The organism is Micromonospora sp. C97, assembly GCF_018070385.1.
Lineage (GTDB): Bacteria > Actinomycetota > Actinomycetes > Mycobacteriales > Micromonosporaceae > Micromonospora > Micromonospora parva.
Genome location: NZ_JAGPXU010000032.1, coordinates 1 through 57,042, shown reverse-complemented (window position 1 = coordinate 57,042; position 57,042 = coordinate 1). Strand labels below are relative to the sequence as shown.

Below are 57,042 nucleotides of genomic sequence, written 5' to 3'. Positions count from 1 at the left end.
CGGCCTCGACGCCGGTCAACCCGCTGCCGACGACGACGACCCTGCCGGTGCCGAGCCGGGTCAGCCGGTCCGCCAGGGTGGTCGCGCCGCTCGGGCTGTCCAGGGTGTACGCGTGCTCCTCGACGCCCGGCACCGCCGCCGTGTCGGTCACGCTGCCCAACGCGTACCTGCACGTCGGCCCGCCTGGTCCGTGCCGCGAGCTGGGTCGCCGCGGCCATGCCCGCGTAGCCCGCGCCCAGGATCAGAACGCGGTGCGTGCCCGCCGGGACCTGCCGTTGCGATGTGCTCATTGTTTCGCCTCTCTGATCGGATTGACGACCACGAGATGCGTGCCGCTGGTTGATCCGTGACATCGCCGCGATGTGACGCCCGCCACGGGCAGTGTCGGACGGCCGCCTTCACTACCCTTGGCGTGATGAGCCGATCTGCCACCGCTGGTCGGGCTCCGCTCTGGCGGGACCGGACCTTCGGCACGTACTGGATCGCGCAGTCGCTCTCGGCGGCCGGCGACTCGTTCGCCTACCTGGCGGTGCCGCTGCTGGTGCTCCAGGCGACCGGGTCGGTGGCGCAGATGGGCCTGCTCACCGCCGTCGCGGGCGCGGCGTCCGTCGTCGCCGGGATCTTCGGCGGGGTGCTGGTCGACCGGTACGACCGTCGCACCCTGATGATCGCGGCGGACCTGACCCGGTTGGTGCTCTACGCACTGGTCCCCCTGGCGTGGCTCGCCGGCCCGCAGGTGTGGCTGCTCTTCGTGGTGCTGCCGATCTGCGAGGCGGCCGGCATGGTGTTCCAGGTCGCCGCGGTGACAGCGGTCCGCAACCTGGTCGACCGCGACCGGATCACCGAGGCCAACGGCCGGTTGCAGGCGACGTACGCGGCGGCGGCGGTCCTCGGCCCGCTGCTCGCCGGGGTGGTGGCGGCCCGCTTCGGTCCGCCGACCGCCATCGCCGTCAACGCGGCGAGCTTCGCGCTCTCGGCGGCCGGAATGTGGCTGATCCGACTGCGCCCGGTCCAGGTGGACGAGGCGGTGGCCCGGCAGCGCCCGCTGGCCGAGTTCCTGGCCGGGGCGCGGTTCCTGTGGCGACAGCCCGTGCTGCGGGCGTTGACCGTCCTGTTGTCGGTCTTCATCTTCCTCACCTACGGCTTCGTCGACGTGCTGATCTACCACGTCACGCACGACCTTGGCGGCTCCGAGGGCACCGTCGGCACGGTGCTCGGCCTGGCGGCGCTGGGCACGGTCGCCGGTGCGCTGCTGGTGGCCCCGTTGCGTCGCCGTCGGGGCTTCGGTGCCACCTGGATCGGCGCGCACACGATCTGCGGGTTCGCGGTGGCGGGTGTCGGCATCGCCACGACCGTGCCGGCGGTCACCGCGCTCACAGCGGTGTACCTGTGCTGCCTCAGCATCGGCGGGATCTGTTCGATGTCGCTGCGCCAGGAGATCACCCCCGACCATCTGCTCGGTCGGGTCACCTCCGCGTTCTGGAGCACCCACTACGCCCTCGGCCCGGCCGGTGCCGTCGTGCTGACCTGGGCCGCTGGCCGCTACGGTGCTCCGGCGGTCACGCTCGCGGCGGGCGCGGGATGTCTGCTGGTAGCGGTCGGCGGCCTCTTCACCCCGATCCGTCGCGCCGGTGGGGAGGCAGTCGCTGGACAACCCGGACTGCACCCGGCACCGGCCGGAGGCACCGTTGGTGGTTGAGACGCTATGGAGCTGATGCCGTAAACGATTCACACGGTAGCGCCAGCGCGGCCGGTGGCGATGGCGCCGGTGCGGCCGGTGGTGGTCCGGCCGGTGGCGACGGTGCGGCCGTTGGGGACGGTCCGGGCGGTGGTGGTGGTCCGGTGGAGACGGTCCGGCCGGTGGCGATGGCGCCGGTGCGGCCGGTGGTGGTCCGACCGGTGGCGATGGCGCCGGTGCGGCCGGTGGTGGTCCGACCGGTGGCGATGGTCCGGGCGGTGGCAATGGTCCGGGCGGTGGCGGCGGCCCGGCTAGGGGAGCGGACCCGGCGGTGGGAGACGACTCGGGCAGCCGGCCAGCAGCCGATTCGTTTGCGACATCAGCTCCAAAGGCGCCGACCACCAGTACCGCTCCGACGGCGCCGCGTGGTCAGAACTCCTGGTACATCACGTGCAGGCCGACCCGGCCAAGGGTGGGGTGTCGGAACGCGCCCGGCACGGTGCCGACCACCGCGAAGCCCTCGCGCTGGTACAACTCCACCGCCGACCGGTTCGTCTGCACCACGGCGTTGAACTGCATGCCGGCGTACCCCTGTTGGCGGGCCCAGGTCAGAGCCTCGCGGCACAGCGCGGTGCCCACGCCCCGGCCCCGGTTCTCGGCGGCGACCATGAAACTTGCGGTGGCGACGTGCGCACCCGGCCCGGGTCGGTTGGTGCCCATCTTCGCGGTGCCGAGCACCCGTTGGCCGGCGACCGCCACGACGGTCCGGCCCGGTGCCGCCTCGACCCACATGCCGTACGACTGGTCGGCGGTCATCGTCGGGTCGTAGGGGAAGGTCTCCTGTGCCCGGATCACCTCCTCGATGATGGGCCACACCTGCGACCAGTCCTGGTCGACGAACTCCCGAATCAGCACCGGGGGAGGTTAAGCCGCGGGCGAGCCCCGGACAAACAGTTATCCGCTGGTGCATCCGGGCGGCACACCCGGTGCGAAGCATTCATCGTGACGAGACGTCACGGATCCGGCCGCTTCGACGAAAGGCCCGCTGATGAAGATCGCACGACTCGCCGCCCGGATGGCGGTGGGCGCCATGGCCACCGCGCTGGCCACCACCGCCGTCGCTGTGCCGGCGGCTCAGGCCACCGGCAAGCCCAAGCCGCTCGGCACCACGTCCCTCGCCCAGGTGCTCACCAAGGACAAGGGCGGGTTCGACCGCAACTCGCGGGACTTCGACGTGCTCACCGCGGCCGTGCTGGCCGTGCTGGAAGCCAAGCCGAACTCGCCGGTCAAGGTGCTCACCGACGGCACCGTGGCGCTGACCGCGTTCATCCCCACCGACGCGGCCTTCCAGCAGTTGGTCCGCGAGATCACGCAGGCCAAGAAGCTGCCGAGTGAGAGCGCGGCCTTCACCGCGGTCGCCGGGCTCGGCATCGACACCGTTGAGTCGGTGCTGCTCTACCACGTGGTGCCCGGCGCCACCATCGATCGCAAGACCGCGGTCCGGGCCGACGGCACGGACCTGACCACCGCGCTCGGCTCCACGGTGGAGGTCGACGTCCGTACCTACCTGTACTTCTTCCGCCAGGTGCGGCTGGTCGACGCCGACACCAACGACCGTGACGCGCGCGTCGTCACCTTCGACGTCAACAAGGGCAACCGGCAGATCGCGCACTCCGTGGACCGGGTGCTCCGCCCGATCGACCTGCCCTGACCGGCGGCGGGTGGCGTCCGACCACGCGTCGGACGCCGCCCGCGACGGCCGTCAGCCCGAGGCGAGGGCGGCGATCTCCTCGTCGAGCAGGGCGGCCAGCTGCGCGTACCGCCCGGGATGGCTCTGCGCGGTCATCCCACGGCTGGGCATCTCCACGGTCATCAGCAGGTACAGGTGCAACCGGTAGAAGGCGAGCCGGCGGCGGGCCGACGCGTCCAGCACCAGCGGCCGCGGTGCGGCGGCCTGGTAACCGCGCAGCAGCGGGTGCTCCGGGTCGTCCTCGACGCGTTGGAAGAGCCGCGGCGAGACCAGGTCCAGCAGGGGGTCGCCGTAGAGGAACCGCTCGCCGTCGACCAGGCCACAGAGCCGCAACCGGCCATCACCGTCGGGTGCCGCCAACACGTTGCCGTCCCAGCAGTCGAAGTGCAGCAGCGCCGGGCGGCGCACCTCGTCCAGCACGTCGGCGTGCCGCCCCAGTAGTTCGTGCAGGCGCTGCGGTGTCACCGGCAGTCGGACGTCCCAGTCGGCCGCGTCGGCCAGCAGTTCGTCGAGCATCGCCGTGAACGCCGCCCGCCAGGTCCCGCCGGCGGCCCGGCCGCCGTCGTAACCGAACCGGTCACCGGTCACCTGGTGCAACGCGGCGAGAGCCACCCCCAGGTCGTAGCGCGCCGGGCCGTCGTCGACCGCGCCACCGGCCTCGGCCAGGTCGAACAGCGACCGGCCGGGCAGCAACTCGGTGACCAACCACTCGCCGTACGCCGGGTCGGTGCCGTGCCACAGCACGGCGGGCACGGGCACCTGCGGCGCCCGCTCGGCGACGAGCCGGAAGTATCGATCCTCGGCGGCGCAGAGCCCGCGCTCGTAGCGCAGCTGCGGCGTCTCGGCCGACGGAGCCAGCTTCAGCACCACCCGACGGCCGTCGTCGAGCAGCGCCCACCAGACCGTCGCGTACCCACCCCCGGTCAGCGGACCAGCGTCGCGGACCCCGGCGCCCGGCCCGAACGACGCGCCGACCAGGTATGCCACATCGGCGCTGGTGAGGGACTGCTGGGTCGGGCTGACGGCGGTCACGACGTGGTGTCCCCCCGCCGGGCCCGTGGCGCGGAGCCCGCGGTGGCGCGGGTGGAACGGGGGACGGGGCCGGCGGTGTCGCGGCGGATCAGCTCGGCGGGGAGCACCTCGACCCGGGGCGCCGCGGCCCCGGGGCCGAGCACCAGGGACATCGCCCGCACTCCCATATGGACCAAGGGTAGTCGCACGGTGGTCAACGCGGGGGTCACGTCCCGGGCGATGGGCATGTCGTCGAAACCCAGCACCGACACCTGCTGCGGCACCGCCAACCCGGTGGTGCGCAGGGTGGCGAGCGCGCCGATGGCCATCGAGTCGTTGAGCGCCACGATCGCGGTCAACTCCGGGTCGGCGTCGAGCAGTCGGGCGGTGGCCTCGGCACCACCGTCGCGGTCGAACTCCGCGTAACGGATGCGTCGTTCGGGCAGCTCACGGCCCTGCTCGGTGAGCGCCTGCCGCAGACCGGCCAGCCGGTCGGTCGTGGTGGTCAGGATGCGCGGGCCGGCGATCACGCCGATCGCCCGGTGCCCCAGGCCGCACAGCTCCCGCCCGGCCAGGTAGCCGCCGGCCCGGTTGTCCGGCATCACCGCGTCGCCGGAGTGCTCGTGCCGGCCGATCACCGCCACCCGCCCGCCGGTGGCCTCGTACGCGGCGAGCTTCTCGTTGAGCTGCCGGGTGAACGCCTCGTCGTGGTAGCCCGAGCCGGCCAGGATCAGCGCCGCCACCTGGTGGCCGCGCAGCAGCTCCACGTACTCCAACTCGCGGTCCGGGTCCCGGTAGCTGTTGCAGATCATCAGCAGCCGGCCCTGGTCGGTGGCGACCCGTTGCAGCCCTCGGGTGATCTCCGCGAAGTACGGGTCGGAGACGTCGTGCACGATCACCCCGACCGCGCTGCGGTGCGAGCGGGCCAGCAGTTGGGCGTGCGCGTTGGGCACGTACTGCAACTCGGCGACGGCGGCGAGCACCCGCTCGCGAAGCTCGTCGGTGACCGGTTTGCTGCTGCCGTTGATGACGCGGGAAGCGGTGGCGGGTGAGACGCCCGCCCGGCGGGCCACATCGGACAGGGTCGCCATGGCCCGCCCCCTCGATCTGTTGACGGCGTTTCGTCGTGCCGGCTAGCGTCACCGTACCGCAGAGAAAGCCCTTTCCCGCAGGGAGGCACTGCCGTGTCCGATCGCTTCGCGGTACGTCAACCCGACGACCCTCCCGCCCGTAGCTCCACCCGCCCTGATCGGGCGGCACCGCTGCCCGGCGGAATCGGGGTGTCCCGGCTGCGCGTCTACGACACGGTGGCCCCCGACGGCCTGGTCGGCGGCACTCCGCACGTGCACCTGTGCTGCACCGAGGGGTACGTGGTGACCGACGGCGAGGGCGCGGTGCAGACCCTGACCACCGCCGGTTTCCGGGAGACGTCGCTGCGGCCGGGGGTGGTGGTCTGGTTCGAGCCGGGCACCGTGCACCGCCTGGTCAACAGGGGCGGGCTGAGCATCGTGGTGCTCATGCAGAACAGCGGCCTGCCCGAGGCCGGCGACGCGGTGCTGACCTTTCCGCCGGAGGTGCTGGCCGACCCGGCCGCGTACGTCGCGGCGGCGGCGTTGCCCGACGGGGGAGCGCCGGGTGCGGATGTGCACGCCGCGTACCGCAGGCGGGATCTGGCGGTCGCCGGTTTCCAGGCGCTGCGCTCCGGCGGTCCGGCGGCGCTGGCCGCGTTCCATGCCGCCGCTGTCGCGTTGCGCCAGCCGTTGCTGGGGCGGTGGCGGCAGCGGTGGGAGGATGGCGCGGGCCGTGCCGCCGCCGGCACCGCCGGGCAGCTCGACGCCCTGGAGCGGGGGGATGCCGGGCACCTGGGCGACGCCGGGGTGTACGCGGTGGCCGCGCCGGTCGAGCACGGCCGGTTGGGCATGTGCGGCCTCCTCGACACCTACCCGGCGGCCGGCTGACGGTCCGCAGGGCACCACCGCATCGACTGTGGACCGGTGGGGTTCCACTCGGTTTCACTGAGGTCGGGGTGTCCGAAGGCCGTCGACAGCCCGGTTTTCAGCAAGCCGAGTCGATCTCGCAGCGATCGGCGCCGGCTGGGTCGGCAATCGAACCGAATAGATCGAGGAAAGGCCTTGCCCGGCGTGAGGGTGCCGCCTACGCTCCAGGAAAGCGTTTGCCTGATCCGCCGACCGGCCCGCTTCACGAGCGCCGTGCCGGGCCCCGAGGAGGTTCCGCGTGACCGAGAACTCTTTGGACACGGCGGGCCGGCGGGCCGCCGACCAGACGGGCGGTGCGCGGGCGGCCGCCTCCGGGCCGGAGAGCCTCGCCGCGCCGGAGGCCGCTGACAGCGCGACGTCGTCCACAGCGGTGGCACCGCCACCCGGTGGTGGCCGTCCGCCACGCCTGACGCTCGGCCGGCGGGCGGTGGTCTTCGCCGACTCGCTCTGGCGTCCGGCGCTGGTGCTCGCGGTCTTCTTCGTCGCCTGGTGGTTCGTGGCGGCCCGGGAGTACGTCCCGAACTACCTGGTGCCCACACCCGGCCAGGTCTGGGAGACGATGACCACTCAGTGGTCCGAGCTGGCGCGGCACACAGTGGTCACTCTCTACGAGACGGTGCTCGGCTTCGTGCTGGCCGCCGCGTTGGGCCTGGTCACGGCGGTCGCCATCGCCTACTCCCGCACCCTGGACAAGGCGCTCTACCCGATCGTCCTGTTCGCTCAGGTCATCCCGAAGATCGCCATCGCGCCGCTGCTGGTGGTCTGGTTCGGCCTCGGCCTCACCCCGAAGATCATCCTGGCGGTGCTGATCGCGTTCTTCCCGGTGGTCATCTCCGGGGTGGCCGGGCTGCGCTCCACCGACCCGGAACTGCTCGACCTCGCCGCCACCATGGGCGCCGGCCCGTGGCGTACCTTCCGCAAGATCCGTTTTCCGAACGCGTTGCCGCACCTGATGGCCGGCCTGAAGGTGGCCGTCACCCTCGCCGTGGTCGGTGCCGTGGTCGGCGAGTTCGTCGGCGCCAGCGAAGGGCTCGGCTACGTCCTGTTGCTGGCCAACGGCAACCTCGACGCCCCGCTGCTGTTCGCCGACCTGATCCTGATGTCCGCCATCGGCATCGTCCTGTTCGTCCTGGTCGAGATCGCCGAAGCACTGCTCATTCCCTGGCACGCCAGCCGTCGCGCCGGCGTGTCCCTCACCACCTCCTGACCGACCCCATCACGGAGGCACCGATGAAACGCACCGCCACCACCATCCTGGTCACCGCCGCCCTGCTTCTCACCGCGACCGGCTGCGGTGGGGACGACCCCGCCGGCAGCACCAACGCCGACGGCAACAAGCAGGTCACCCTCACCCTCAACTGGGTGCCCTACGGCGAGCACGCGCCCTTCTACTACGGCCTGCAGAAGGGCTACTACTCCGCCGAGGGCATCGACCTGAAGATCCTGCCCGGCAACGGCTCGGGCAACACGGTCAAGCAGGTCGCCCAGAAGCAGACCGACTTCGGTTGGGCGGACAGCCCGGTGCTGCTCAAGTCGGTGGCCAGCGGGATGCCGGTGCGCAGCCTCGGCGCGTACCTGGAGAAGGGACCCTCCTCGGTGGAGTTCTTCACCGAGGAGAACATCAAGACCCCGGCCGACCTCAAGGGCAAGACCGTCGGTGGCACCCCCGGCGACGCCCTCTACGCGACCTTCCCGGCCTGGCTGGAGAAGAACGGCGTCAAGAAGGACGACGTCAAGGTGGTCAACGTCGACGCCGCCGGCAAGATCGCCGCCTTGGCCGAGGGCAAGGTCGACGCCATCATGGGCTTCTTCCACGACCAGGCGCCCACCATCGAGAGCAAGACCGGCAAGAAGGTCGACGTACTGCTCTTCGCCGACTACGGGATGAACCTGCTCGGCACCGGTCTGGTCGCCAACACGCAGACCCTGCAGAAGGACCCGGAGCTGGCCCGCAAGTTCGTCCGGGCCACGCAGAAGTCCTGGGCCGACGCCGCCCGGGACCCGGCCGGCGCGGTGAGCGCGATGGCGGCCTTGGCCGAGAACGAACCGGCGCCCGAGGTGCTCACCAAGCAGCTCACCCTCAACCTGCCACTGATCGGCGCGGACGGCCCGCCCGGGGTGAACACCGAGGCCCAGTGGACCGAGACCATCGAACTGATGTCCCGCTACGCCGAGCTGAAGGACCCGGGAGCGCCCAGCGCCTACTGGGACTCCTCGTACGCGGCGCAGGGGTGACCCGGTGACCCCCGCGCCGGCAGCCACCGGCACCGCCATCGGGATGTCCGGGCTGACCGTCCGGTTCACCACCCGGCGGTCGCAGACCACCGCCCTGGACAACGTCTCACTGGACATCGAGCCGGGCGAGTTCGTCACGATCGTCGGCCCGTCCGGCTGTGGCAAGTCCACCCTCCTGAAGATCGTCGCGGGACTGGTCACGCCGACCAGCGGCGAGGTGTCGTTGCTGCGGCGTCCGGTGCGCGGGCCGCAGAAGGAGATCGGCTTCGTCTTCCAGAAGGCCGCGTTGCTGGAGTGGCGCGGCGCCCGGGCCAACATCCTGCTCCAGGCCGAGATGCGCGGCATGGACCGGACGACGGCGGCCCGCCGCGCCGACGAGCTGATCGAGATGACCGGTCTGACCGGCTTCGAGAAGGCGTTGCCGCACGAGCTGTCCGGCGGCATGCAGCAGCGGGTGGCGCTCTGCCGCGCGTTGCTGCACTCGCCGCCGGTGCTGCTCATGGACGAACCGTTCGGCGCCCTGGACGCGTTGACCCGCGAGCAGATGAACGCCGAGCTGCACCGGATCTGGCGGGAGACCGGGACCACAGTGGTGCTGGTCACCCACTCCATCGCCGAGGCGGTCTTCCTCGGCACCCGGGTCGTGGTGATGAGTCCCCGGCCCGGCCGGATCATCCGCACCTTCCCGGTCGAGCTGCCGGCGCACCGCGACTACGCGCAGGTGATGTCGGATCCCCGCTTCGACCGGCTCGCCACCGACCTGCGTGGGTTGCTCGGCAGCGCGGCCGCCAACCACTGAACGCGGATCGGCACGACCAGCATGACGGAAGGAACACCATGACCCGCAGGTCGATCGGCATCATCGTCAACGGCGTGACCGGACGGATGGGCTACCGGCAGCACCTCGTCCGGTCGCTGCTGGCCATCCGCGAATCCGGTGGTGTGGCGCTGGCCGACGGCACCACCATCTGGCCGGAACCGGTACTGGTCGGGCGCAACGAGACGAAGCTCCGGGAGCTCGCCGAGCGGCACGGACTGACCGACTGGAGCACCGACCTGACCTCGGCGCTGGCCCGCGACGACATCGAGATCTACTTCGACGCGCAGGTCACCCAGCAGCGGGAGAAGGCGATCCGGCAGGCCATCGAGGCCGGCAAGCACATCTACACGGAGAAGCCCCTGGCCGAGGACACCGCGGCCGCGCTCGACCTGGCCCGGGCGGCGGACGCGGCCGGCGTACGGACCGGTGTGGTGCAGGACAAGCTCTTCCTGCCCGGTCTGCGCAAGCTCAAGCGTCTCGTCGACGGCGGCTTCTTCGGTCAGATCCTGTCGGTACGCGGCGAGTTCGGGTACTGGGTCTTCGAGGGCGACTGGCAGCCCGCGCAGCGGCCGTCGTGGAACTACCGGGCCGAGGACGGCGGCGGCATCGTGGTGGACATGTTCCCGCACTGGCACTACGTGCTGGAGGAGCTGTTCGGCACTGTCAACGCGGTGTCCTGCGTGATCGCCACGCACGTGCCCGAGCGGGTGGACGAGGCCGGCCACGCGTATCCGGCCACCGCCGACGACGCCGCGTACGCCATCTTCGAGCTCGACGGCGGGGTGATCGCGCAGATCAACTCATCGTGGACCGTGCGGGTGTACCGCGACGAGCTGGTGGAGTTCCAGGTCGACGGCGTCGAGGGCAGCGCGATCGCCGGCCTGCGGTCCTGCCGGGTGCAGCACCGGGCGGTCACCCCGAAGCCGGTCTGGAACCCGGACCTGCCGGCAACCGAGAACTTCCGCGCCCAGTGGGCCGAGGTGCCGGACAACGAGGAGTTCGACAACGGCTTCAAGGTGCAGTGGGAGGCGTACCTGCGGCACGTCGTGGCCGGCGAGCCGTTCCGGTGGGACTTCCTGGCCGGCGCGCGTGGGGTGCAGCTCGCCGAGCTGGGGCTGCGCGCGGCCCGCGAGGGCATCCGCGTCGAGGTGCCGGAGCTGCGCTCATGACCGCGGCCGTGGTGTTGCCGGGTGGGCGACGGCACCGGTTCGCCGGGGGAAGCGGCTTCGCCCGACCGGACGCGTCGGCGACCAGCCGGATCGCGTACGCCGCCGCGCACGTGGTCGCCGATCCGGGCGCGGAGAACGTGCCGGGCGCCCCGGCGGCGGTGGACTGGGACACCACCCTCGCCTTCCGGCGGCACCTGTGGTCGTACGGGCTGGGGGTCGCCGAGGCGATGGACACCGCCCAGCGGGGGATGGGGTTGGACTATCCGGCGACCCGGGAGCTGATCCGGCGCAGCGCCGCCGAGGCCCGCGCGGTGGGTGGGCGGATCGTCGCCGGGGTCGGCACCGACCAGTTGCCGGCCGGTCCGGCCACCCTGGCGGCGGTCACCGCCGCGTACGCCGAGCAGCTCGACGACGTGCGGGCGGCCGGCGCCCGGCCGGTGCTGATGTGCAGCCGGCACCTGGCCGCCGCCGCGCGCGGCCCGGAGGACTACCTACTGGTGTACGACGAGCTGCTGAGCGCCGCCGACGAGCCGGTGGTGCTGCACTGGCTGGGCCCGATGTTCGACCCGGCGTTGACCGGTTACTGGGGTGCTGTCGACCTGGACCTGGCGGCCGACACGGTCGTCGAGCTGATCAAGACCCACCAGTCCACAGTGGACGGAATCAAGGTGTCGCTGCTGGACGCCGACCGGGAGATCGCGTTGCGCCGTCGCCTGCCGGCCGGGGTACGCCTCTACACCGGTGACGACTTCCACTACCCGGAGCTGATCCGGGGCGACGAGGTGGGTCACTCCGACGCGCTGCTCGGGGTGTTCGCGGCCATCGCACCGTCCGCCGCCGCCGCGCTGGCCGCCCTGGACCGGGGGGACCTGACGGCGTACGACGAGATCTTCGCGCCCACCGTGCCGCTGGCCCGGCACCTGTTCGCGGCGCCGACCTGGCACTACAAGACGGGGATCGTGTTCCTGGCGTGGTTGGCCGGGCACCAGGACCACTTCACCATGGTCGGTGGCGCGCAGTCCGGGCGGTCGCCGGCGCACCTGGCCATACTGCTCACCCTGGCCGACGCCGCCGGGCTGCTGCCCGACGCCGAGCTGGCCGCCGCCCGCGCCCGGGCCCTGTTCACCGTGGCGGGGGTGGCCCAATGAGCCTGACCCGCTTCTCGTTCAACCAGGCCACCGCGCAGCGTTGGCCGTTGCCGGAGGTGGTGGCCGGGTGCGTGGCGGCCGGCGTGCCGGGTATCGGCCTGTGGCGAGAGCCGGTGGCCGAGTACGGGTTGGCCCGTTCGGCGAAACTGGTCCGCGACGCGGGTCTCGCCGTCACGTCGTTGTGCCGGGGTGGGTTCTTCACGGCTGACGACTGGCGCGCGGAGAACCTGCGGGCCATCGAGGAGGCGGCCGTCCTCGGGGCCCCGGAGCTGGTGCTGGTGTCCGGTGGGTTGCCCGCCGGCAACCGGGACATCGACGGCGCCCGGCGTCGGGTCGCCGACGCGATCGGCGAGTTGGCCCCGCACGCCGAGGCCGCCGGGGTGCGGCTGGCCATCGAGCCGCTGCACCCGATGTTCGCCGCCGACCGGTGCGTCATCAGCACCCTGGGTCAGGCGTTGGACATCGCCGAGCGATTCGACCCGGCGGTGGTCGGCGTGGTCGTGGACGCGTACCACGTCTGGTGGGATGACACGGTGTACGCGCAGGTCGCGCGGGCCGCCGACCGGATCGCCGCGTTCCAGGTCTGTGACTGGGTGACCCCGCTGCCGGAGGGGGTGCTGCTCGGCCGGGCGTTGCCCGGCGACGGGTGCATCGAGCTGCGCCGGCTGCGCGAGGCGGTCGACGCGGCCGGTTACGTCGGCCCGATCGAGGTGGAGGTCTTCTCCGCCGAGGTGTGGGCGCGTCCGGGCGCCCAGGTGCTCGACGCGGCGATCGCCGGGTACCTGCGCCACGTTGTCTGACCTGCCCGAACGGCGGTGGCCGGCGGCGGTCGGCGCCTGGCTGGGCATTGGCACCGCACCCGCCACGCTGGTGCTCGGCGCGGCGATGGCCGCCCGGCACGGCGGCGCGGTGCCGGTGGCCGGGCTGCTGATCGGCGGGGCGCTGATGGCGGCCCTGCTCTGGGGGCAGGGCCGGATCGGTCTGCGACGGCCGCTCGGCGACGGTGCGCCGTTGACGGCGGTGCTGCCCGCGTACCTGGGGGACACCTCGCGGCTGCTGCTGGCGGCGGTGCTGACGGCGTCGATGATCGGGTGGAACGGGTTCAACGTCGGCCTCGGCGGGGCGTCGCTGGCGGCGCTGACCCACCTGCCGGCCTGGGCCGGGCCGGCGTTGCTGGAGGTGGCGGTCCTCGCCGTCTCGTGGGCGCCGGCCCGGCTCGGCAACCGGGTCGCGGTGCTCACCACGCTCAGCGCTGTAGTGCTGGTCGGCTGGTGCCTGACGGTGCTGCCACCACCGGGTGCGCCGGTCCGGCTGGCCGCCGGTGGGCTCGTCGACGCCGCGGCGCTGATCGGGTACGCGGCGGTGTTCGCGCTGCGCGCGCCGGACTTCAGCGTGGGTCTTGCCCGGCGGCGGGACCTGGCCTGGTGCGTGGGGTTGTTGGTCGGGCCGGCGTTGCTCGGCGTGCTCGCCGGTGCCGGCCTGTGGCTGCGCACCGGCTCGGCCGACGTGGTGGCGTTGCTCGCCGCCGGCTCGGGTCTGGCCGGGTACGCGAACCTGTTCGTCGCGGTGGCGGTCTTCGCGGCGGCTCTGACCACCACGTACTCCGGTTCGTTGGCGTTGCGTGGCCTGGCTCCCCGGCTGCCGGTGCGGGCGGCGATGCTGCTCGTCGCGGTGCTCGGCGGTGTGCTGGCGGTGGCGCGGTTCGACCGTCTGGTGCTGCAGTGGTTGACGGTGCTGGCCGCCGCGCTGCCGGTGCTGGTGGTGCCGATGGCCGTGGAGGCGGCGGCCCGTCGGCGCGGTCGGGTCCCGCGTACCGTGCCCGCCTGGTGCTGGGTGCCGCCGGCGCTGCTCGCGGTGGCCTGCACGCTCGCCGGCGTGGGTGCCGCCCCGTTGCTCGGGCTGGTCCTCGCCGCGGCCTGCACGGTGCTCTGGCGCCGCCGAGGTGGCGGAGGCCACTCGGTTGGTGGCGCTTAGCGGGTGGCGTGCGAGCCGTGGTCGCTGACCTGGGCATCGAACCAGTGGTGCAGGGCATCGCGAAGCGCCGCGTCGTCTGTGGCGTAGGTGACGCGCGCGCCGCCGGGAACCGCCTCGTACGTGATGGTGATCCGCCCGCCGTGTGCCCGAAGCGTTGCCAGGCCCGGCATCTCGGCGCCGTGGATGCGGGCGGGGTCGCTGAAGTCACCGCGCCGGAACCGCTCGACCTCGGAGCTCAGGTGGTGTTGGACCAGGGTGACCTGGGTGGTGTCCTGGGGATCGTCGGCGACCACGGTCTGCACGCCGCCGGTGTCGCTCTTCGTGAAGCGGTGCGTGGTGCGTTCCAGGTCGAACGGCATGACGGAATCCCCTCGATCGGCGACGTCAGACTGCCGATCGGAGGTGGTCGTTGTCGGTATCGACGGCGCGGAGTCGTCGGCGCAACCGCCGGTCAGCGTGGCGGCGGCGATGGCCGCCAGGAGGAGAGCCCGATGGGGGCGAGGGCGGTCAGAACGGTTCACCGGTGGCCTCCGCGAGGGTCTGGAGCGCACGCACCACTGCCGCGCGCTGGTCGTCGGGCACGTGATCGAGCAGGGCGGTGAGCCGGGTCCGACGGGCATCGGCCTGTCGGGTGGCGGCCGTGGCGCCTGCGGGAGTCAGCAGAAGCAGAACGCCACGACCGTCACCCTCGGCCGTCTCTCGGTGCACCCAGCCCCGGTTGACCAGGTTGCTGACCAGGCGGCTGACGGTGCTCTTCTCCAGACGCAGCCGGCGAGCCAACTCCACCTGCCGGATCTGCCCCTCCCGAGCAATCTCCACCATGGCGTGCGCCTCCGACACCGGCAAGGGCTGCCCGCAGGGTGTCCGGTCCGGCTGATGGAGGCCGAAATTGCGGACGAAACGCATCAGTGCTTCCTGCGCCGCGTCGAGCTCACCAGCCTGCATGGTTCGACAATACAACCAGATGGTTCGGCCGTTCAACCATTGTGGAGAGCCGCGTCGGAGCCTCTTGGGAGACCTGCTGGACGGTCACCCCTCCGTCGGGCCGACTCTGACCGGGGCGTACGCCCTGTGCCCGCGGGGTCCGGAAAAAGTGATCTAGGCGCGGCCGGCAGAACGTGATCTTATACGCACCGGCGATCCGTAACACCGCGCAAACCATCGATTAACCATCGGCGGCTTAGGTGGGGGAGCGCTCCCATGAGCGGGTCGCGTTCGATGAACAGCTCCACAAGGGAGCAACCGAAAGGAGCCTCGTGGCTACAGGCACGAGCAGAGACAGGGTGCGAAGACTAGCGATACCGACGCTGGTCTTCGCCCTGATCGCCGGCACCGCCGGCATCGCGGGACCGGCGTCGGCGGCCCCGGCAGGAACCAAGGGCGGCGGCGCGGGCGGGTACTTCACCCCCGGGTCCGACAAGAAGGTCATCCTGACCGACGGCGCCGACCGCCGACCGGGCGGCAGGAACGCGGCCGAGCAGCAGGCCACGGCGGACGAGAGCCGCCCGGGCAGGTACATCGTCGAACTGGCCGAGGAGCCCCTGACCTCGTACGCCGGTGGTTCGTCCGGGCTGGCGCGAACCCGCCCGGAGGCGGGTGACCGGCTGGACGTGACGTCCGCGCCGGCGCGGGCCTACCGCAGCCACCTCGACGCGCAGCGCAGCGCCGTCGCCGCCGCCGCGAAGGTCCAGGTCACCGCCGCGTACACCACCGCCTTCAACGGGTTCTCCGCGAAGCTGACCACCGAGCAGGTGACCGCGCTGCGGGCGGACAAGCGCGTCCGCGCCGTCACCGCCTCACGGGCGCTGGGCACCCCGACGCCCCCGCCCACCGCTCCGATCGCGACCACCACGGCCACCGCCACCCCTGAACAGCGGGACCAGTCGGCGGGAGCGGACACCGCCGGCAGGCCGGACACCCCCGGCAAGCCCGGCCCCGGTACCGGCGCGGGCATGGTGATCGGTGTCCTGGACACCGGCATCTGGCCGGAGAGCGCGTCGTTCGCCAAGAAGATGCCCGCCCCCGCGAACTGGCGCGGCACCTGCCAGACCGGTGTCGCCTTCGTGGCCGAGCACTGCAACGGCAAGATCGTCGGCGCGCGGTACTTCGCCGACTCGTGGCTCGCCTATGGCGGCACGGTGCCCGAGGGTGAGATCCTGTCGCCCCGCGACGTGGCCGGGCACGGCACGCACACGGCCTCCACCGCGGCCGGCCTGTCGCTGCCGAACGTCACCATCGACGGTCGCCGCTTCGGCCCCGTCTCCGGCGTGGCCCCGGACGCCCAGATCGCCGTCTACAAGGTGCTCTGGGGTGGCATGGGCTACGACGCCGACATCATCGCCGGCATCGACGCGGCCGTCGCGGACGGCGTGCAGGTCATCAACTTCTCGATCGGCTCCCAACTCGGCGACTGGGAGGCGAACACCCCGATCGGCATCGCGTTCCTCAACGCCACGCTCGCCGGGGTCTTCGTGGCCGCGTCCGCCGGCAACACCGGCATCGTGAGCGGGGCGATCAGCAACGCGGCACCGTGGGTGACCACTGTCGGCGCGGCGGTGACCAAGCTCGACGAGGCGACGGTCAAGCTGGGCGACGGCACGAAGCTCGTCGGCGGCTCGCTGGACGCCCTGCCCGGTGGCGACTCGCTGCCGATGGTCTTCGGTGACCAGGCCGGCTCGCCCGACCTGGGCGCGGTCTACTGCGAGCCCGGCAGCCTCGACAGCGCCAAGATCAAGGGCAAGGTCGTCGCCTGCGCGCTGTCCGACATGTTCGGCTCCGCCGCCGAGATCAAGGCCAAGGGCGGGGCGGCGATGGTGGTGTTCGACCCGGTCGGCAACTACCGGATCAACTCCATCTTCAACTTCCCGGTGGTCTACCTGCCCACCGAGAAGCAGGCCGGCACCCTCTTCAACTACCTGATGCGCCACCCCACCGACGCGAAGGCCTCAGTGCGCAGCGGCGGTGACGGCTCCAGCGTCCCCGGCCTGCCCAGCGTGGCGGACTTCTCCTCCACCGGCCCGGACAAGGTGACCCTCGGCGTCTTCAAGCCGGACCTGGTCGCACCGGGGTCTGACATCATCGCGGCGGTCTCTCCGGCGGGCAACTTCGGCCGGAACTACGACGCGTACTCCGGCACCTCGATGGCCTCGCCGTACGTGGCCGGCGCGGCGGCGATCCTGCGCGCCACCCACCCGGACTGGTCGCCGGGCGCGGTCGCCTCCGCGCTGCGGACCACCGCCACCGACACCGTCGGCACCACCGACCCGCTGGAGCAGGGCAGCGGGTTCATCAACCTGGCCAAGGCCACCGACCCGGGCCTGGTCATCCAGCCGACGGCGAAGGAACTGGTCACGTTCAGCGAGACGGCCCAGCCGGACGGCAAGGAACTCAACCTGCCGGCCATCTCGTTGCGTGAGTACGACGGCACCCGCCCGGTGACCGTCACCCGCACCCTGACCAACGTGGGCAAGACGAAGGAGACCTACCGTTCGTCGGTGTCCGGCCTGCCCGGCATGAAGGTCACCGTGTCGCCGGCGTCGGTGACGCTGGCGCCTGGTCAGTCCGCCACGGTGACCATCACCGTTCGTCGGGGCGGCGCACCCTGGGACCGGTACGTGACCGGCTCGATCACCTGGCAGGGCAAGGCACACAGCGCCCGGATCCCGGTCGCCGCCCGCCCGTGGGGCATCACCCCCCGGCCGTACGCCGACGACGGCGAGGAGTTCGGCCGGATGACCAACGGTGCGTTCGGCTCGGTCCAGCCCGGCTTCACCGGACCGTTCGTCGGCCGTAGCACCGGTTACACGCCGATGCGGCGGACGTCGTACTCGATGCCGGCCGGCGTCTACGGCGGCGTGTTCGACCCGAAGGCGACCGGTGTGAAGAAGGTCGACTTCACAGTGCCGGCGAACACCGCCGGCATCGTGGTCGAGACCACCACCGATGACCCGAACACCAACCTCGACCTGTACCTGTACAAGGGCGACAAGCTGATCTACAGCAGTGACAGGTACTGGACCAGCACCGAGCAGGCCTACAAGTTCCTGCCCGAGCCGGGGCGCTACACGGCGTACGTGTTCGCGCAGTACCCCGGCGGTCCCGTCGTTGACTTCCAGCTCGGGCACGCCATCATCGGGCGCAACACCACGTACGCGGGTGCCACGTTGGAGGCTCCCGCCAGTGTGGAGCGCGGCCTGACGTACTCGTTCAAGCTGAAGCCGACAAAGCCGCTGGCCGACGGCGACTTCTGGGCGTACACCGAGTGGAGCACCAACGGCACCGTCGTCCCCGGCAACCTCGTCTACACCCAGCAGAGTTCCTGGGAGTAGACCGTTGTGAGCTGTGGGGCGGTGCCGTCGCGCACCGCCCCACAGTCCGCGTCCGGATCAGTCTGGGCGCGCACCGTTCGGTGAGCAACACCGTCGTGCGACCGCCCGGTCGGTGCGCCCGCGCTGCTCGGCGAGTGCGGGCAACTCGGTGTTGCCGGCGAGCTGCCACCGGTGGTGGGCGGAGATCGACCCCGCCCACCACCGCGTGACGGTCAGCTGACCGTGATGGTCAGGTTGATCGAGCGCGTTTCCCCACTGCTGTAGGTGGTGGTCACCCGAGCGGTGAAGGTGCCCCTGCGGGGGTAGGTGTGGGCGATCGAGCGCAGCGTCGCCCCGTGCGTGACGGCGCTGTTGTCACCGAAGTCCCACGCGTAGTCGGTGATGCTCTGCCCGGACGGTGCCGTCGCGGTGGCCGTCAGCGTGGTGTTCAGCGTTCCGGTGCCGCTGGCCGGGTTCGCCGCCAGTGACAGCGTCCCGCCCGGCTCCTGCTTGACCCCGGCGCCGTTGAACCGTAGCCAGTCCAGGGCGAGCAGGTCCGGGGTGCCACCGGTCTGGGCGGCGTTGACGAACCTGGCGTACAGGGTGGTGGTGCCGGTGGGCTTGTTGGTCAGCGTGACGGTGGGGGAGACCAGGTTGTCCCATCCACCGGTCGAGCCGATGGTGGCACTGCCGATCAGCGTGCCGGTGGGTGAGCCGGTGCGCAGTTCGATGGTGCCGCCGAGCCCGCCGTTGGTCACCCCGAGCGTCACCGACCCGATGTTGCGCAGGTCCGCCGGCCCGAACGCCACCCAGTCGTTGTGGTCGACCTCGCCGAGCCGCTTCCCGGCGCGGGCGGTGGCCCGGTCGTTGACGGTGACGCCGGACTGGGCGCTGAAGTGCTCCGCCTCCTTGCTCTTCGGCTGCAACTGGACCCGGGTCGAGCCGGTCAGCGCCGGTACGCCACCGGCCGCGCCGCCGTCGGTGTACTGCGCGGTGATCAGGGTGTAGAGGTTCTGCCCCGGCCCGTGGCCGTCACCGGCGTCGGCCTCGGTGGCGAGCAGCCCCGAGCAGCCGGTGTAGACGTCCAGCGGGTGGGCGTGCTGGTCGTGGCCGAGCTGCGTCTGCACCGTCACCTTGGCGCAGTCGATGGTGGCGTCCTCCGGGTCGGTGACCGTCACCGTGTACGGGATCTTGTCGCCGAAGTCGAAGAAGCCGCCGTCGGGGACGGTGATGGTGACCGTCGGTCGGGTGTTGCCGACGACCACCTCGGTGACGGCGGTGGCGGTCAACCCGTTGCCGCTGTTGCGGACGGTCAACCGGGCCGTGTACGTGCCGGCGTTGCTGTAGGTGAAGCTCGGGTTGGCGGCCGTCGAGTCGGTGCTGCCGTCGTTGGTGAAGTCCCAGGCGTAGCTGAGCGCCGTTCCGTCACCCGCCGTCGTGCCGGCCGAGGAGAAGCTGACCGACAGTGGCGCGCGCCCGCTGTCCGGGGTGGCGGCGATCTTCGCGGTCGGTGGCCGCCCGTTGGCGACGTAGTCGATCCGGTAGATGCCGGCTCCGGCGTTGCTGCCGCCGCGTCCGCTGCCGGTGCCCTCGCCGAAGTCGATGACGTAGAGCGAACCGTCCGGGCCGAACTCCGCCTCGAAGGGCTGGATCCAGCTCATGGTGTCAAAGATCCCGTTGATCGACTGGAGGTCACCCACGGCGGTCGGCGCGAAGCGGGCGTTGCTGAACGTCTGCGCCGTCTTGTGGATCGACAGCGTCTTGAACCACCTGCGGGTCAGCTCATAGGTGATCCACTTGCCCTCGAAGTACTCCGGGAACTTCGTGGTGCGGGGGTTGGCCGGGTCGTAGTCGTAGACCGGGCCGCTCATCGGCCCGCCACCGCCGGTGCCCAGCTCGGGGAACTGGGTCGAGGCGGAGTACGCGTACCAGACCAGCGCGGACCGGGCCGCCGGCAGGGTGGTCAGACCGGTGTTGTTGGGCGAGTTGTTCACCGGCGCGGCGCAGTTGAACTTCGCCCCGGAGGTGTTGGTGGCGAAGTTGTAGTCGTTGAACGGGATGTTGTTGCCCACGCAGTACGGCCAACCGAAGTTGCCGGCGCTGGTGATCCGGTTGAACTCGACAGTCCCCTCCGGGCCACGGTTGGGGTCGGCGGCGCGGGCGTCCGGGCCGTAGTCGGCCACCAGCACCGCATTGGTCTGCGGCTCGATGGTGATCCGGAACGGGTTGCGCATGCCCATCGCGTAGATCTCCGGCCGGGTCCTCGCGGTGCCGGCCGGGAAGAGGTTGCCGCTGGGCACTGTGTACGTACCGTCGGATTGTGGGGTTATCCGCAGGATCTTGCCGCGCAGGTCGTTGGTGTTGCCGGCGGTGCCCTGGGCGTCCCAGGCGGCGCGGCCGGCGCGTTCGTCGATCGGGGTGTAGCCGCTGGAGGCGAACGGGTCGGTGTTGTCACCGATCGCCGCGTAGAGCCGGCCGGCGCCGTCCATTGCCAGCGACCCGCCCATGTGCGAGTTGGCCCGGCCCTCGCCCCGGTAGGTGGGGACGGCCAGCAGGCGTTTCTCCGATGAGAGCGCGACGCTGTTGTTGGCGACGGTGAACCGGGACAGGTTGAGCTGTTTGAGGGTCTTGTCCGACCAGAGCAGGTAGATCCAGCCGTTGCTGGCGAAGTTGCGGTCCAGGGTCATGCCGAGCAGCCCGTCGGACTGGTCGGTCATCGCCGAGGTGTACGCGAAGTCCAGCAGCGTGGTGACCTGAAGCGTGTCCTGGTTGACCACCTTCAGCGCTCCGGTGCGCTGGATGTAGTAGACCTTGCGGTCCGGGCCGACGGCCAACTCGAACGGGTCGGCCAGGTTCTCGGTGACCAGGCCCACCCGTTCGAAGTTGCCGGTCTTGGTGGCCGAGCAGTCACCGGCGACCGCGCCGGCCGCCCACTCGATGCCGTAGCGCAGGTGCTCCAGGAAGGTGGCGCTGCTGAACTGGGAGCTGGCGTGCCCGCCGGCGGTGAACCAGGACCGGCCGCCGTCGTAGCGCTGACACCAGGAGTACGCGTGGTCGACGCCCTCGTCCAGGCCGTTGATCCCGTCGCGCACCTTGATCTGCGCGAGGGTGTGCACTTTGCCGGTCGGGTTGGTCCGCCAGTTGTACCACTCCTCGCTCTGCTCCCAGAGCTCCGGCAGGTTGCGGGTGGAGGGGTGCGCCCGGTCGAGCACCTTGACCCGGCCGGGGAACGTGCCACCGGTGGCGGAGAAGTCGGGGTGGTAGTCGAAGATCGTGCCGACCAGGCCCTCGTACCACTGCCAGTCGCGTTCGCTGGCCGAGGCGGCATGCAGGCCGGCCCAGCCGCCGCCGTTGCGGATGAACGTCTGCAACGCCGCCCGCTGGCTGGCGTTGAGCAGGTCGCCCGAGGTGGGCAGCGAGTTGGTGTTGTTGAACACGAGAGCGTCGAAGGTGGCGAGGTTGGCGTCGGTGAACGCCGCCGCGTCGGTGGTGGCGACGACCTCGAAGTTGTGGGCGGCGCCCAGCTGCTGGATCGCGGCGATGCCGGCCGGGATCGAGTCGTGGTAGAAGTTGGTGATCTTGGAGAAGACCAGCACCCGGAAGCGCGGGGCGGCCTCGGCGGGCAGGGCGGTGGTGGTGCTCACCACGGCGGCGACGGCGAGCAGGATCAGGCAGAACGCGCGGAGGTGTCGGGGCATGGGGGCGCTCCCTGTTGGACGGTGAGGGGTCGGAAAGCGCTTTCTCGCTGCCCGCATCACGGTACTGACAGCCAGTGACAACCGTCAATAGCGCTCTGGTAAGCGGTTTCCCGCGCCGTTGCGGCTGGTGACCTTTGCACTACGCTGCTTCCTGCGAGATGCGGCGATGAGGAGTACCGGTTGACCGACATGCGCGGCGACGGGCCGGAACGGCCCTGGGGTGAGCTGGTGACGGTCATCATGGACAGGTACGACGCGCTTCCGCCGCTGCGTCGGATTCGTCCGGAGGTGGAAGCGGCGGCGGCCGTCCTGGCTCGCACCGGTTTCATTCGCGCGGCCAGCGACCTTCCCCGCGACGGGCTCGCCGCCAGCGTGAAGGAAGCCATCCGCGAGTGGTCCCCGGACCCGCGCCGGCTGGTGGTCTACTGGGCCGGTCACGGCAAGGCCGTGCACGGCGGCGAGTTTTTTCTGTGCTGCCGGGACACCACCGGCCCGGAGCCGGCGCAGGAGACCGCGATGTCGGCGCGGCGGCTCGGTGAGCTGCTCGCCACGAAGGACGTCGCCGAGATCGTCGTCCTGGTCGACGCGTGCGGCGCCGGTGGTGCTGCGGACGAGATCGTCGACGGGTTCCGCCGGCAGGCGGAGCGTCGCGTCGCGGCCGGTGGCGGCCGGCCCAACATCGCGGTGATCAGTTCCGCGAGCCGGTTCGAGGTGGCGAAGGAACTCGTCTTCTCCCGGGCGCTCGCCGAGGTGCTCAGGGACGGCCCGCCACCGGATCCGTCGTACCTGCCGTGGACCGACCGGGACCGGCACATCACCCCGAACGAGCTGGCTCAGGCGCTGCGGGTGAAGCTCGCGAGCATTGATGCCGGCCGGATCCTGCAGACCCCCGACCATGACATGGCGGGCATGGTGGGCCGGTTCTTCCGTAACCCACGGCACCGCGGCTGGCTGCCAGACGTCAACGTCGACGAGCAGCGCCAGCGAAACGCGTTGCTGCCGGCGGACGTCGTCGAGCACTTCATGCTCAAGTTCCGGGGCATCGATGCCGGAGACGACCAGGGGTGGTATTTCACCGGTCGGCACACCGTACTGCGACGGATCGTGGCCTGGCTCAACGACGACCGGCCGGGCATGCTCGCCGTCACCGGGTCCCCGGGGTGCGGCAAATCGGCAGTGCTCGGTCGGCTGGCGATCCTGTCGGTCCCGGACTACCGGCAGGAGGTGGAGATCCACGGTGGCCTCAGCGGGGTCCCGGTGGACACCATCCCGACAGCCGGGTCGATCCACGCGGGAGTGCACGCCAAGAACAAGGCCATCCTGGACTGTGTCAACGAACTGTCCGAGGCCCTGAACATCACCGCGCCCAGCCGTGGTTGGCAGACCGCGAGCGAGTTCGTGCACCGGGTCAGCGAGGTTCGCCGTCACCGGGCGACGATCCTGCTGGACGCGCTGGACGAGGCACAGCACCGCGACATCCGCCTGATCGCCTCGGAACTGCTGCGACCGCTTGCCGAGCTGCCCGGCATCAAGGTCCTCGTGGCTACCCGGCCGGACCGCTCGGGCGACCCGGTGAGCGCCGAGCAGGGGCACCGGCCGTTGCTGCGTGCCCTGGGGGTGAGCGACGACCAGGTGATCTGGCTGGACCGCGACGCCGACCAGGACGCGGACATCGCCAGCTACTCGTTCCGGCGGCTGACCCACACCGCAGGCTCTCCCTACGTGGGACGCGACGGCGAGGCCCGGCGCGCGGCGGAGGAGATCGCCGCCCACAGCAACGGCGTGTTCCTCTTCGCCCGCCTCCTCACCCGACGACTCGCCCGGATGCCGCAGGTAGCGGACCTGGGATCGCCGCAGATGCGCAGCCTGCTCAGCGGCAGCGTGGTCGATGCCTTCGCCGAGGACCTCGCCCGCTTCGGCGACCACGAGCGCAGAGTCCGTGACCTGCTCACCCCGCTGGCGTGGGCGGAGGGCGCCGGGCTGCCGCGCCGGGACGTGTGGCTCACCCTCGCCAACGCCGTCACCGACGGCGGTCGGTACACCGAGGCCGACCTGCACTGGTTGATGGCCAACGCCGGCGCGCACCTGGTGGAGTCGAGCGAGGACGGCCAGGCCGTCTACCGGCTGTACCACCAGTCGTACAACGACTACCTCCGACGGGGCACCCAGACCCGGCGGGTGCAGGCGCTCATCACCAGGGCCCTGGTCGGCCTGACGACGATCGATGGCGTCCGTCGGTGGCCGGACGCCAATCCGTACGTCCTGCGGCACCTGGCGACGCACGCCGCTGCCGGTGACAGCCTGCCGGAACTCGTCGACGACAGCGCCTTCCTGCTCTACGCCGAGCCGACCCGGCTGTGGCGGGTCCTGGCCGGTGTCGACCACCGCGATCGGCCGTTGGTCCGGCTCTACTGGCGCACCGCCGCCGATTTCCCGGACATGTCCACCGCGCAGCGCGCCGCCGCGTTGCAGTCGGTGGCCCTCGCGCACGAGCCGGAAGCCCTGCCGCTGTTGCACCCGGTCGACGAAGTCCCCTGGCGGGGCCTGTGGGGCCGGGGCGAGCGCAGCGCCTTCCACCGACGCCTGGCCGGGCACACCAGCGCGGTGACCGCGGTGGCGATCCGTGAGGTGTCGCGCGACGTGGTCATCGCCACGGCCAGTGGGGACGGCACCGTCCGCGTCTGGGACACGACAGGCAACCACCGGGCGACGCTGCGGGGGCACCGCGCTCCGGTGCTCGCCGTCGAGATCGTCGCCGTCGACGGGCGGAACTTCGTCGCCACCGGTGGCGCCGACGGCACGGTGCGGCTGTGGGACCTCACCACCGGCGCGCAGGAGGCGTCGGTGAGCCACGCCGGCGGTTGGGTGCACGCGCTGGCGGCGGTCACCCTGCCGGACGGGCGGGCGTTGCTCGTCGGCGGCGACGAGGCGGGCAGCGTGCGGATCTGGGGGCTGCCGGCCCTGAACCTGCATGCCACCCTGCCGGACCATCTCACGACGGTGCGGGCGATCGTGACGGCCCAGGGCCGGGACGGCCGCTTCCTCATCGTCACCGGCGGCGACGACGGCCGGGTACGCCTCTGGGACCCCGAGGGGTGGGTCCTGCTGCGGACGTTGGGGACCACCGGTTGGATCTACGCGTTGGCGGCGGCCACCATCGGCGGTCGGCTCCTGCTGGCCACCGGCGGTGCGTTCGGCACGGTGACGCTGTGGGACGCGGGGACCGGCGAGTCCCACGTCAGCTGCACCGGTCACACCGGAGCGGTCAACGCGCTCGCCTTCGGTGAGATCGACGGCCGGACGGTGCTGGCCACCGCCGGAGACGACGGCGGTGTCCGCCTGTGGGACCCGGTGAGTGGCTCCGCGCTGCGCACGCTGCGGCATCCGCCGTCGGTGTACCACGCCGAATCCGACTGGGCCGGCGAAGGCCGCCGGATGCTGGCGCTCGAAGGGCCGGAGGGTCCCGGCGATGAGCAGGAGCCGCGCGACGATCCGCCCGGCGACCGGGAGTCGATCCTCGCCCTGGGGTTCAACACGGGTCGAGGGCCGGCGGTGCTGGCCACCGGCGGTGCCGACCGCACCTTGCGGCTCTGGGAGACAGTGACGTCGACCGGCGGCGCCACCCGGGACGACGGCAGGTTCACCACCAGCGCGGTGTTCACCCGGATCGGGTCCGAGCACGTGCTGGTGACCGGCGGCCGTGACGGGCGGGTGCTGGTCTGGGATGCGATGACCGGACGGGTCCGCCAGCCCATCGTCGGGGTCGGCGCGGTGAACGCCCTGGCGGTCACCGAGCTGGGTGGCCGGCCGGTCGTCGCCGTCGCCGCCGGCCAGTCCGTGCGACTGTGCGACGCCGCCACCGGCGACCTGTTGGACGCCACCCGTGGGAATGCCGTGCTGTCCGTCATGGCGGTGGCGTTCTGCGACCTGGGGGAGGGCGTTCTGGTCGCCTACACGGGCGACCTGGGGCAGCTTGTGCTGTGGTCTCCGGCGACGCACGAGAGGTGGACGGTGCAGACGGCGGGCGGTCGGGTCAACGCCCTCGCCGTCGCCGTCCACGGGGACCGGAGGGTCGTGGCGACGGTCGGCTTCTCCGACACCGTCGAGCTGCGGGATCTCGGTGGCGAAGAGGTGCAGCTGCTGGCCGGGCACAAGGGCTACGTGCGGGCGCTCGCGGCCGGTAACCTTTCCGGCCGATCAGTGCTCGCCACCGGCGGGCAGGACAACAACGTCGTGCTCTGGGACGTCGAGCGGGGCGAAAAGATCCACACCCTGCGGGGGCACGGGGAGGCGGTGAACGCGCTCGCCATCGGTGAGATCGACGGGCGCACGGTGCTGGCTTCGGGCGGCGACGACCGCACGGTGCTGCTCTGGGACTGCCGGACCGGCCAGCGTCTGGCCCAACTGACCAGCCAGACGGCGGCCGTACGCGCACTGACGATCATTGAACGTGACGGTCGGACGCTCCTGGCCAGCGGCGGCGACGACGGGGTTCACATGGTGGAGCTGCGGCGACTTCCGGTACCGCCCGAGCAGAGCGGGGCGACGGGCGGCCGCCGGCAGCGCGTCCCGGCGGATGGGCCGGTCTTCGCCCCGGAACCGGAGCCCTCCTCCATGGCGGCGACGCCGACCCCGCCGGAAGAGTCAGAGGGTCGGCGACGCCGCACCTGGATGCCCTGGCCCCGAGGGAACTGAACCATCCGAACCATCCGAGCGGAGGAGCCGCATGCCCACCCGTGACCTGGTCGTCATGGTGCCCGGGGTGACGGGGAGCGTGTTGACGCTGCCCGGGCGGGGCGACGTCTGGAATCTGTCCTGGCCCACGGTCGCCCGAGGCGCTGCGGCGTTCGCCCGTACCGTCGAACTGCTGCGCCTTGCCGAGGGTGCGCCGGGGACGGACGGGCTGCGGCCGGCGGGTCCGGTTCGCGGCCTCCACCTGTGGCCCGGGTTCTATGGCGGCCCCGGGTACGACCGCCTGCTGCGACAGCTCACCGATACCTTCGGCCCGGCTCTGCGGGTGTTCAGCTACGACTGGCGTCGGTCGAACCGGCACACCGCGAGGCTTCTGAACGAGCACGTACGGTCCTGGTTGGACGAGTGGCGGCGCGGCGCTGGCGGCCCGAGCGCCAAAGTCGTCTTCGTCTGTCACTCGATGGGCGGGCTCGTCGCCCGGTACCTCATCGAGGTGCTGGGTGGCCGGGAGCTGACCCGCCGACTGGTCACACTGGGCACGCCCTACCGCGGCTCGGTGAACGCGGTGCGGGCGTTGACCGGCGATGCCTTCCGGCCACTGCGTTCGCTCGGCTGGGACACGCTGCTGACCGACGTCACGCGGACCTTCCCGTCACTGTACGAGCTGCTGCCGACGTACCGTTGCGTGGACGTCGGCGGTGGACCGGCGAACGTGCGGGACGTGGCCCTGCCGGGGCTGCCGCCGGACGCGGTGGCGTCCGGACTGGCCTTCCATGACGAGATCGCCGCGGCGGTGCGGGTGAACGGCCGCCCCGAGTACACGGTTCACGCGGTCGCCGGCAAACGCCAGCCCACCTGGCAGAGCGTGACCGTCGACCGGGACGGCCTGTCGTACGGGAAGGCCTACCAGGGTCGGGACTATCTGGGCGACGGGACGGTGCCGCTGTTCAGTGCCGTGCCACCGGAGTGGGCCACCACCGAGGAGGCGACCTGCTTCGCCGAACGACACGGCCCGCTGACCGCGTCGCGTCGGGTGCTCGACGTGATCCTCGACAAGATCGATCCGGTCGACCTGGGGGAGATCCTGGCGCCGCCGGTGGAACTCGGCCTGGACGTGCCCGAGGTGGCGGTGGCGGACACGCCGCTGCCGGTGGTGGTGACCGCCGATCGGCCGGACCTGCTCCTGCACGCCCGACTCGAGTGCCCGGACCGCGGCGAACCGGTAGCCGTGACCATGCTGCGTCCCGACGGGCACTGCCGCTACGACGGCTACCTGCTGCCGCCGGTGGGGACCTGGCGGGTGGTCGTCGAGGCGGTGGCCGAGGTTCCTCCGGTGGCCATCTCCGACCTCGTCTTCGTGGCACCGGCGGGGTGAACCGCCGCTCTCCGGTGCGACGGGCTGGTGTCAGTCCGCGCGTGCCGGTTCCGCCGGCCGGGTGAAGAAGCGGACGATGTCGTCCGCCGCGGTAGGGGACAGCATCATGGCCTGGACCCGCGCGGACATCTCGGCGATCGGGTGGATCCTGGTGAACATCGACTCTTCGTAGCCACGGATCGCCGCGTTCGGGTCGGCCGGATCGGCGGCGAGTCGGCCGGCGAGTTCCGCCGCGTCGAGCATGGCCTGGTTCGCGCCCTCGCCGACCGGTGGCATGAGGTGCGCGGCGTCGCCGATGAGGGTGACGCCCGGCCGGTTGGCCCAGCGCGTACCGAGGGGCATCGCCTCGATCAGGCGTGGCGTCGGCGGGCTGTCGGCGGCCGCGATGAGTGCGGTGAGGCGGGGGGCCCAGCCAGCGAACAGGTCCAGCAGGGCACGCTTGCTGCGGTAGGTGTCGAGGGGCTGCTCCGGCGCGCGCAGCGAGATCCCGACCCGGAGGCTGCCGTCGCCGAGACGTTGGGCGGCCAGGATCTGGTTCGCGCCGACGCACCACAGGTTCCCGGGGCCGACCAACTCGGCGAGGTCGGGACGGCGCCGGTCGGCGTCCTCGACGCTGAGCTCCACCAGGGTCGCCACATAGGACAGCGCGACGTCGGTCAGCAGCGGGCGGACGACCGAGCGCGCGCCGTCCGCGCCGATGAGGATGTCGCAGCTGGCCCGGTGGCCGTCGTGGAACGTCAGATCCCAGCCCCCGTCGGGGCATGCGGTCGCCGCGACGAGCCGGTGCCCCCAACGAACCGTGCCGCTGGGCAGGGAGTCGAGCAGGAGATCACGCAGGGCGCTGCGGTCGATTTCGGGTCGCCCGGAGAATGAGCCGGGTTGCGGCACGTGGTGCACCAGGGTGCGCCCGGTCGGGTCGAGGATGCGATGTTCCTCGCCCTCGGGCCGCGCCTCCGACTGGAACCGGTCGGCGAGACCCGCCTCGGCCAGTGCCAGCTGCCCGGACTCCGGATGCAGGTCGAGGGCGCCGCCCTGGGGGCGCGCGGACCGGCTCGCCTCGCGGTCGTACACCACCGCGTCGATGCCGTGCCGGTGCAGGATCCGGGCCAGCGTCAACCCGCCGAGGCCACCACCGGCGATCGCGATTCGCGTTCTCATGGCGCTACCGTACACTGTATTTGTGGATACGCCGTACGGTAGTGAGCCGTTGTCAGTGTGGGAGCGGCCCGAACCTCAACCGAGGGCGGCGCCGGTGCCGTTGAGCCGGGACACGATCGCCGCTGCGGCGATCCGGCTCGCCGACGCGGGCGGCCTCGACGGGCTGTCGTTGCGCAAGATCGCCAAAGAGCTCGGTGTGGGCCCGATGCGGCTCTACGACTATGTGACCAACAAATCCGAACTCCTCGACCTCATGGTCGACGTCGTCTATGCCCGGATCGCCGAGGTGGCCCAGCACGCGCAGTGGCGCGCCACGCTGCTGGCCATCGCCCACGCGACCCGTGACGCCGCCCTCGCGCACGAGTGGTTCGCCGACCTGCTCGGCGGGCGGCCGCACCTGGGGCCGCACGCGCTCGCCGTGGGCGAGGCGACCGCTGCGGCGCTCAGCAAGGCCCCTGCCGTGCGTGACATCGACGACCTCCAGCGAGCCGTGGGCGCCCTCAACGCCTTCCTGGTGGGAGCGGTCCGCAGAGAGGTCACCGAGCGCCGCACCACCCGGTCCACCGGCACCGACCTCGCCGCCTTTCAGGCCCGCCTCGGCCCCTACCTCACCCGCATGTTGACGACCGGCAGGTACCCCACAGTGGCCCGGCTCGTCATCGACGGCGCGCACCTCAATGCCGAGGAGACCTTCCATCACAACCTGACCACCGTCCTGGACGGCATCACCGGCGAACCCCGCAGGTGACCCACCGCCGCGATGGCACTGCCGACTGAGCATCGGCTCGTTTCGTGAGGCCTGCGCGGCTTCACGCGGGGGGAGCCGGGGCGGAGGACCGCTCGTCCGACCCGCCCGGCGCGCTGATCGAGGCCGCGATGACCCGACTGGGCACCACCGGCGCGTCCCGCCCCGTGCCCCGCCGGTTGTCGCCGCCAGCGGATTCCTCGTGATAGTCCTGCTCCACGTTGACCGACCAGATGTCGTGCGTACTCCCGGTGGCGATGTTCTCGACGGTGAGCATCGCGGTCAGCATCGAGTGGTCCTGGTTGTTGTAGCGGTGCATGCCGTTGCGGCCCACCGGATGCACGTTCGGCACCGCCTCGGCCAGCCAGGCCCGGATCACCTCCACGTTGTGCTGGTAGCGCTCGTCGTACACCGGGTAGGCCTTGGGCATCCGCACGACGTAGCCGGCCTCCACCACACCGGGTCGGACCAACCCCAACCGCTCCAGCTCCGCGGTGGCCAGGGCCACCAGATCGGCATCCGGGGTACGCCACATCTCGTCGTCCTCGAACACGAAGTACTCCAGGCCCAGGCAGGTGCGGCCGTCCTTCACCAGGTACGGCGACCAGGAGCCGAAGTTCTGGATCCGGCCCACCCGCACCTCCGGGTCGTGCACGTAGATCCAGTTGTCCGGAAACGAGAACTCCGCCGGCACGACCAGGGCGACCGTCAGGAAGTCGCGGTAGCGCAGGTCGGCCGCGCAGGCCCGGACCTCCGGCGGGGCCGGCGGGTGCAGCGCGGCCACCAGCTCCGAGATCGGCATGGACGAGATCACGTGGTCGGCCGCCTCGGTGCGCTGACCGCCCGTGCCGTTGACGGTCACGCTGATCGCCCGTCGGCGGGCCGGGTCGCGGTGCACGGCGGTGACCCAGCTGCCGGTGGACAACTGCCCGCCCCGCTCGCGGACCCGCTCGGCGCAGCGTTCCCACATCATCCCCGGCCCGTACTTCGGGTACTGGAACTGCTCGATCAGGCTCGTCACGTCGGTGCGCCGACGCCGGGGCAGCAGCGCGTTGCGGATCGCCGTGGCCAGCGACAGGTTCTTGATCCGTTGCGCCGCCCAGTCGGCCTGCAACCGGTGCGCCGGCATACCCCACACCTTCTCCGTGTACGTCTTGAAGAAGATCGAGTACAGCCGCCAGCCGAACCGGGCCGACACCCAGCCCTCGAAGTGCGACTGGTCGCGTGGTGGTCGCAGCCGGGCGCGCGCGTACGAGCCGAGGCAGCGGGCGGCCTCCGGCAGGCCCAGGTTGCGCAGGGCGTTCATGGCGCTCAACGGGTAGTTGAACAGGGCTCCCCGGTAGAAGATGCGGCTCATCCGGGGCCGGGTCAGGAAGTCCTCGTCCGGCAGGATCTCGTGCCAGAACGCCTCGACCCGGGGCACCTTCGTGAAGAACCGGTGCCCGCCGATGTCGAACCGCCACCCGTCGCGCTCGACGGTCCGGCTGATCCCGCCGACCACCTCGTCGGCCTCGAACACCTGGACCGATCGGCCGTGCCGGAGCAGCTCGTACGCCGCGGTGAGCCCGGCCGGCCCCGCGCCGATGACCACCGTGCCGATGTGCTCGCTCATGCTGACGCGCTCCCCCTGCTCACCGCCATGGTTGAGGCGCGGCGTCTACCCGTTCTGCGCAGAATGTCACACTTGATGGCGGCTAGTCCTCGCTTCGGCGGGGCGCGCGGCGGCGTACCACGAGGAGAGCGACTCCCCACGCGGCCGGGGAGCGGGGGAGCGGGGCGGATGGACCGGTGGCGCACTGGCACGACGGCGCTGGCCGCCCGGGCGGTCGTGGCCGGCCGCGGCGCGGCGCGCCTGGCCCGTCGGGTGCCGGCGCCCTGGCCGTACGTCATTGCCCTGTTCCTGGGCGCGAAGCTGCTGCTCACAGTGCTCGGGCTCCTGGTCCTGCACGCCTGGGACGGTGTCCCCGGGGCCCCGCCGCCGGACGAGGCGCTGATGTGGGCGCAACAGCGGGAGATTTCCGGGCACCGGTGGCTGTCGTTCTGGTTCGCCTGGGACTCGCTGCTCTACCTGCGGCTGAGCACCCTGCCCCTGACCGAGCCGTGGCGAGACTTCGGCTTCCCCCTGCTGTACCCGTTCCTGGCCCGGCCGATCGGCGCGCTGCTGGGCGGCGACAACGCCCTGGCCCTGCTGCTGATCAGCAACGTCGCGTTCCTGCTGGCGCTCTGGTACGGCTACCGGCTGGCCGAGCTGCTGCTCGGCGACGCGCGCGCGGCCCGCCGGTTCACCCGGTACCTGGTGCTGCTGCCGACGGCGTTCCTGTTCCAGGCCGCATTGACCGAGTCGCTCTTCGTCTGCCTCGCGTTGGCCGCCTTCTACTACGCCGAGCGGAGGCGGTGGCTGCTGGTCGGGGTGGTCGGCTACTTCCTGGCGATGAGCCGCTCCGTCGGCCTGCTCGTGGTGCTGCCGCTGGCTCTGGTGCTGCTGCGCCAGCACGACTGGCGGCTGGGCCCGCGCGCCCTGCTCGGCTACCTGCGGATCGGGTGGCCGTTGTTGCTGCTGCCCGCCGGGTGGTTCACCTTCATGGCGTACTGCCGGTGGCGGGGTGGGGACTGGTTCGCCTACCAGCACGCGCAACAGACCGGGTGGGGGATCGAGGTGCAGAACCCGGTGCCGGTGCTGCTGAACGGGTTGACCGGGGAGCCACGCGACGCCGCCCGGGTGTGGTTCGCCGTGGCCGTCCTGGGCGTGCTGGTCGCCGGGTTCCGCCGCCGGGAACTGGCCTACCTGGTGTACGGCGTCCTGATGGTGCTGGTGCCGCTGTCGATGGGGCCGCCGGTGTACAAGAGCCTGCTGCGCTACCTGCTCGCGGTCTTCCCGGTGGCGCTGGTGCTGGCCCGCTGGGCCCGGCACGCCAGCGTCGACGTGTGGCTGACCGCGACGCTCGCCGTGGTGCAGGGCGTGCTGTTCGTGCTGTGGCTCAGCTACTGGACCCACATGATCATCTGATTGGGCGGACCGCCGGCCGGGCAGGATGAGCGGATGACCGAGTCACTGGTGCGCCTCGACGACCTGGGCGCCTGGCTGATCAAGGGCAACGCCGACCTGGTCGACCTCACCGCCCGGTTCGCCGCCGAGCCACTGGTGACGAGTTGGTGCGTCCGCCCCGGTTATCGGGCGCGGCTGATGCGCGCCGGGCACCCGGTGATCTTCTGGGCCAGCGGCAGCCGGGCCCGACTGCCGTACGGGGTGTGGGGCGTCGGACGGGTCACCGGAGCGGCCACGCCGGGCCCTGCGGGGCAGCAGTGGTCGGTGCCACTGGACCTGCCCATCCTCGCCGCCGGGGCCCGGGTGCCCCGCACCGTGCTGCGCGCCGACGACCGGCTCGCCGACCTGGAGGTGTTCCGGCAGCCGCAGGCCGCCAACCCCTCCTACCTGACAGTGGCCCAGTTCGCCGCCCTGCGCACCCATCTGCCACTGTGAGCGCGAGGGTGGCCGCGCCTCGCCGGAACTTTCTGTGCGAGCCTGTCACCGATGTTCGGAGCGTACGGAGTGGAGGCCCGGTGTTCGCAGTGCCGCTGACCGAGGACGTCGAGCTGCGCCCGCTGGAGCCGTGGCGGGCCGAGGAGTTCCTCGCCAACCTCGACCGGGCCCGGGAGCACATCCAGCCGTGGGTGTCGCCGACCTTCGTGGCCACCGACCTATCGTCGGCCCGAGCGGTCCTGCAGCGCTACGCCGACCGCTGGGCCAGCGACAGCGGCGGCATCTGGGGGCTGTGGTGGCGTGGCACCCTGGTCGGCGGGGTCCTGCTCGTGTCCTTCGACGTGACCCGAGGTGTCTGCGAGGTCGGCTGCTGGGTGGAGCCGGCAGCCGAGGGAAAGGGCATGGTCGCACCGGCGGTCCGCCGGCTCGTCGACTGGGCGGTGCGCGAGCGCGGCATCCAGCGGGTGGAGTGGCGCACCAACGCCGACAACACCCGCAGCAAGGCCCTCGCCGGTCGGCTCGGCCTGCGCCTGGACGGCACGCTCCGCCAGGTCGCCCCCGGCCCGAACGGCCGGATCGACCTCGAAGTCTGGTCCGTGCTGGCCGACGAGTGGTTGGCCGGATCGAGCGGGACGCCGGCCACTGTCCACTGACGACGCATTTCTGTCGTACCCGGGCGACACCATGCATCCATGGCCGTCCCCGCGCTCACCCCTCGTCCCGACCCGCCGCGTTCCGTGCCGCTGCGTGAGGCGCGCACCCGGTTCAGCCAGCTCGTCGCGCTGGCCGAGCTGACCGACGCGGTAACCGTCGTCACCCGCGACGGCGACCCCCGCCCGGTCGCCGCGATCGTCCCCGCCGCAGCCGCCCGCAGCGGCGCGCAGGCCCGCGCCGACGCCGACCGTCTCGCCACTGTCACCGCCGGCTGGGCTCGGCGCCTCGACGAGCAGCACCGACGCAGCAGCCAGCGGCACGCCGCCGAGTTGAGTGCGGTCCGGGCGGCGCTGGCCGAGGTGTGGTCCGAGCTGGATCGCCGGGTCGTCCCCGGCAGCGACCCGGCGCTGGCCCGGCTGCGCGCCGCACACCACGACCTGCTCGCCGGCTGACGCCCACCCGCGCGACAGCCGGCTGACCGTTCCCGCACGGGTGGGCAACGTCCGCGCCGGTGCGAGCCGCGCGCCCCGGTCAGCCGGTGGCCGGGTACGCGTGCGTCTCGGTCGCCTTGACCGCCGCCCACACCCGCTGGCCCGGGATCAGCCGCAGGTGGGCGGCGGCGGCCGGGGTGACGTCGGCGGCCACCCCGATCGGCCCGTCCAGTTGCACCCGTACGTTGTCACCGTGACGTTGCACGCCGACCACCGTCCCCGCCCAGGTGTTGCGCGCGCTGCCCTCCGGCCGGGCCGGGTGCAGCGCCACCGCGGCCGGCCGGAACGCCACGAACGCTTCGCCGTCCAACCGGTCGGCGACAGTGAGGGTCAGCTCCGGTGAAACCCGCACCCCGTGCCCGTCGGCGCGGCCCCGGTACAGGTTCAGCCCGACCAGCCGGGCGACGTAGTCGGTGCGCGGCCGGGCGGTCACGCTCGGCCCGTCGCCCTCCTGCACGACCCGGCCACCCTCGACGATGACCAGTCGGTCGGCCAGCGCCAGCGCGTCCAGCGGGTCGTGGGTGACCAGCACCGTCGCGCCCGCGTGCGCCGACAGGTGCCGGTGCAGCTCCGCGCGGGTGTCCAGGCGGGTGCGGGCGTCCAGCGCGGCCAGCGGCTCGTCCAGCAACAGCAGCGACGGTGCCACGGCGAGCGCGCGGGCCAGCGCCACCCGCTGCGCCTGGCCGCCGGAGAGCTGCCGGGGCCGGTGCCGCGCCTGCGCGTCGAGCCCCACCCGGGTCAGCCACTCCCGGGCCGTGGCGCGGGCGGCCCGCCGCTCGACACCGTGCCGGCGCGGCCCGAAGGCCACGTTGTCCACCGCGCTCAGGTGCGGAAAGAGCAGGTAGTCCTGGAAGACCACGCCGATCGGCCGGCGCTCGGTGGGCACCCAGCCCCCGGTGGCCGGGCGGTCCAGGTCGACGCCGTCGAGGGTGATGTGACCGGCGGTGAGCGGATGCAGCCCGGCCAGCGCACGCAGCGCGGTCGTCTTGCCGGCCCCGTTCGGGCCGAGCAACGCGACCACCTCGCCGGGTGCGACCCGCAGCGGCACGTCGAGTCGGAAGGCGCCCCGGTCGACGACGACCCGGGCGTCCAGCAGGGCATCGCTCATGCGGTGCTCATCCAGCGGTCGCGCAACGCGACCAGGATGCCCACCGACACGACGAGCAGCACCAGGCTGAGCACGATCGCGGACTCCAGGTCGGTCTCCAACGCCAGGTAGACGGCGAGCGGCATGGTCTGGGTGCGGCCGGGATAGTTGCCGGCGAAGGTGATGGTGGCCCCGAACTCGCCGAGCGCCCGCGCCCAGCAGAGCACCGCCCCGGCGGCCAGCCCGGGCGCCACCAACGGCAGCGTGACGTGGGTGAACGCGGTCCACCGGCTGGCCCCCAACGTTGCGGCGGCCTCCTCGTAGCGGTGGTCGGCGGCGCGCAGCGCACCCTCCACGGCGATCACGAGGAATGGCATGGCCACGAACGCCTCGGCCAGCACGACACCAGTGGTGGTGAACGGCAGGGTGATGCCGAACGTGGTGTCGAGCCACCCGCCGAGCAGCCCGCGCCGGCCGAAGACCAGCAGCAGCGCCACCCCACCGACCACCGGCGGCAGCACCAGCGGCACGGTGACCAGCGCCCGCACCAGTCGGCGGCCGGGGAACTCGACCCGGGCCAGCACCCAGGCGAGCGGCACCCCGAGCAGCAGGCAGAGCGCGGTGGCCAGCGTCGCGGTCTGCACCGACAGCCGCAGCGCGGTCAACGCGCCCGGCTCGGTGAGCCGCTGCGGCAGGGTGGTCCACGGCGCCCGGATCACCAGCCCGACCAGCGGCAGGACGAGGAAGAGCAGCCCCAGCCCGGCGGGGATCAGCAGCGCCGCCGGCACCCGCCCCCGCCGTCGCGGTGTGGCCCGGCGCTCGCGTGCCGCCTCGTCACGCTCGCCTGCGATGTCGTCGCGGACCTGCCTCACGGAGCCTGGAACCCGGCCTCGGCGAGGACCGCCTGCGCCGGCGCAGAGCGGACGTACGCGACGAAAGCCCGAGCGCCGGCCGGATTGGGCGCGTCCTTCAGCGCGACGATCGGGTAGTCGTTGACAGCCCGCGCCGACTCGGGGAACTCCACACCGGTCACGTCGGCGCTCGCCGCTCGCGCGTCGCTGCGGTAGACCAGGGCGGCGTCGACCTCGCCGAGCTTCACCTTGGCGAGCGCGCCCTTGACGTCCTGCTCCAGGGTGACCGGTGTCAGCGCGACACCGGCCGCGTCCAGGGCGGTGCGGGCCGCCGCGCCACAGGGCACCTGGTTGGCGCAGAGCGCCACCTTCACGCCGGGCCGGCTCAGGTCGGCCAGCCCGGTCACGCCTTTCGGGTTGTCCCGGGGCACCGCGATGACCAACTGGTTGCGGGCGAAAACGGTCGGTGTGCCGTCGACGTTGCCCGCCTCGGTGACCGTGGCCATGTTCGCCGGGGCGGCGGAGGCGAACACGTCCGCCGGCGCGCCCTGGTTGATCTGGTTGGCCAGGGCGGAGCTGCCCGCGACGTTGAGGGTCACGGCGCTGCCGGGATTGGCGGCCTCGAACTCCCTGCCGATCCGGCGGAACGACTCGGTCAGCGAGGCGGCCGCGAACACCGTCACCGCCCCGGTGCCCCGGCCGTCCGCGCCGGAGGCCTTGTCGTCGCCCGCGCCGCAGCCGGCGGCCGCCAGCGCCATGACCACGGCCATCGCCGTGCGCGTCGTCCGCGCGCTCATCCGCCCGACCTTCCCCTGCTCGACGCTGGCGCGGCCCGTTCCACCACCACCGTTGTCGACTTGATCACCGCGACGGCCACCGACCCGACCCGCAGATCGAGCTCGTCGACCGCCTCCCGGCTCATCAGCGACACGACCCGGAACGGGCCAGCCTGGATGTCGACCTGGGCCATCACCGTGTCCTTGCGGACGTCGACGACGATGCCGCGCAGCCGGTTGCGGGCCGAGGAGAACTCGGCGCCCGCGTCCGGGTCGGCGGCCTGGGCGCGGGCGAACGCCGCCAGGTCGACGCCGTCGATCACCCGGTGGCCGTGCTCGTCGCGCCCGGCCGTCAGCCGCCCGGCATCGACCCAGCGGCGGATCGTGTCGCTGCTGACGCCGAGCAGGTCGGCCGCCTCACCGATCCGGAACATCGTCACCGGCTCACCATAGCTGCCGCATCTGCGAGCGCGAAAGGCCGAAACGAGCCGTGTCTACGTACCTCTTGGGGCTTCTGCGGCCGTGACTGCGTGTCTCCCGCGCGGCCCGGGTTTGCCTCGGGGGGCGCTCGGCTCAGGCGTCGCGGTTGTCGTACGTCGCGCGGTTGGCGAGCACGTCGTCCATGTGCGCTTCGGCCCAACCCTTCACGCCACGCATCAGGTGGTGCAGGGAGATGCCGAGGTCGGTCAGCTCGTAGGTGACGGTGACGGGCACTGTCGGCACCACGGTGCGGGTGATCAGACCGTCGCGTTCCAGGGAGCGCAGTGTCTGGGTGAGCATCTTCTGACTGACCCCGGCCAGCATGCGCGACAGCTCCGAGTAGCGCATCGGGCGGGGCTCGCCCGCGCAGTCGAGGCCGAAGCGGTGCGAGCCGTCGCTGTTCAGCGCCGCCAGCACCAGGGTGACCCACTTGTCAGCGATGCGGTCGAGCAGCTTTCGACTCGGACACTGCGCCAGGAAGGCGTCATATTCCACCTTGGCCTGAGCCCTCTTCTGCGCCGCCGTGGTCGTTGTCATCGAGCCGCTCCTCAGCCGCCGGGGCGTTACGCACCTTCAGGTGCCTACTTCCGAAAGTGAAGCTACACCCCGAGGGTGGAGCAGGTAGACGATGCGTCGGCACCGCTCGGCGCGACACGAGAGCCAGAGGTACGAACATGCTCACCACCTCCCTTCCCGGCGGCACCTGGACGTTGGGAGGCCTGACGGTCACCCGGTTCGGCTACGGCGCCATGCAACTGGCCGGCCCCGGAGTGATGGGACCGCCGGCCGACCGCGACGGCGCACTCGCCGTCCTGCGTACGGCAGTCGAGCTCGGCATCACCCACATCGACACCTCGGCGGCCTACGGTCCGACCGTCACCAACCAGCTGATCCGGGAGGCGCTGCACCCGTACCCCGATTCGCTGCACATCGTGACCAAGGTCGGTGCGAACCGTGACCCGCAGGGCGGCTGGCCACCGGCCCGTGACCCGCAGAGCCTGCGCCGGTCCGTGCACGAGAACCTGGATACCCTCGGTCTCGACGTGCTCGACCTTGTCAACCTCCGGCTGGGCGACGCCGCGGGCCCGCTGCCCGGCTCTCTCGCCGAGGCGTTCGAGACCCTCGCCGACCTGCAACGGCAGGGCCTGATCAGGCACCTCGGGGTGAGCAACGCGACGCCGGAGCAGGTGGCCGAGGCGCAGGCGATCGCACCGATCGTGTGCGTGCAGAACATGTACAACCTCGCGCACCGCCACGACGACGAGCTGATCGACGCGCTCGCCGGGCAGGGCGTCGCCTACGTGCCGTTCTTCCCTCTCGGCGGCTTCAGCCCCCTGCAGTCGTCGGTGCTGTCGACGGTGGCCGCCCGGCTGGAGGCGGCGCCGATGTCGGTGGCGCTGGCCTGGCTGCTGCGACGGTCGCCGAACATCCTGCTGATCCCGGGCACCTCGTCCGCGGCGCACCTGCGGGAGAACATCGCGGGCGCGGCGCTCTCCCTCTCCAATGACGACCTCGCCGAGCTGGACACGATCGGCCGTTAGCGCCCGGGCGGACCCGCCGGCGACTCCGGCGGGTCCACCCGGCGCCCTCAGCAGTTGCGCAGCTGCGGCGACTGGTTGAGCAGTTGGCCACGCGTCGACACGAAGCGGCGGTAGCGCTCCCCGTCGACGGCGGACGGGCGGAAGGCGGCGACGCGGTGGCAGTTCTGGAACGCCAGGCGTACGCCGAAGTGCCGTTCCAGGCCGGCGCGGATCGCGTCGCTGGCCAGCGCCCGCAGCAGCTGCCCCCGGTCGGCGTCGGTGGGTGGCGGGACGACGTTGTCGGCCAGGTCGTCGTCGCCGGCCTCCAGCTCGGCGACGACCCGGCTGACGGTGGCCCACGCGTAGGGCAGTGAGTCGCGGATGCAGGCGATGAACGCCTCGTCGTCGACGGGGCCGCGTTCGGCGGCGTCGAGCAGGGCGGGTGGGACGGTGAGCGACATGATTCTCCTCCGCATCAGCTAACGATTACCGTTTCCATTAACGGCGTCGGCTGAGCAGACCACGTCCGTCGAGCGACGTCAACGATGTCCGGGCGCGCCGCGCCGCGAGCCGCGCGGAAGACGCGCGCGACCGGTGAGAGGGGCAGTGCCCGGGACCGACGATCCGAGATCAGGGACGGCGGGGGTGGCCCTTGAGGTGCCGGCCCAGCTCGCGGGCGATTTCCCGGTTGGCGTCGCGCTCAGCGAGGGTCTGCCGCTTGTCGTAGGAGCGCTTACCCTTGGCCAGGGCCAACTCGACCTTGGCGAAACCGTTCTCGAAGTACATCGACAGCGGGACCATGGTCACCCCGCCCTCGCGGACCTTGTCCAGGATCCGGTCGATCTCGGCCCGGTGCAGCAACAGCTTGCGGTTGCGGCGCGGGGCATGGTTGGTCCACGTCCCGTAGGCGTACTCGGCGATGTGCAGGCCGTACAGCACGATCTCGCCGTCGCGCTCGTGGGCGAACGCGTCCACCAGCGAGGCCCGCCCCTCGCGCAGCGACTTCACCTCGGTGCCGACCAGCACGATGCCCGCCTCGTACGTGCGCAGCACCGTGTACTCGTGCCGGGCCTTCTTGTTGGAGGCGATCAACCGGCGTGCGGGCGGTGTGGACGGGCTCACCCCGCGACGATATCCGGCCGCCGGGTCAGCCGGTCGTCCGGTGTTCGCGGCGCAACCGCCGGGTCAGCTCCCGTACCGCCTCGGCGAACGCCTCCTGCGACTCACACGGCCAGTGCCCCAGGATCGGCGGGGGAACACTGTCGCTGGGCGGTGGCACCACGTCCTGCGGGTCGGTCAACCGCCGATCCACCGTCGCCGCCGGCCCGGTCAGCGTCTCGGCCTTTCCGGGACGGTGGGCGGCAAAGATCCAGCCGCCGATCGGGTCGGTGTCGCGCCACAGGTTGATCCAGCGCCAGCCGACCCGTTCGCCGATCTCGCACAGCGCCGGTTCGTCGGCGTACGCCGGGAACAGCCGGGAGTACAGCCGGCCCAGTGGCGACCCGTAGGTCAGCAGGGCGACCCGGTCGGTGATCCGGGTGGGCAGTTGCAGCACCGTGGCGGCGAGCAGCACCGAGCCGTGGCTGTGCCCGGCCAGCAGCACACAGTGCCCCTGCTCCACCAGGTAGGTGATCCGTTTCGCCAACTCCGGCACGGCCCGCTCGGCGTAACAGGGCGGCGCGAACGGGTGCGCCGCCCGGGGCCAGAAGGTGCCCAGATCCCACAGCACGCCCACGTACCGGCGAAACTGCGCCGTCCGGTACGCGAAGATGCCGCCCACCACGAGACCGAGCAGGATCGCGGCGATGACGTAGCTACCCGACCCGATCAGGAAGTTGACCATGCCCTCCGGCACTCCCACGTAGCGCTGCGCCACCTTGCCCGGCCGGAGCTGGAGCAGGCCGAGCACGCTGGTGGCCAGGCCGAGCGCCGCCAGGCAGGCGTACACCACGGAGAGCGGTTCCAGGTTCTCGGTGAAACGTGCCCGGGCGACCGCCTGCTCGACCCGTCGCAGCCGGTCCGCCGCCTGCGGCGGCGCGTGCGGGAAGTCGGCGGCCACGATCGCCCGCGCGGCCCGCATCCGCTCACGCCGGGTCATCCTGGTGACCAGACCGGCCACCAGCAGAGCCGTCACCACGGCCAGGAAAAACCCGAAGATCGCCCACTTGTACGCCAGCGGAGGGCTGGTCTCCAGGCCGTCGGCGGTCGTCCCGTTGCGATCGAGCAGGTCCGCCACCCGGTAGACCAGCTCGGCGGAGAACGCCACGGCCAGCCCGGCCGAGATCGTCATGAAGACCGGCGCTCCCAACGCGCGCAGCGGCGACCGGTGCTGCCCGTCGCCCCGACGCCAGATCACCAACGTGCCGAGCACGACCACCAGCACGGTCTGGCTGACGAACAGCCAGGCCACGATCGCGTCGTAACCGGGCAGCGAACCGCCCTGCGGCCAGGGCGCCGGACTGATGACGATGTGCACGATCACCAGCATCGTCAGGCCGCAGGCGATCGTGCGCAGCCCGCGGCAGACGCCGTCCACCCGGGGCGACGGGTCGGTGCGGTCGATGCTCGCCACCACGGTGACCAGGACCAGGCAGGCCAACAGCACCGCCCCGGTGGCCGCCAGCAGGATCACCATCACCCACGAGCGGTGCTGGCTGGCGCGTGCGGCCAGCAGGCTGCCGCTCAGCGTCGCGAACGCCGCAGCGACGTGCACCGAGCGCAGCCGACCCACCAGCGGCTCACCGTCCCACTGGCCGACGGCGCTCAACCGGTGCTTCGACGCCGGTGTCGTCGGCGTCCGGAACGCGTCGAACGAGTGGCTCGGGCGGGCGCCCAACCACCAGACGATCCCGATGGCGGCGACCGGCACGAGCGCCAGCACGCCCAGGCGCAGCCCGGGCGGGCGTCCGCCGAGCCAGGACAGCCAGCTCCGGCCGGCCAGGCACGACGGGGTGTCCATGCAGCGCCAGGCGATCAGGTCCAACGCCACCCCGACGATGGAGAGCACGTAGAGCGCGGTGAGGGTGAGCGCGAGCACCCGGCACAGCGCCATGAAGCCGCGCGTCGAGACGGTGTCCGCCGGGCGCATCCACAGCGCCACGTTGCAGAGCATGAACGGCAGCAGGAAGACCAGCGACAACGTCCGCACCGCCGTGCCGGACGGCAGGTCACTCCAGCGGTACGCCTCCAGCGTCACCCCGTCGGTTCCGGTGGAGTCCGGATAGCCGGGACGCGGTCGGAAGAACCCTCCGCTGCGGTCCCCGGCGACCTGGTGCACGTGGGGCCGGTTCAACACCTGGTCCGCCCCCGCGCCGGAGACCCCGTGCACCCGCAGCTCCACGATCGCGCCCGACGTCGTCGGTCGGGTCGGTGTCGCGTGCGCCATGGGCCCCCCGAGGTGTGCGCGGCAACCGGGCGGGTCGTCGATCTCCGGGCACCCACGCGGCTCCCCGGCTTACCCATCGCGAACGCGATCAACCATGGGTCCGACCCCGGCGGTGGTGCGGTCGACAGGGTGCAGGTGATTTCATGGCGCCATGGCGAACCCGGTGATCCTGACCGTCGACGACGACCCCGTGGTGTCCCGGGCGGTTGCCCGCGACATCCGGCGCCGCTACGGCGACCGCTACCGGGTGCTGCGGGCCTCCTCGGGGCCGGAGGCGCTGGACGCCCTGCGCGAGGTCAAACTGCGCGGCGAACAGGTGGCGCTGCTGCTGGCCGACCACCGGATGCCGGAGATGACCGGCGTCGAGTTCCTCGAGGCGGCCATGGACATCTTCCCGGCCGCCCGGCGGGTGCTGCTCACCGCGTACGCGGACACCGACGCCGCGATCGAGGCCATCAACGTGGTCGACCTGGACCACTACCTGCTCAAGCCCTGGCACCCGCCGGAGGAGAAGCTGTACCCGGTGGTCGACGGGCTGTTGGAGGCGTGGGCGGCCACCCCGGACGCGGCCAGCGCCGAGATCCGGGTCGTCGGGCACCGCTGGTCCGCGCCGTCGTTCAAGGTCCGCGACTTCCTGGCCCGCAACCTGGTGCCGTACCGGTGGCTGTTGTCCGACGACCCGGAGGGTGTCCGGTTGCTCGACGCGGCCGGGGCCACCGAGGCGGACGTGCCGCTGGTGGTGACGCCCGAGGGCAAGGCGCTGGTCGCCCCGAGTGAGGCCGAGCTGGCCGCCCTGGCCGGGTTGACGGTGGTGCCGGCGTGTGACTTCTACGACCTGGTGGTGATCGGCGGTGGCCCCGCCGGGCTCGGCTCCGCGGTGTACGGCGCCTCGGAGGGGCTGCGTACCGTGCTCGTGGAGCGACGGGCGACCGGCGGTCAGGCCGGGCAGAGCAGCCGGATCGAGAACTACCTGGGTTTCCCGGACGGCGTGTCCGGCGCGCAGTTGACCGACCGGGCCCGGCGCCAGGCGGTCAAGTTCGGTGCCGAGCTGCTCAGCGCCCGGGAGGTGGTCGGTCTCAGCGAGGCCGGCGGTGCCCGGCTGCTGCGCTTCGGCGACGGCACCGAGATCGCCGCGCACACAGTGGTGTTGGCCACCGGCGTGTCGTACCGGGTGCTCGACGCACCGGGGCTGGCCGACTTCACCGGGCGGGGGGTGTTCTACGGCGCCGCTGCCACCGAGGCGCCGAGCTGCGTCGAGCAGGACGTCTACATCGTCGGCGGGGCCAACTCCGCCGGTCAGGCGGCGGTCCACTTCTCCCGGTACGCGGCCAGGGTGCACCTGCTCATCCGGGGTGCGGACCTGACCGCCTCGATGTCGCGGTACCTGATCGACCAGCTGGAACGGATCGACAAGATCACTGTGCATCCGCACACGGCAGTGGTCGGCGCGGCGGGGGACGACCACCTGGAACGGCTCACCCTCTGCGACACCCGCACCGGGGAGGCCCGCTCGGTCGACACCTCCTGGCTGTTCATCTTCATCGGCGCGGAGCCGCGCACCGACTGGCTGGACGGGGTGCTGGTCCGCGACGGGCGCGGGTTCATCGTGACCGGCCCGGATCTGCTCGCCGGGGGCCGTCGACCGCCCGGCTGGTCGCTGTCGCGCGACCCGTACCACCTGGAGACGAGCGTGCCGGGGGTGTTCGCCGCCGGCGACGTGCGGGCCGAGTCGGTCAAGCGGGTCGCCTCGGCCGTCGGCGAGGGCGCGATGGCGGTGTCGCTCGTGCACCGCTACCTGGAAGCCCAATGAGCGCGAGGAGTGGTTGGTCGTGCGAGCCCCGTCGCGAGCGAAGGAGTCCCGGTGAGCGCGAGGAGTGAGCCGGTGTTGCGAGCCCCGCAGCCGCGAACCAAGGAGATCCAGTGAGCACCGAGCCTGACGGGCTGACACCGGCCCAGTTGCGCACCCTGTTCCTGTTCGAGTCGCTCGACGACGGGCAGCTCGCCTGGCTGGCCGAGCGCGGCCGGGTGGAGCAGCGCGCCGGCGGCACCCTCGTGTACGGCGAGGGTGAACCCGCCACCTGCTTCTTCGTGCTGCTGCGCGGCGCGGTGGCGTTGAGTCGTCAGGTGCGCGGCGACGACGTCGAGGTCAGCCGGACCGAACAGCGCGGGGTGTACGGCGGGGCCGTCCAGGCGTACCTGGGCGACCAGGTCGACCAGATCTACCGCAACAGTCTGCGGGCGGTGACCGACGCGGACTTCTTCGTGCTGCCGGCGGAGGACTTCGCGGAGGCCCTGCGGTCCTGGTTCCCGATGCCCATGCACCTGCTGGAGGGGCTGTTCTTCGGGATGCGGGACAGTCAGGCCATCGTCGGCGAGCGGGAGCGGCTGCTGGCCCTCGGCTCGCTGTCGGCGGGGCTGACCCACGAGCTGAACAACCCGGCCGCGGCGGCGGTGCGGGCCACGTCGGTGCTGCGGGACCGGGTCGCCGGGATGCGGCACAAGCTCGCCATGATCGCCGATGGGCGGCTCGACGGCAGTGCCCTGCACGGTCTGGTCGCGTTGCAGGAGGAGGCGGTCGCCCGGGTGGCCACCGCGCCGAAATTGACCCCGATGGCCACCGCCGACGCCGAGGACGCCCTCACCGACTGGTTGGAGGAGCACGGGGTCGACGGAGCCTGGGACCTGGCGCCGATCCTGGTCGGCGGAGGGCTCGACGCGGCCTGGCTGGCGCAGGTGAAGGCCGCGGTCGGGGCGGCGGACCTGGAGGCGGCGGTGCGCTGGCTCACCTACACGGTCGACACCGAGCTGCTGATGCGCGAGATCGGCGACGCGGTAACCCGGATCTCCGGGCTGGTGGGCGCCGCCAAGCAGTACTCGCAGCTGGATCGCGCGCCGCACCGGGTGGTGGACGTGCACGACCTGCTCGACGCCACGCTGGTGATGTTCAAGGGCAAGATCCCCGCCGAGGTCAAGCTGGTCCGCGAGTACGACCGGGACCTCCCACCGGTCCCGGCGTATCCGGCCGAGCTCAACCAGGTGTGGACCAATTTGATCGACAACGCGTTGGGCGCGATGGGGGAGAAGGGGGTGCTGACCGTCCGCACCGGACGGGCCGGTGACCTGCTGGCGGTGGAGATCACCGACACCGGTCCGGGCATCCCGCCGGAGGTGCGTCCGCGCATCTTCGAGCCGTTCTTCACCACGAAGCCGGTGGGGGCGGGCACCGGCCTGGGGCTGGACATCTCGTACCGGATCGTGGTGCACAAGCACCACGGCGACATCCGGGTGGAGACCGAGCCGGGACGAACCACCTTCCGGGTCCTGCTGCCGATCGCCGAGGGGCCGCCGGACGAGCACCGCGACGCGCCGACTACCTAGACCGCCGGTGGCCTCTACCGCGAGCTGTTCAACCTGTAGGCCACGCGGTTACCTGACCGGGGTCGACGGCCGGGCAGTCCCCGCGTCAGCGCGCGCGGGCGACCCCGCAGTAGCCATCCACCGCGGACGCGGGCCTGCTGTCGGTCCGCCAGTGCCCCAGCGGCACGACACCAGGCCGGACGAGGTCGAGACCGTCGAAGAACGCCGTGAAGTCCGCGACCTCGCGCAGGTGGTACGGCAGAGCACCGCTTTCGTTGTACTGCCGATGCGACTCGATGGCCCGCTCGCTGGTAGCCGTACCGTCGGACATCGCCAGAAAGCTCCCCGACGGTAGGGACGAGACCAAAGCGTTGACGATGGCCCGCGCCTCGGCCGGCTTCTCGACGTGACCCATAACGCCCAGCATCATCAGCGCGATCGGCTCACCGAAGTCCAGTGTCTCGCGGGCATCGTGGACGATCGTGTCCACGTCGTGCAGATCGGCGTCGACATACTGGGTGGCGCCCTCCTGGCTGCTGGTCAGCAACACCCGGGCGTGCGCGAGAACCATCGGGTCGTTGTCAACGTAGACGACGCGCGCCTGTGGCGTGATCCGTTGGGCGACCTCGTGGGTGTTATCGGCTGTGGGTAGGCCGGTACCGATGTCGAGGAACTGGCGGATCCCCGCCTCTGCGGCGAGATAGGTCACCGCTCGTCCGAGAAACGCGCGCGAATACCGTGCGGCCTCGACGATTTCCGGGAAGACCGACTGTACCTGTTGGCCGACCTCGCGATCCGGGGCGAAGTTGTCCTTACCGCCGAGCCAGTAGTTCCACACCCGTGCCGAGTGCGGCACTGTCGTGTCCAGTTTGGCGGCCGAACCTCCCACCGGCTGCTCAGCTTGGTCCTGCGACATGTCGTCTCCCCTTACCAGCCATACGACGTCGAGGCCGTAGCCTAGCGGCGCGGCGGCACCCGCATGGTCCTGGCGGATCGACCAAACCCTTGTCCCCTGCTGCCTGATGGCGGCAAAGGCATGGTCAGAGTCGTCAGGCCACCCGCTGCGGTCGGTGCCGTCGGTGCCGTCAGGAGGTGGGTGTCAGGAACTCGGCTAGGACGCGAGTGTGGGTGGAGAACGCCAGCTCGACGGGGTCGGTGAGCACCAGCCACTCGGTGGCCTCGTCGGTCGGTGCCGACGGGGGCAGGTCCTCGGCGGCCCGTTCGGGCAGCACTCCGAAGATCATCATGGTGCCTCCCGCCGGCGCGCCGTGCACCGCGAACAGGCGGGCGTCCTCGGCCGCCGCGATCAGGCCGGTCTCCTCCCGCAGCTCACGAACGAGGGCGTCGGACCACTCCTCGCCGTACTCGATGAAGCCGCCGGGCAGCGCGAGCAGGCCTCGGGCCGGCTCGATGTCCCGGCGGACCACCACCACACCCAGGCCCTCGGCCGTGCGGACCGGCAGCACCGCGACCGCCACCGGCAGCGGGTTGCGCCAGACGGTCTCGCCGCAGACCGCGCAGACCCGTGGCCAGCCGGCGGCCGCCGGGTAGGCGGCGCCGCAGTAGGAGCAGTGCGAGTACGGCGTGCCGGTCATGCCGCAGCACGTTACTCCGAACCCCGCCCCGACTGCCGCGCCGCCGGGCTCAGGCTGCCGGGGTGCCGGTGTAGAAGGCGGTGGTGCGTTCGGCGGCGGCCTTGGCCTCGTCGGCGTCGGTGCCGGCGGCGATGCTCGCCTCGCACCACAGTTGGCTGCTCAGCTCCATGGCCCGTCGCCCCTGCGCGGAGGCGGTCCACTCGGCGCCCTGCTCGGGGGTGATTCCGCTGCCGTCGCCAGCCAGGTGCGAGGCGAGGCCGAGCAGCCCCAGGTCCCAGCCGACACCGACCGCGCCGGGCCCGAACTGGGCCCACCGGTCCTGGTCGACGTGCGCGATGTGGTCCAGGTCGAGCCGGGCCCGATCCCCGTCAACCGGGGTGATCCGTACCTCGATCCAGCTCACCTCGCCGCCCATCTCCCAGGTGGCGGTGAAGCGGTGCGGCGGCTCGCAGCTTTCGACGGTGCCGTTCGCGTTGCCCTCAAGCTGGTAGGTGCCGCCCAGTCGCAGGTCGCCGGAGATCGGCAGGAACCAGCGCGGGATGCGCTCGGCGCTGGTGCAGGCGTCCCACAGGTCCTCGGCCGTCGCCTGGTAGGTCTGACTGATGGTGGTGACCCGCGCCTCGCCGGCTTCCAGGGTGCGGCTGCCGACGGTGCGTTGGACGGCGTTGATCTGCTCGGTGGCGTCGAACATCAGGTGTTCCTCTCGTCGGATGGGTCGGCGGGCCCACGAAGGCGACGCTCGCGTCGGCCTCGGGCCAGCTCGGTGGCGAGTGCCGCCAGGGGTGGGGTCCAGAACCGGCGGAAGTGCTCCAGCCAACCGTCGACCTCGCGCAGTGGGCGCGGGTCGACCGCGTAGAGCCGCCGGGTGCCCTGCGCCCGCACCGTGGCGAAGCCGTTGTCGCGTAACACCTTGAGGTGCTGGGACACGGCGGGCTGGGAGATGCCGAACTCCTCGCGGATGACCGCGCTGACCGCGCCGGCGGGCTGCTCGCCGTCGGCGAGCAGCTCCAGGATGCGGCGCCGGACGGGATCGCCCAGCACGTCGAAGGCGTGCACGACGACAGTTGTATCACTGACAGCTTATTTAAGCCAAGCCCGATACTCCGACGAGCTTGTCGAGCCGGATCGGCAGCTCCCGGATCCGGACGCCGGTCGCGTGGTGCACCGCGTTGGCCACCGCCGCCGCCGCACCGACGATGCCGATCTCGCCGATGCCCTTCACCCCGGCCGGGTTCAGCTCGTCGTCCCGCTCGTCCAGCCAGTACGCCTCGATGGACTCCACATCCGCGCAACCGGTGATGTGGTAGGTGGCCAGGTCGTGGTTGACCCAGTCGCCGTACCGCTCGTCGAGCAGGCCCTCCTCGTGCAGCGCCATCGACAGCCCCATCGTCATGCCGCCGATGAGCTGGCTGCGCGCCGTCGTCGGGTTCACCACCCGCCCTGCCGCGAACACGCCGAGCATCCGGTTCAGCCGCACCTCGCCGGTGTCCGCGTCGACCCGCACCTCGACGAACTGCGCCCCGTACGCGTACCGGGGTCGCGTCGGCTGACCGCCCACCTCCTCGGCGGTGTCCGCCTCGGCGGTCACCTCGTCGGTCGGCGGCCCGCCGTCGCGCAGCTTCTCGCGCAGCGCCTGAGCGGCCCGGATCACCGCCCAGCTCCAGCTGGAGGTCCCCATCGACCCCCCGGCCACCGGGGCGGTCGGCAGGGCGCTGTCGCCGATGCGGATCTCCACCCGCTCCGGCGGCACCCCGAGCGCGTCGGCGGCCACCTGCCAGATCGCCGTCCGCGCGCCGGTGCCGATGTCGGTGGCGTTGACCCGCACCAGGAAGCTCCCGTCGGGCCGGGCGGTGGCCGTCGCCGAGCACGGCCGGGCCCGGGCCGGGTAGCTCGACCCGGCCACCCCCGTGCCGATCAACCAACGCCCGTCGCGCCGGGCCCGGGGAGACGGATCACGGCCGGCCCAACCGAAGCGTTGTGCCCCGTCGCGCAGGCAGGCCACCAGGTTGCGGCTGGTGAACGGCTGCCCCTGGTCGGGGTCGATGTCGGTGTCGTTGCGGACGCGCAGCTCGACCGGGTCGATGCCGACGGCCACGGCCAGCTCGTCCATCGCCGACTCCAGGGCGTACGCGCCGGGGCACTCGCCCGGGGCGCGCATCCAGAACGGCGTGGGCACGTCGAGGCGGGCCAGCCGGTGCGTGGTGCGGCGGTGCGGCGCGGCGTACATGCTGCGGGTGTAGACGGCGGTCTGCTCGGCGAACTCGTGGATGGTCGAGGTCTGGCTGATCGCGTCGTGGCAGATGGCGGTGAGCCGACCGTCGGTGTCGGCGGCGAGGCGGACCCGCTGGATGGTGGGGGTGCGGTAACCGATCGGCCCGAACAGTTGCTGGCGGGTCAGCGCCAGCTTCACCGGGCGGTCCACGTGTCGGGCGGCGAGGGCGGCGAGCACCACGGCGGCCTTGGCGTACCCCTTGCTGCCGAAGCCGCCGCCGACGTGCTGCGCGACGACCCGGACCGACTCCGGGGGCAGCTCGAACAGCTCGGCCAGTGTGGCCTGGACCGACGACGCGCCCTGGTTGGAGTCGTGCACCAGCAGCCGCCCGTCGCGCCACTGCGCCGTTGTGGCGTGCGGCTCCATCGGGTTGTTGTGGTACGCCGGAGTCCGGTACGTGGCGTCCACCTGCACCGGGGCGGCCGCGTACCCGGCGTCGAAGTCACCCTCGGCGGTGTCCGTCGGATAACTGGGATTGACGTGGTCCGGCTTGTACAGGCCCGGGTGGTCGTCGGTGAGGACAGTGCTGTGCGGGCCGGTGTCGTAGTCGATGCGGACCAGCCGGGCACCCTCGCGGGCCGCCTCCAGGCTGGTGGCCACCACCACCGCGACGTACTCCCCCCGGTAGTGCACCAGCGGTTCCTGCAACAGCCACAGCTCCGGCTGCTGGCCGGGCGCGATCCGGGGCGCGTTGCCGTGGTGCAGCACGGCCAGCACGCCGGGCGACGCCAACGCCGGGGTGGTGTCGACCCGGGTGATCCGGCCCCGCACCACCGTCGACGGCACCGCCCAGCCGTAGGTGACCCCGTCCACCGGGTACTCCACCGCGTACCGGGCCGTCCCGGTGACCTTCTCGCGGCCCTCCAGCCGGGGGTACGCCTGGCCGACGGTGCTCACGACGACGCCAACTCGGTGAGCGCCCGCACGGTGATGGCCCGGGTCAGCGGCAGCTTGAAGCCGTTGTGCCGCAGCGGGCGCGCCTCGGCCAGCTCCGCGTCCGCCGCGCGTGCCGCCAGCTCCGGGCTGAACGGGCGGCCGCACAGCTCCTCCTCGGCCCGGTACGCGCGCCACGGCCGGTGCGCGACTGCCCCGTACGCCAGACGCACGTCGCGGACCACGTCCCCGTCGAGGTCCAGCACCGCGGCCACCGACCCGGCGGCGAAGGCGAACGAGGCCCGGTCGCGCACCTTGAGGTACGTCGAGCGGCGCGCGGCCGGCAGCGGCGGGACCCGGACGGCGGTGATCAGCGCGCCTCGGGCGAGGGTGGTCTCCCGCTCCGGGTGGGTGCCGGGGGAGCGGTAGAGGTCGGCGATCGGAATGTCGCGGGCGCCATCGGACTCGTGCACCTCCACCACCGTGTCGAGGGCGGCCAGCGCGACGGCCAGGTCCGACGGGTGGGTGGCCACGCACTGCTCGGACCAGTCCAGCACCGCCAGGTCGCGGTTCTGCCCGTGCAGGGCGGCGCAACCGCTGCCCGGCTCCCGCTTGTTGCACGCCTTGCCGGTGTCCTGGAAGTAGACGCAGCGGGTGCGCTGCAACAGGTTGCCGCCGGTGGTGGCCATGTTGCGCAGCTGCCCGGAGGCGGCGGCGAGCAGGGCACGGGCCAGCACCGGGTAGTCGCGGCGCACCACCGGGTGGGCCGCCAGGTCGCTGTTGCGGACGGTCGCGCCGATCCGCAGCCCGCCGTCGGGCAGCTCCTCGACGGTGTCCAGCGGCAGCCGGGTCACGTCCACCAGCACGTCGGGGCGTTGCACCCCGAGCTTCATCAGGTCCACCAGGTTGGTGCCGCCGCCCAGGTAGGCGGCCTGCGGTTCGGCCGCCAGCACGGCGACCGCCTCGGCCACGTCGGCCGGCCGGTGGTAACGGAAGGCCCTCACGACGACGACGCCGCCTCACGCACGGCCGCGACGATGTGCGGGTACGCCGCGCAGCGGCACAGGTTGCCGGCCATCCGCTCGCGGATCTCCGCGTCGGTCAACGCGGCGGGCGTGCTCAGGTCGCCGGTGACGGCGCTGGGCCAACCTCGGGAGACCTCGTCGAGCATGCCGCGGGCGGAGCAGAGCTGCCCGGGGGTGCAGTAGCCGCACTGGAACGCGTCGTGCGCGATGAAGGCGGCCTGCAACGGGGACAGCTCGTCCGGCCCGGCCAGCCCTTCGACGGTCACCACCGACCGGCCGTCCACGGTGACCGCGAAGATCAGGCAGCTCTTCACCCGGCGGCCGTCCAGCAGCACGGTGCAGGAGCCGCACTGGCCGTGGTCGCAGCCCTTCTTCGCCCCGGTCAGGTCGAGGTGCTCGCGCAGCGTGTCGAGCAGTGTGGTGCGGTTGTCCAGGGTGACCCCGCGGGACACGCCGTTGACCTCGACCGTCACCCGGGACGAGTGCCGCTCGTCGATCGTCGTCGTGTTCTCCGCTCCGCCCCGCACCGGCCCAGACTAGCTTTGTCGGTATATCTCAGGGCGAATAACGCAAAGCCGTTCGTACGGGAGGTGACGGCGGTGACCGCGGGACTGCTGCTGGCCGCCGGCGCCGGCCGGCGCTACGGCGGGCCGAAGGCGCTCGTCGAACTGGGCGGCGAAACGCTGGTGCGGCGCGCGGTCCGACTGCTCGCCGACGGCGGCTGCGCACCCGTGCACGTGGTGCTCGGCGCGGGCGCCGACGGGGTGCCCGACCTGCCCGGCGCGGTGCCGGTCCGGCACGACCGCTGGGCCGACGGGCTGGGCTCGTCACTGCTGCGGGGCCTTGCCTCGCTGCCGGCCGACGTGCCGGCCACCGTCGTGGTCCTCGTCGACCAGCCGCTGCTCAGCCCGGTCGCGGTGCGCCGGGTGCGCGCGGCGTACGTCGACGGCGCGGTCGTCGCGGTCGCCACCTACGCCGGCCGCCCCGGGCACCCGATCCTGCTGGCCCGGCGGGCCTGGCCGCTGCTGAGCGGGTACGCCGTCGGCGACCGGGGCGCCCGCGACCTGCTGCGCGACCGACCGGACCTGGTGGTCGAGGTGCCCTGCGACGACGTCGGCTCCCCGGTCGACGTGGACACCCCGGCCGACCTGCGCCGACTGACGCGGCGGCCGACCTGCGCCGACTGACGCGGCGGCCGACCTGCGCCGACTGACGCGGCGGCCGACCTGCGCCGACTGACGCGGCGGCCGGCACCGGGGCCGGCCTGACACCGGGGACCGCTTCGGCCGGTCAGCGACGGGTGAGCCAGCGGGGCAGCCCCTCGCTGGTGACCGCGTGATAGGCGATCATGGCGATGACGCCGATCAGGCCCAGCACCGGACTGACGAACCAGCCGAGCAGACCGCTGAGCCCGTACAGGATCAGGCCGGTGATCGGCCGCAGCCGCTGCGTCCGCACGTACCCGGGGGTGACCTGACGGTCCAGCAGCGCCGGGTGCCGGTGCAGATAGCCGAAGAACACCAGCCAGGGGGCCGACATCAGGGCTGCGGCCAGGGCGTACAGGGCGACGGCAGCGCGTTGGTCGTCGGTGTCGCCGTGGGTGAACGCCGACGCCAGCACCGCCGTGGGGAAGGGAATGATCACCGCGCCGAACAGCACGGCGAGGTTGATCCAGCTCAGCGCGAGGGTGGTGCCACGGATCAGCCGCAGCAGCGCGTGGTGGTTGAGCCAGAGCACCCCGATGTAGACGAAGGACACCACGAAGGCCAGGTAGGAGGCGCCCTCGTCGAGCAGACCGGTGAGCAGCTCGCCCTCGTGGTATTCCGGCACCCGCAACTCGATGACCAGCAGCGTGATGACGATGGCGAAGACACCGTCGCTGAACGCCGTCATCCGGTCGGTCGGGGAGACCCGCCCCCGGGGACCGGGCTGCTCGACCTCGTCGGGTGCTGCGGACATTGCCGCAGGCTAGCCACTGGGCAACGCGGCTCGCGGCGGTTTCGGCCGATCGGTACGGCAACGGCCGCCCGGGATCGACACCCGAGCGGCCGTTCCCGTACCGCCGACGGTCAGGCCACCGGTGCCGCGCTGCCGGTCGTCCGGGCGAGCCGCTGGTGGGCACGGATCAGCTCGGCGTAGCGCAGACCGCTCGCCTTCACCGTCCGGCGCTGGGTGGCGTAGTCGACGTGCACCAGCCCGAAGCGCTTGTCGTAGCCGTACGCCCACTCGAAGTTGTCCAGCAGCGACCAGACGAAGTAGCCGTCCAGGGGAACCCCCCGGGCCACCGCCGACGCGCACGCGGCGAGGTGCTGCTCCAGGTGGTCGGTGCGCTCCTTGTCCTCCACCGTGCCGTCCGGGGTGACCTCGTCCGGCCACGCCGAGCCGCTCTCGGTGACGATGATCCGGCCCGGCCGGTACTCCTCGTGCACGTCGACGAGCAGCCGCTCCAGCCCCGCCGGGTACATCTCCCAACCCATCGCGGTCTCCACCGAGCCGGGCACCGGCACCTGCCGGGCGTACGGCGCCGCGCCCGTCGGGTCGTCGACCACCAGCTGCCGGAAGTAGTAGTTCACCCCGAGAAAGTCCGTCGGCGTGGCGATCGTCGCCAGGTCGTCGCCGCGTACCGGCGGCTCGACGCCGTAGGTGGTGATCATGTCGGCGGGGTAGCCCCGCCCGTGGATCGGGTCCAGCCACCACCTGTTGACGTGCCCATCGGCCCGGCGGGCCGCCGCGACGTCCTCGGGCCGGTCGGTCGCCGCCTCGATCGGGCTGAGGTTGAGCACCAGACCCACCGACGCCGGCCGGGCCGCGTTGGCCCGAATCGCCTGGGTGGCCAGGCCGTGCCCGAGCAGCACGTGGTGCGAGGCGTGCACCGCGCGGGTCAGGTCCCGCTCGCCGGGGGCCATGTTGCCCTCCAGATGCCCGATCCAGCACACGCAGAGCGGCTCGTTGACGGTGCACCAGTCGGCGACCCGGTCACCGAGGCGGCCGGCCACCACCGCCGCGTAGTCGGCGAACGCCTCGGCGGTGGCGCGCTCGGGCCAACCGCCCCGGTCCTGCATCACCTGCGGCAGGTCCCAGTGGTAGAGGGTGACGAACGGCCGAACCCCGTCGGCGAGCAGCGTGTCGACGAGCCGGTCGTAGAAGTCCAGCCCGGCGGCGTTGACCCGCCCGACACCGTCGGGCATGACCCGGGGCCAGGCCACCGAGAAACGGTACGCGTCCACGCCGAGGCGGCGCAGCAGCGCCAGGTCCTCCGGCCACCGGTGGTAGTGGTCGCACGCCACCGCGCCGGTGTCGCCGTTGTCGACGTTGCCGGGAGTCGCCGAGAAGGTGTCCCAGATGGACGGTGCCCGGCCGTCGACGTCGACGGCCCCCTCGATCTGGTACGCCGCCGTGGCGACACCCCAGAGGAAGTCGGGTGGCAGCTTGGACAGGTCGGGCACGGGTCGGTTCTCCTCTGGGGTTGGGTGGTTCACTTGACCGCGCCGGCGGTGAGGCCGGCGACGAAGTACCGCTGCAGGGCCAGGAACCCGACGACGACCGGGATGCTGACCACCAGCGAGGCGGCCATGATCTGGTTCCAGTAGACGTTGAACTGGGTGGAGTAGCCCTGCAGGCCGACGGCCAGGGTGCGGCTGCCCTCGTCGGTCATCACCGAGGCGAAGAGCACCTCACCCCACGCGGTCATGAACGCGTACACGGTGACCGCGACGACGCCGGGCACGGCGGCCGGCAGGATGACCTGGAACAGGGTGCGCAGCGGGCCGGCGCCGTCGACCTGCGCCGCCTCGTCCAGACCCCGGGGGATCGAGTCGAAGTAGCCGACCAGCATCCAGATCGAGAACGGCAGCGAGAAGGTCAGGTACGTGATGACCAGGCCGGTACGGCTGGCGTACAGCTCGATGCCGGTGGCGTTGCCCAGGTTGACGTAGATGAGGAACAGCGGCAGCAGGAACAGGATGCCGGGGAACATCTGGGTGGACAGCACCGTCACCGAGAACACCCCCCGGCCCCGGAAGCGGTACCGGCTGACCGCGAACGCGGCGAAGATGGCCACCGCCACCGAGCAGACCGCCGCGATGCTCGACACCACCAGGCTGTTCACCAGGTACCGGGCCAGCGGCACGGTGCTCCACATGTCGATGAACGGTTGCAGGGTGGGCCGGCTGGGCCACCAGGTGAAGCCGTTCTGCACGTCCTGCAACGGCTTCGCCGCCGAGGTGACCATCACGTACAGCGGGATGACGACGAAGAGGGCGAGCAGGGTCAGCACGATGCGCCGGCCCCAGCGCTCACCGGCGGTCTCACGCATGGTCGTCCCTCCGACGGTTGGTGATCAGCAGGTACGCGGCCGAGACGACCAGCAGGAACAGCAGCAGCGCCACCGACATCGCCGACCCGGAGCCGAAGTCCCAGGTCTTGAAGGAGCTGCGGTAGATGTGGATGGAGATGAGGTCGGCCTGCTCCGGCGCGGAGCCGCCGAAGAGCACGAACGGGGTGTTGAAGTCGTTGAACGTCCACAGGAACAGCACCAGCAGCAGCACCAGGTTGACCGGCCGCAGCATCGGCAGGGTGACCGAGCACAGCCGCCGCCAGAAGCCCGCGCCGTCGATCGCGGCGGCCTCGTACAGCTCGCCGGGCACGTTCTGCAGCCCGGCCATCAGGCACAGGAACGCGAACGGCCAGTTGCGCCACACCGACACCACGAGCAGCGACCAGAAGCTGTTGTCGCCGATCAGCCAGAAGGGCCGCTCGTTGAGCAGCCCGAGCTGGTCGACGAGCACGTGGTTGACCAGGCCGGTGTCGCGTTGCAGCAGGAAGCTCCAGGTGATCACGGCGGCGTAGACCGGCAGCGCGTACGGGGTGAGGAACAGCGCCCGCAGGATCGCCCGGCCCCGGAACGGCCGTTGCAGGACGACCGCCGCGGAGATGCCGAGCAGCCAGGCGAACCCGACCGAGAGCAGGCTGTAGGCCAGGGTGACCCAGAACGAGTGCAGCAGTTCCTTGCCGGCGGCGCTGTTCAGGTCGAGCGTCGCCCGGTAGTTCTCCAGCCCGATGAAGGGCGCGGTGGACCAGTCGCGGATGTGGAACTGGGTCAGCTCCAGCAGGCTCATCCAGACCCCGACCACCATCGGGATCACGTGGATGGCGAGTTCCAGCACGACGGCCGGTGCGAGCAGCAGATACGGCAGGAGTGAGCGGCGCGGGCCGCGGGGCCGGCGGGCCGGCCCCCGGGCCGGCGACCCGGCCCGGGGTTCGCGCCGGTCGGCGTCCGGCGCGGTGGTGCTGGTTGCCATCGGGGTCCTCTCGGAGGCGGCGGCCGCGAGCAGCCGGTTGAGCAGGTCCGACCAGGGGACCACCTCGACGGTGACCTTGATGCCGGTCTGCTTCTCGAACTTGTCCAGCTCGGGCTGGAGGATGGTCTTGTCGGCCTC

Annotated in this window: 50 protein-coding genes (1 of these 50 only partly in view); 22 read left to right on the top strand and 28 right to left on the bottom strand. The window is 72.0% G+C overall.

Going from position 1 to position 57,042, the window contains the following annotated elements:
- On the bottom strand, positions 1–151 hold the 5' end (the start) of the coding sequence (locus KBX26_RS28425; protein ID WP_307857926.1) for an FAD-dependent oxidoreductase. 524 nt of this gene lie to the left of the window's left edge; 151 of the gene's 675 nt are visible here — the first part of the coding sequence; it begins with the start codon at positions 149–151; its stop codon lies beyond the left edge, outside the window.
- Between the two features lie 264 nt (positions 152–415).
- Here KBX26_RS28425 and KBX26_RS28420 point away from each other — a divergent pair, with 264 nt between their 5' ends.
- Positions 416–1,699 (top strand): MFS transporter, encoded by a 1,284-nt coding sequence (locus KBX26_RS28420; protein ID WP_210866798.1) that lies wholly within the window; start codon positions 416–418, stop codon positions 1,697–1,699.
- Between the two features lie 408 nt (positions 1,700–2,107).
- Here the strand turns inward: KBX26_RS28420 and KBX26_RS28415 are convergent, their stop codons facing one another.
- Positions 2,108–2,593: a GNAT family N-acetyltransferase gene (locus tag KBX26_RS28415; protein ID WP_210866797.1), complete on the bottom strand. Its 486-nt coding sequence runs from the start codon at positions 2,591–2,593 to the stop codon at positions 2,108–2,110.
- A 133-nt stretch (positions 2,594–2,726) separates the two neighbouring features.
- Between KBX26_RS28415 and KBX26_RS28410 the strand changes: the two genes are divergently transcribed.
- Positions 2,727–3,389: a fasciclin domain-containing protein gene (locus tag KBX26_RS28410; protein ID WP_030327368.1), complete on the top strand. Its 663-nt coding sequence runs from the start codon at positions 2,727–2,729 to the stop codon at positions 3,387–3,389.
- A 51-nt stretch (positions 3,390–3,440) separates the two neighbouring features.
- On the opposite strand, the gene KBX26_RS28405 is transcribed toward KBX26_RS28410, so the two are convergent.
- On the bottom strand, positions 3,441–4,460 hold the full coding sequence (locus KBX26_RS28405; protein ID WP_210866796.1) for a phosphotransferase family protein: 1,020 nt from the start codon (positions 4,458–4,460) through the stop codon (positions 3,441–3,443).
- Entirely contained in the window at positions 4,457–5,530 is a 1,074-nt protein-coding gene (locus tag KBX26_RS28400) for a LacI family DNA-binding transcriptional regulator (protein ID WP_030327371.1), read from the bottom strand. Before KBX26_RS28400 ends, KBX26_RS28405 begins: the two co-directional genes overlap by 4 nt.
- Before the next feature lie 93 nt (positions 5,531–5,623).
- On the opposite strand from KBX26_RS28400, the gene KBX26_RS28395 reads away from it, so the two are divergent.
- From KBX26_RS28395 to KBX26_RS28360, 8 genes are all read left to right on the top strand, one after another.
- Entirely contained in the window at positions 5,624–6,397 is a 774-nt protein-coding gene (locus tag KBX26_RS28395) for a cupin domain-containing protein (protein ID WP_307857925.1), read from the top strand.
- Positions 6,398–6,674: 277 nt separating this feature from the next.
- A complete protein-coding gene (locus KBX26_RS28390; RefSeq protein ID WP_210866795.1) occupies positions 6,675–7,643 on the top strand; it encodes an ABC transporter permease in 969 nt (322 codons plus the stop codon).
- 23 nt (positions 7,644–7,666) lie between these two features.
- On the top strand, positions 7,667–8,671 hold the full coding sequence (locus KBX26_RS28385; protein ID WP_210866794.1) for an ABC transporter substrate-binding protein: 1,005 nt from the start codon (positions 7,667–7,669) through the stop codon (positions 8,669–8,671).
- Between the two features lie 43 nt (positions 8,672–8,714).
- A complete protein-coding gene (locus tag KBX26_RS28380; RefSeq protein ID WP_051708096.1) occupies positions 8,715–9,470 on the top strand; it encodes an ABC transporter ATP-binding protein in 756 nt (251 codons plus the stop codon).
- 38 nt (positions 9,471–9,508) lie between these two features.
- Positions 9,509–10,660: a Gfo/Idh/MocA family protein gene (locus KBX26_RS28375; protein WP_210866793.1), complete on the top strand. Its 1,152-nt coding sequence runs from the start codon at positions 9,509–9,511 to the stop codon at positions 10,658–10,660.
- Positions 10,657–11,808, top strand: coding sequence for a dihydrodipicolinate synthase family protein (locus tag KBX26_RS28370; RefSeq protein ID WP_210866792.1), 1,152 nt, complete (start codon positions 10,657–10,659; stop codon positions 11,806–11,808). The genes KBX26_RS28375 and KBX26_RS28370 overlap by 4 nt, the downstream gene beginning before the upstream one ends.
- Positions 11,805–12,608, top strand: a complete 804-nt coding sequence (locus KBX26_RS28365; protein ID WP_030327382.1) for a sugar phosphate isomerase/epimerase — start codon at positions 11,805–11,807, stop codon at positions 12,606–12,608. Before KBX26_RS28370 ends, KBX26_RS28365 begins: the two co-directional genes overlap by 4 nt.
- On the top strand, positions 12,601–13,782 hold the full coding sequence (locus KBX26_RS28360) for a hypothetical protein (RefSeq protein ID WP_210866791.1): 1,182 nt from the start codon (positions 12,601–12,603) through the stop codon (positions 13,780–13,782). The genes KBX26_RS28365 and KBX26_RS28360 overlap by 8 nt, the downstream gene beginning before the upstream one ends.
- Here the strand turns inward: KBX26_RS28360 and KBX26_RS28355 are convergent.
- Positions 13,779–14,141: a hypothetical protein gene (locus tag KBX26_RS28355; RefSeq protein ID WP_210866790.1), complete on the bottom strand. Its 363-nt coding sequence runs from the start codon at positions 14,139–14,141 to the stop codon at positions 13,779–13,781. The two genes, KBX26_RS28360 and KBX26_RS28355, sit on opposite strands and share 4 nt — an antisense overlap.
- A gap of 148 nt (positions 14,142–14,289) precedes the next feature.
- A complete protein-coding gene (locus KBX26_RS28350) occupies positions 14,290–14,727 on the bottom strand; it encodes a MarR family winged helix-turn-helix transcriptional regulator (RefSeq protein WP_210866789.1) in 438 nt (145 codons plus the stop codon).
- A 338-nt stretch (positions 14,728–15,065) separates the two neighbouring features.
- On the opposite strand from KBX26_RS28350, the gene KBX26_RS32840 reads away from it, so the two are divergent.
- Positions 15,066–18,110 (top strand): S8 family serine peptidase, encoded by a 3,045-nt coding sequence (locus KBX26_RS32840; protein ID WP_210866788.1) that lies wholly within the window; start codon positions 15,066–15,068, stop codon positions 18,108–18,110.
- A 212-nt stretch (positions 18,111–18,322) separates the two neighbouring features.
- Here KBX26_RS32840 and KBX26_RS28340 read toward each other — a convergent pair whose 3' ends face one another.
- Complete coding sequence (locus KBX26_RS28340; RefSeq protein WP_210866787.1) at positions 18,323–21,787, bottom strand: ThuA domain-containing protein; 3,465 nt, start codon at positions 21,785–21,787, stop codon at positions 18,323–18,325.
- A gap of 189 nt (positions 21,788–21,976) precedes the next feature.
- Here KBX26_RS28340 and KBX26_RS28335 point away from each other — a divergent pair, with 189 nt between their 5' ends.
- Both KBX26_RS28335 and KBX26_RS28330 read left to right on the top strand, forming a co-directional pair.
- Positions 21,977–26,482, top strand: coding sequence for a WD40 repeat domain-containing protein (locus KBX26_RS28335; protein ID WP_247681168.1), 4,506 nt, complete (start codon positions 21,977–21,979; stop codon positions 26,480–26,482).
- A 31-nt stretch (positions 26,483–26,513) separates the two neighbouring features.
- Positions 26,514–27,854 carry a triacylglycerol lipase gene (locus KBX26_RS28330; RefSeq protein WP_210866785.1) on the top strand — a complete coding sequence of 447 codons (1,341 nt, stop codon included), beginning with the start codon at positions 26,514–26,516 and terminating at the stop codon, positions 27,852–27,854.
- A gap of 30 nt (positions 27,855–27,884) precedes the next feature.
- On the opposite strand, the gene KBX26_RS28325 is transcribed toward KBX26_RS28330, so the two are convergent.
- Positions 27,885–29,012 carry an NAD(P)/FAD-dependent oxidoreductase gene (locus KBX26_RS28325; protein ID WP_030327395.1) on the bottom strand — a complete coding sequence of 376 codons (1,128 nt, stop codon included), beginning with the start codon at positions 29,010–29,012 and terminating at the stop codon, positions 27,885–27,887.
- Positions 29,013–29,106: 94 nt separating this feature from the next.
- Here KBX26_RS28325 and KBX26_RS28320 point away from each other — a divergent pair, with 94 nt between their 5' ends.
- Positions 29,107–29,760 (top strand): TetR/AcrR family transcriptional regulator C-terminal domain-containing protein, encoded by a 654-nt coding sequence (locus KBX26_RS28320; protein WP_030327396.1) that lies wholly within the window; start codon positions 29,107–29,109, stop codon positions 29,758–29,760.
- A 61-nt stretch (positions 29,761–29,821) separates the two neighbouring features.
- Here the strand turns inward: KBX26_RS28320 and KBX26_RS28315 are convergent, their stop codons facing one another.
- Entirely contained in the window at positions 29,822–31,369 is a 1,548-nt protein-coding gene (locus KBX26_RS28315) for an NAD(P)/FAD-dependent oxidoreductase (RefSeq protein WP_030327398.1), read from the bottom strand.
- Positions 31,370–31,537: 168 nt separating this feature from the next.
- On the opposite strand from KBX26_RS28315, the gene KBX26_RS28310 reads away from it, so the two are divergent.
- From KBX26_RS28310 to KBX26_RS28295, 4 genes are all read left to right on the top strand, one after another.
- On the top strand, positions 31,538–32,764 hold the full coding sequence (locus tag KBX26_RS28310) for a hypothetical protein (protein ID WP_247681159.1): 1,227 nt from the start codon (positions 31,538–31,540) through the stop codon (positions 32,762–32,764).
- Positions 32,765–32,797: 33 nt separating this feature from the next.
- Positions 32,798–33,238 carry a hypothetical protein gene (locus tag KBX26_RS28305; protein ID WP_210866784.1) on the top strand — a complete coding sequence of 147 codons (441 nt, stop codon included), beginning with the start codon at positions 32,798–32,800 and terminating at the stop codon, positions 33,236–33,238.
- Between the two features lie 80 nt (positions 33,239–33,318).
- Positions 33,319–33,891 (top strand): GNAT family N-acetyltransferase, encoded by a 573-nt coding sequence (locus KBX26_RS28300; protein ID WP_210866783.1) that lies wholly within the window; start codon positions 33,319–33,321, stop codon positions 33,889–33,891.
- Between the two features lie 39 nt (positions 33,892–33,930).
- Entirely contained in the window at positions 33,931–34,344 is a 414-nt protein-coding gene (locus KBX26_RS28295) for a type II toxin-antitoxin system Phd/YefM family antitoxin (RefSeq protein ID WP_210866782.1), read from the top strand.
- A gap of 79 nt (positions 34,345–34,423) precedes the next feature.
- Here the strand turns inward: KBX26_RS28295 and KBX26_RS28290 are convergent, their stop codons facing one another.
- The 5 genes from KBX26_RS28290 to KBX26_RS28270 all read right to left on the bottom strand — a co-directional run bounded on the left by KBX26_RS28290 (position 34,424) and on the right by KBX26_RS28270 (position 38,114).
- The gene (locus KBX26_RS28290; protein ID WP_210866781.1) at positions 34,424–35,491 is read right to left on the bottom strand and encodes an ABC transporter ATP-binding protein; all 1,068 of its coding nucleotides are present in this window, start codon (positions 35,489–35,491) and stop codon (positions 34,424–34,426) included.
- Positions 35,488–36,321 carry a molybdate ABC transporter permease subunit gene (gene modB / locus KBX26_RS28285; RefSeq protein ID WP_210866810.1) on the bottom strand — a complete coding sequence of 278 codons (834 nt, stop codon included), beginning with the start codon at positions 36,319–36,321 and terminating at the stop codon, positions 35,488–35,490. The genes KBX26_RS28290 and modB overlap by 4 nt, the downstream gene beginning before the upstream one ends.
- A 17-nt stretch (positions 36,322–36,338) precedes the next feature.
- Positions 36,339–37,118 carry a molybdate ABC transporter substrate-binding protein gene (modA, locus tag KBX26_RS28280; protein WP_210866780.1) on the bottom strand — a complete coding sequence of 260 codons (780 nt, stop codon included), beginning with the start codon at positions 37,116–37,118 and terminating at the stop codon, positions 36,339–36,341.
- Positions 37,115–37,537: a molybdopterin-binding protein gene (locus KBX26_RS28275; protein ID WP_210866779.1), complete on the bottom strand. Its 423-nt coding sequence runs from the start codon at positions 37,535–37,537 to the stop codon at positions 37,115–37,117. The genes modA and KBX26_RS28275 overlap by 4 nt, the downstream gene beginning before the upstream one ends.
- A gap of 133 nt (positions 37,538–37,670) precedes the next feature.
- Complete coding sequence (locus KBX26_RS28270; RefSeq protein ID WP_210866778.1) at positions 37,671–38,114, bottom strand: helix-turn-helix domain-containing protein; 444 nt, start codon at positions 38,112–38,114, stop codon at positions 37,671–37,673.
- Between the two features lie 137 nt (positions 38,115–38,251).
- Here KBX26_RS28270 and KBX26_RS28265 point away from each other — a divergent pair, with 137 nt between their 5' ends.
- Positions 38,252–39,118 (top strand): aldo/keto reductase family oxidoreductase, encoded by an 867-nt coding sequence (locus KBX26_RS28265; RefSeq protein ID WP_210866777.1) that lies wholly within the window; start codon positions 38,252–38,254, stop codon positions 39,116–39,118.
- Between the two features lie 47 nt (positions 39,119–39,165).
- Here the strand turns inward: KBX26_RS28265 and KBX26_RS28260 are convergent, their stop codons facing one another.
- The 3 genes from KBX26_RS28260 to KBX26_RS28250 all read right to left on the bottom strand — a co-directional run bounded on the left by KBX26_RS28260 (position 39,166) and on the right by KBX26_RS28250 (position 42,482).
- Positions 39,166–39,558 (bottom strand): SCO5389 family protein, encoded by a 393-nt coding sequence (locus KBX26_RS28260; RefSeq protein WP_210866809.1) that lies wholly within the window; start codon positions 39,556–39,558, stop codon positions 39,166–39,168.
- A 169-nt stretch (positions 39,559–39,727) separates the two neighbouring features.
- Positions 39,728–40,219, bottom strand: coding sequence for an SsrA-binding protein SmpB (gene smpB, locus KBX26_RS28255; protein ID WP_030327414.1), 492 nt, complete (start codon positions 40,217–40,219; stop codon positions 39,728–39,730).
- Positions 40,220–40,244: 25 nt separating this feature from the next.
- Positions 40,245–42,482: a hypothetical protein gene (locus KBX26_RS28250; RefSeq protein ID WP_210866776.1), complete on the bottom strand. Its 2,238-nt coding sequence runs from the start codon at positions 42,480–42,482 to the stop codon at positions 40,245–40,247.
- Between the two features lie 151 nt (positions 42,483–42,633).
- On the opposite strand from KBX26_RS28250, the gene KBX26_RS28245 reads away from it, so the two are divergent.
- Both KBX26_RS28245 and KBX26_RS28240 read left to right on the top strand, forming a co-directional pair.
- Complete coding sequence (locus tag KBX26_RS28245; protein WP_210866775.1) at positions 42,634–44,292, top strand: FAD-dependent oxidoreductase; 1,659 nt, start codon at positions 42,634–42,636, stop codon at positions 44,290–44,292.
- A gap of 110 nt (positions 44,293–44,402) precedes the next feature.
- A complete protein-coding gene (locus KBX26_RS28240; protein ID WP_210866774.1) occupies positions 44,403–45,860 on the top strand; it encodes an ATP-binding protein in 1,458 nt (485 codons plus the stop codon).
- A gap of 85 nt (positions 45,861–45,945) precedes the next feature.
- On the opposite strand, the gene KBX26_RS28235 is transcribed toward KBX26_RS28240, so the two are convergent.
- From KBX26_RS28235 to KBX26_RS28205, 7 genes are all read right to left on the bottom strand, one after another.
- Positions 45,946–46,755 (bottom strand): SAM-dependent methyltransferase, encoded by an 810-nt coding sequence (locus KBX26_RS28235; RefSeq protein WP_210858465.1) that lies wholly within the window; start codon positions 46,753–46,755, stop codon positions 45,946–45,948.
- A gap of 169 nt (positions 46,756–46,924) precedes the next feature.
- Positions 46,925–47,434 carry an NUDIX domain-containing protein gene (locus KBX26_RS28230; protein WP_210866773.1) on the bottom strand — a complete coding sequence of 170 codons (510 nt, stop codon included), beginning with the start codon at positions 47,432–47,434 and terminating at the stop codon, positions 46,925–46,927.
- A gap of 49 nt (positions 47,435–47,483) precedes the next feature.
- Positions 47,484–48,125, bottom strand: coding sequence for an SRPBCC family protein (locus KBX26_RS28225; RefSeq protein WP_210866772.1), 642 nt, complete (start codon positions 48,123–48,125; stop codon positions 47,484–47,486).
- Positions 48,125–48,490 (bottom strand): helix-turn-helix transcriptional regulator, encoded by a 366-nt coding sequence (locus tag KBX26_RS28220; RefSeq protein WP_030327423.1) that lies wholly within the window; start codon positions 48,488–48,490, stop codon positions 48,125–48,127. The genes KBX26_RS28225 and KBX26_RS28220 overlap by 1 nt, the downstream gene beginning before the upstream one ends.
- A 28-nt stretch (positions 48,491–48,518) precedes the next feature.
- On the bottom strand, positions 48,519–50,603 hold the full coding sequence (locus KBX26_RS28215; RefSeq protein ID WP_210866771.1) for a xanthine dehydrogenase family protein molybdopterin-binding subunit: 2,085 nt from the start codon (positions 50,601–50,603) through the stop codon (positions 48,519–48,521).
- The gene (locus tag KBX26_RS33100) at positions 50,600–51,583 is read right to left on the bottom strand and encodes a xanthine dehydrogenase family protein subunit M (RefSeq protein WP_210866770.1); all 984 of its coding nucleotides are present in this window, start codon (positions 51,581–51,583) and stop codon (positions 50,600–50,602) included. The genes KBX26_RS28215 and KBX26_RS33100 overlap by 4 nt, the downstream gene beginning before the upstream one ends.
- A complete protein-coding gene (locus KBX26_RS28205) occupies positions 51,580–52,077 on the bottom strand; it encodes a 2Fe-2S iron-sulfur cluster-binding protein (RefSeq protein WP_210866808.1) in 498 nt (165 codons plus the stop codon). The genes KBX26_RS33100 and KBX26_RS28205 overlap by 4 nt, the downstream gene beginning before the upstream one ends.
- Before the next feature lie 126 nt (positions 52,078–52,203).
- On the opposite strand from KBX26_RS28205, the gene KBX26_RS28200 reads away from it, so the two are divergent.
- A complete protein-coding gene (locus tag KBX26_RS28200; protein ID WP_307857924.1) occupies positions 52,204–52,791 on the top strand; it encodes a nucleotidyltransferase family protein in 588 nt (195 codons plus the stop codon).
- A gap of 103 nt (positions 52,792–52,894) precedes the next feature.
- Here KBX26_RS28200 and KBX26_RS28195 read toward each other — a convergent pair whose 3' ends face one another.
- From KBX26_RS28195 to KBX26_RS28180, 4 genes are all read right to left on the bottom strand, one after another.
- On the bottom strand, positions 52,895–53,563 hold the full coding sequence (locus KBX26_RS28195) for a TMEM175 family protein (protein ID WP_210866768.1): 669 nt from the start codon (positions 53,561–53,563) through the stop codon (positions 52,895–52,897).
- A gap of 110 nt (positions 53,564–53,673) precedes the next feature.
- The gene (locus tag KBX26_RS28190; RefSeq protein ID WP_210862402.1) at positions 53,674–55,050 is read right to left on the bottom strand and encodes a GH1 family beta-glucosidase; all 1,377 of its coding nucleotides are present in this window, start codon (positions 55,048–55,050) and stop codon (positions 53,674–53,676) included.
- 29 nt (positions 55,051–55,079) lie between these two features.
- Entirely contained in the window at positions 55,080–55,919 is an 840-nt protein-coding gene (locus KBX26_RS28185; protein WP_203122170.1) for a carbohydrate ABC transporter permease, read from the bottom strand.
- A partial coding sequence (locus tag KBX26_RS28180) for a carbohydrate ABC transporter permease (protein WP_247681158.1) occupies positions 55,912–57,042 on the bottom strand: 1,131 nt, incomplete at its 5' end. The genes KBX26_RS28185 and KBX26_RS28180, both read right to left, overlap by 8 nt.

Excerpts from the sequence above, each read along its gene's own strand:
- KBX26_RS28225 (WP_210866772.1), bottom strand. The coding sequence starts at position 48,125 with ATGTTCGACGCCACCGAGCAGATCAACGCCGTCCAACGCACCGTCGGC.
- KBX26_RS28310 (WP_247681159.1), top strand. The coding sequence starts at position 31,538 with ATGGACCGGTGGCGCACTGGCACGACGGCGCTGGCCGCCCGGGCGGTC.
- KBX26_RS28335 (WP_247681168.1), top strand. The coding sequence starts at position 21,977 with ATGCGCGGCGACGGGCCGGAACGGCCCTGGGGTGAGCTGGTGACGGTC.
- KBX26_RS28375 (WP_210866793.1), top strand. The coding sequence starts at position 9,509 with ATGACCCGCAGGTCGATCGGCATCATCGTCAACGGCGTGACCGGACGG.
- KBX26_RS28355 (WP_210866790.1), bottom strand. The coding sequence starts at position 14,141 with ATGCCGTTCGACCTGGAACGCACCACGCACCGCTTCACGAAGAGCGAC.
- KBX26_RS28365 (WP_030327382.1), top strand. The coding sequence starts at position 11,805 with ATGAGCCTGACCCGCTTCTCGTTCAACCAGGCCACCGCGCAGCGTTGG.
- KBX26_RS28230 (WP_210866773.1), bottom strand. The coding sequence starts at position 47,434 with ATGACCGGCACGCCGTACTCGCACTGCTCCTACTGCGGCGCCGCCTAC.
- modA (WP_210866780.1), bottom strand. The coding sequence starts at position 37,118 with ATGAGCGCGCGGACGACGCGCACGGCGATGGCCGTGGTCATGGCGCTG.
- KBX26_RS28315 (WP_030327398.1), bottom strand. The coding sequence starts at position 31,369 with ATGAGCGAGCACATCGGCACGGTGGTCATCGGCGCGGGGCCGGCCGGG.
- KBX26_RS28260 (WP_210866809.1), bottom strand. The coding sequence starts at position 39,558 with ATGTCGCTCACCGTCCCACCCGCCCTGCTCGACGCCGCCGAACGCGGC.
- KBX26_RS28305 (WP_210866784.1), top strand. The coding sequence starts at position 32,798 with ATGACCGAGTCACTGGTGCGCCTCGACGACCTGGGCGCCTGGCTGATC.
- KBX26_RS28420 (WP_210866798.1), top strand. The coding sequence starts at position 416 with ATGAGCCGATCTGCCACCGCTGGTCGGGCTCCGCTCTGGCGGGACCGG.
- KBX26_RS28370 (WP_210866792.1), top strand. The coding sequence starts at position 10,657 with ATGACCGCGGCCGTGGTGTTGCCGGGTGGGCGACGGCACCGGTTCGCC.
- KBX26_RS28195 (WP_210866768.1), bottom strand. The coding sequence starts at position 53,563 with ATGTCCGCAGCACCCGACGAGGTCGAGCAGCCCGGTCCCCGGGGGCGG.
- KBX26_RS28350 (WP_210866789.1), bottom strand. The coding sequence starts at position 14,727 with ATGCAGGCTGGTGAGCTCGACGCGGCGCAGGAAGCACTGATGCGTTTC.
- KBX26_RS28235 (WP_210858465.1), bottom strand. The coding sequence starts at position 46,755 with ATGTCGCAGGACCAAGCTGAGCAGCCGGTGGGAGGTTCGGCCGCCAAA.
- KBX26_RS28290 (WP_210866781.1), bottom strand. The coding sequence starts at position 35,491 with ATGAGCGATGCCCTGCTGGACGCCCGGGTCGTCGTCGACCGGGGCGCC.
- KBX26_RS28265 (WP_210866777.1), top strand. The coding sequence starts at position 38,252 with ATGCTCACCACCTCCCTTCCCGGCGGCACCTGGACGTTGGGAGGCCTG.
- KBX26_RS28385 (WP_210866794.1), top strand. The coding sequence starts at position 7,667 with ATGAAACGCACCGCCACCACCATCCTGGTCACCGCCGCCCTGCTTCTC.
- KBX26_RS28410 (WP_030327368.1), top strand. The coding sequence starts at position 2,727 with ATGAAGATCGCACGACTCGCCGCCCGGATGGCGGTGGGCGCCATGGCC.
- KBX26_RS28185 (WP_203122170.1), bottom strand. The coding sequence starts at position 55,919 with ATGCGTGAGACCGCCGGTGAGCGCTGGGGCCGGCGCATCGTGCTGACC.
- KBX26_RS28245 (WP_210866775.1), top strand. The coding sequence starts at position 42,634 with ATGGCGAACCCGGTGATCCTGACCGTCGACGACGACCCCGTGGTGTCC.
- KBX26_RS28340 (WP_210866787.1), bottom strand. The coding sequence starts at position 21,787 with ATGCCCCGACACCTCCGCGCGTTCTGCCTGATCCTGCTCGCCGTCGCC.
- KBX26_RS28270 (WP_210866778.1), bottom strand. The coding sequence starts at position 38,114 with ATGACAACGACCACGGCGGCGCAGAAGAGGGCTCAGGCCAAGGTGGAA.
- KBX26_RS28325 (WP_030327395.1), bottom strand. The coding sequence starts at position 29,012 with ATGAGAACGCGAATCGCGATCGCCGGTGGTGGCCTCGGCGGGTTGACG.
- KBX26_RS28380 (WP_051708096.1), top strand. The coding sequence starts at position 8,715 with ATGTCCGGGCTGACCGTCCGGTTCACCACCCGGCGGTCGCAGACCACC.
- KBX26_RS28295 (WP_210866782.1), top strand. The coding sequence starts at position 33,931 with ATGGCCGTCCCCGCGCTCACCCCTCGTCCCGACCCGCCGCGTTCCGTG.
- KBX26_RS28330 (WP_210866785.1), top strand. The coding sequence starts at position 26,514 with ATGCCCACCCGTGACCTGGTCGTCATGGTGCCCGGGGTGACGGGGAGC.
- KBX26_RS28400 (WP_030327371.1), bottom strand. The coding sequence starts at position 5,530 with ATGGCGACCCTGTCCGATGTGGCCCGCCGGGCGGGCGTCTCACCCGCC.
- KBX26_RS28250 (WP_210866776.1), bottom strand. The coding sequence starts at position 42,482 with ATGGCGCACGCGACACCGACCCGACCGACGACGTCGGGCGCGATCGTG.